At 68.8% G+C, this 56,282-nt stretch carries 50 protein-coding genes (2 of these 50 running past the window's edge); 25 read left to right on the forward strand and 25 right to left on the reverse strand.

The features are described 5' to 3' along the window. The 5 genes from ACFWZU_RS09525 to ACFWZU_RS09545 form a co-directional block, all read right to left on the reverse strand. Positions 1–1,162, reverse strand: the beginning of a protein-coding gene (locus ACFWZU_RS09525; RefSeq protein WP_439701270.1) for a glycoside hydrolase family 65 protein. 1,223 nt of this gene lie to the left of the window's left edge; 1,162 of the gene's 2,385 nt are visible here — the first part of the coding sequence; the start codon lies at positions 1,160–1,162; its stop codon lies beyond the left edge, outside the window. Further along, the gene (locus ACFWZU_RS09530) at positions 1,159–3,411 is read right to left on the reverse strand and encodes a glycosyl hydrolase family 95 catalytic domain-containing protein (protein WP_439701271.1); all 2,253 of its coding nucleotides are present in this window, start codon (positions 3,409–3,411) and stop codon (positions 1,159–1,161) included. The genes ACFWZU_RS09525 and ACFWZU_RS09530 overlap by 4 nt, the downstream gene beginning before the upstream one ends. Positions 3,412–3,519: 108 nt before the next feature. After that, positions 3,520–6,066 (reverse strand): TonB-dependent receptor, encoded by a 2,547-nt coding sequence (locus ACFWZU_RS09535; protein ID WP_439701272.1) that lies wholly within the window; start codon positions 6,064–6,066, stop codon positions 3,520–3,522. Positions 6,067–6,256: 190 nt separating this feature from the next. Next, positions 6,257–7,264, reverse strand: coding sequence for a LacI family DNA-binding transcriptional regulator (locus ACFWZU_RS09540; RefSeq protein WP_439701273.1), 1,008 nt, complete (start codon positions 7,262–7,264; stop codon positions 6,257–6,259). A gap of 111 nt (positions 7,265–7,375) precedes the next feature. After that, complete coding sequence (locus ACFWZU_RS09545; protein ID WP_439701274.1) at positions 7,376–8,251, reverse strand: pseudouridine synthase; 876 nt, start codon at positions 8,249–8,251, stop codon at positions 7,376–7,378. A 60-nt stretch (positions 8,252–8,311) separates the two neighbouring features. Here ACFWZU_RS09545 and ACFWZU_RS09550 point away from each other — a divergent pair, with 60 nt between their 5' ends. From ACFWZU_RS09550 to ACFWZU_RS09560, 3 genes are all read left to right on the forward strand, one after another. Then, positions 8,312–8,866 (forward strand): YaeQ family protein, encoded by a 555-nt coding sequence (locus ACFWZU_RS09550; protein ID WP_439701432.1) that lies wholly within the window; start codon positions 8,312–8,314, stop codon positions 8,864–8,866. A gap of 241 nt (positions 8,867–9,107) precedes the next feature. Beyond that, positions 9,108–10,937, forward strand: a complete 1,830-nt coding sequence (gene typA / locus ACFWZU_RS09555; protein WP_439701275.1) for a translational GTPase TypA — start codon at positions 9,108–9,110, stop codon at positions 10,935–10,937. A 137-nt stretch (positions 10,938–11,074) separates the two neighbouring features. Beyond that, positions 11,075–11,389, forward strand: coding sequence for a hypothetical protein (locus ACFWZU_RS09560; protein ID WP_439701276.1), 315 nt, complete (start codon positions 11,075–11,077; stop codon positions 11,387–11,389). Positions 11,390–11,405: 16 nt separating this feature from the next. Here ACFWZU_RS09560 and ACFWZU_RS09565 read toward each other — a convergent pair whose 3' ends face one another. Further along, complete coding sequence (locus ACFWZU_RS09565; protein ID WP_439701277.1) at positions 11,406–12,458, reverse strand: mechanosensitive ion channel family protein; 1,053 nt, start codon at positions 12,456–12,458, stop codon at positions 11,406–11,408. Between the two features lie 194 nt (positions 12,459–12,652). On the opposite strand from ACFWZU_RS09565, the gene ACFWZU_RS09570 reads away from it, so the two are divergent. The 4 genes from ACFWZU_RS09570 to ACFWZU_RS09585 all read left to right on the forward strand — a co-directional run bounded on the left by ACFWZU_RS09570 (position 12,653) and on the right by ACFWZU_RS09585 (position 18,523). Beyond that, complete coding sequence (locus ACFWZU_RS09570; RefSeq protein WP_439701278.1) at positions 12,653–13,981, forward strand: phospholipase D-like domain-containing protein; 1,329 nt, start codon at positions 12,653–12,655, stop codon at positions 13,979–13,981. 172 nt (positions 13,982–14,153) lie between these two features. Continuing rightward, positions 14,154–14,951 carry an exodeoxyribonuclease III gene (xth, locus tag ACFWZU_RS09575; protein WP_439701279.1) on the forward strand — a complete coding sequence of 266 codons (798 nt, stop codon included), beginning with the start codon at positions 14,154–14,156 and terminating at the stop codon, positions 14,949–14,951. A 196-nt stretch (positions 14,952–15,147) separates the two neighbouring features. Continuing rightward, positions 15,148–17,874 (forward strand): M14 family zinc carboxypeptidase, encoded by a 2,727-nt coding sequence (locus ACFWZU_RS09580; protein WP_439701280.1) that lies wholly within the window; start codon positions 15,148–15,150, stop codon positions 17,872–17,874. A 229-nt stretch (positions 17,875–18,103) separates the two neighbouring features. Further along, positions 18,104–18,523, forward strand: coding sequence for a PepSY domain-containing protein (locus tag ACFWZU_RS09585; RefSeq protein WP_439701281.1), 420 nt, complete (start codon positions 18,104–18,106; stop codon positions 18,521–18,523). Between the two features lie 3 nt (positions 18,524–18,526). On the opposite strand, the gene ACFWZU_RS09590 is transcribed toward ACFWZU_RS09585, so the two are convergent. Continuing rightward, a complete protein-coding gene (locus ACFWZU_RS09590) occupies positions 18,527–18,679 on the reverse strand; it encodes a hypothetical protein (RefSeq protein WP_439701282.1) in 153 nt (50 codons plus the stop codon). A gap of 66 nt (positions 18,680–18,745) precedes the next feature. Then, positions 18,746–19,324: an RNA 2',3'-cyclic phosphodiesterase gene (gene thpR / locus ACFWZU_RS09595; protein WP_439701283.1), complete on the reverse strand. Its 579-nt coding sequence runs from the start codon at positions 19,322–19,324 to the stop codon at positions 18,746–18,748. Between the two features lie 75 nt (positions 19,325–19,399). Here thpR and ACFWZU_RS09600 point away from each other — a divergent pair, with 75 nt between their 5' ends. Then, the gene (locus tag ACFWZU_RS09600; protein ID WP_439701284.1) at positions 19,400–19,849 is read left to right on the forward strand and encodes a cupin domain-containing protein; all 450 of its coding nucleotides are present in this window, start codon (positions 19,400–19,402) and stop codon (positions 19,847–19,849) included. A 1-nt stretch (position 19,850) separates the two neighbouring features. On the opposite strand, the gene ACFWZU_RS09605 is transcribed toward ACFWZU_RS09600, so the two are convergent. Together ACFWZU_RS09605 and ACFWZU_RS09610 are read right to left on the reverse strand one after the other, a co-directional pair. After that, complete coding sequence (locus ACFWZU_RS09605) at positions 19,851–20,042, reverse strand: hypothetical protein (RefSeq protein ID WP_439701285.1); 192 nt, start codon at positions 20,040–20,042, stop codon at positions 19,851–19,853. A 206-nt stretch (positions 20,043–20,248) separates the two neighbouring features. Next, a complete protein-coding gene (locus ACFWZU_RS09610) occupies positions 20,249–20,836 on the reverse strand; it encodes a YceI family protein (protein ID WP_439701286.1) in 588 nt (195 codons plus the stop codon). A gap of 200 nt (positions 20,837–21,036) precedes the next feature. On the opposite strand from ACFWZU_RS09610, the gene ACFWZU_RS09615 reads away from it, so the two are divergent. Both ACFWZU_RS09615 and ACFWZU_RS09620 read left to right on the forward strand, forming a co-directional pair. Beyond that, positions 21,037–23,916 (forward strand): PAS domain-containing protein, encoded by a 2,880-nt coding sequence (locus tag ACFWZU_RS09615; RefSeq protein WP_439701287.1) that lies wholly within the window; start codon positions 21,037–21,039, stop codon positions 23,914–23,916. A gap of 81 nt (positions 23,917–23,997) precedes the next feature. Continuing rightward, positions 23,998–26,211: a putative bifunctional diguanylate cyclase/phosphodiesterase gene (locus ACFWZU_RS09620; RefSeq protein WP_439701288.1), complete on the forward strand. Its 2,214-nt coding sequence runs from the start codon at positions 23,998–24,000 to the stop codon at positions 26,209–26,211. Between the two features lie 156 nt (positions 26,212–26,367). On the opposite strand, the gene ACFWZU_RS09625 is transcribed toward ACFWZU_RS09620, so the two are convergent. Together ACFWZU_RS09625 and ACFWZU_RS09630 are read right to left on the reverse strand one after the other, a co-directional pair. After that, positions 26,368–27,636, reverse strand: a complete 1,269-nt coding sequence (locus ACFWZU_RS09625) for a diguanylate cyclase domain-containing protein (protein WP_439701289.1) — start codon at positions 27,634–27,636, stop codon at positions 26,368–26,370. A gap of 124 nt (positions 27,637–27,760) precedes the next feature. Next, the gene (locus tag ACFWZU_RS09630; protein WP_439701290.1) at positions 27,761–30,352 is read right to left on the reverse strand and encodes a PAS domain S-box protein; all 2,592 of its coding nucleotides are present in this window, start codon (positions 30,350–30,352) and stop codon (positions 27,761–27,763) included. A 337-nt stretch (positions 30,353–30,689) separates the two neighbouring features. Here ACFWZU_RS09630 and ACFWZU_RS09635 point away from each other — a divergent pair, with 337 nt between their 5' ends. Next, positions 30,690–31,589, forward strand: coding sequence for an NAD(P)/FAD-dependent oxidoreductase (locus tag ACFWZU_RS09635; RefSeq protein WP_439701291.1), 900 nt, complete (start codon positions 30,690–30,692; stop codon positions 31,587–31,589). 15 nt (positions 31,590–31,604) lie between these two features. On the opposite strand, the gene ACFWZU_RS09640 is transcribed toward ACFWZU_RS09635, so the two are convergent. Next, positions 31,605–32,450, reverse strand: a complete 846-nt coding sequence (locus ACFWZU_RS09640) for a DUF3014 domain-containing protein (protein WP_439701292.1) — start codon at positions 32,448–32,450, stop codon at positions 31,605–31,607. Between the two features lie 82 nt (positions 32,451–32,532). Further along, on the reverse strand, positions 32,533–33,228 hold the full coding sequence (locus ACFWZU_RS09645) for a VIT1/CCC1 transporter family protein (RefSeq protein ID WP_439701293.1): 696 nt from the start codon (positions 33,226–33,228) through the stop codon (positions 32,533–32,535). Positions 33,229–33,383: 155 nt separating this feature from the next. Between ACFWZU_RS09645 and ACFWZU_RS09650 the strand changes: the two genes are divergently transcribed. After that, positions 33,384–33,737, forward strand: a complete 354-nt coding sequence (locus tag ACFWZU_RS09650; RefSeq protein WP_439701294.1) for a hypothetical protein — start codon at positions 33,384–33,386, stop codon at positions 33,735–33,737. Between the two features lie 205 nt (positions 33,738–33,942). On the opposite strand, the gene rplI is transcribed toward ACFWZU_RS09650, so the two are convergent. The 4 genes from rplI to ACFWZU_RS09670 form a co-directional block, all read right to left on the reverse strand. Further along, positions 33,943–34,392 carry a 50S ribosomal protein L9 gene (gene rplI / locus ACFWZU_RS09655; RefSeq protein ID WP_439701295.1) on the reverse strand — a complete coding sequence of 150 codons (450 nt, stop codon included), beginning with the start codon at positions 34,390–34,392 and terminating at the stop codon, positions 33,943–33,945. A 146-nt stretch (positions 34,393–34,538) separates the two neighbouring features. Further along, positions 34,539–34,769, reverse strand: a complete 231-nt coding sequence (rpsR, locus tag ACFWZU_RS09660) for a 30S ribosomal protein S18 (protein ID WP_111983860.1) — start codon at positions 34,767–34,769, stop codon at positions 34,539–34,541. Positions 34,770–34,786: 17 nt separating this feature from the next. After that, positions 34,787–35,221 carry a 30S ribosomal protein S6 gene (rpsF, locus tag ACFWZU_RS09665; protein ID WP_439701296.1) on the reverse strand — a complete coding sequence of 145 codons (435 nt, stop codon included), beginning with the start codon at positions 35,219–35,221 and terminating at the stop codon, positions 34,787–34,789. Between the two features lie 178 nt (positions 35,222–35,399). Continuing rightward, positions 35,400–35,726, reverse strand: a complete 327-nt coding sequence (locus ACFWZU_RS09670) for a HesB/IscA family protein (protein ID WP_439701297.1) — start codon at positions 35,724–35,726, stop codon at positions 35,400–35,402. 130 nt (positions 35,727–35,856) lie between these two features. Between ACFWZU_RS09670 and asnS the strand changes: the two genes are divergently transcribed. The 7 genes from asnS (at position 35,857) to ACFWZU_RS09705 (ending at position 42,003) form a co-directional block, all read left to right on the forward strand. Beyond that, positions 35,857–37,272 (forward strand): asparagine--tRNA ligase, encoded by a 1,416-nt coding sequence (asnS, locus tag ACFWZU_RS09675; RefSeq protein ID WP_439701298.1) that lies wholly within the window; start codon positions 35,857–35,859, stop codon positions 37,270–37,272. A 5-nt stretch (positions 37,273–37,277) separates the two neighbouring features. Beyond that, positions 37,278–38,069 (forward strand): hypothetical protein, encoded by a 792-nt coding sequence (locus tag ACFWZU_RS09680; RefSeq protein ID WP_439701299.1) that lies wholly within the window; start codon positions 37,278–37,280, stop codon positions 38,067–38,069. Further along, entirely contained in the window at positions 38,066–38,398 is a 333-nt protein-coding gene (locus tag ACFWZU_RS09685; RefSeq protein ID WP_439701300.1) for a hypothetical protein, read from the forward strand. The genes ACFWZU_RS09680 and ACFWZU_RS09685 overlap by 4 nt, the downstream gene beginning before the upstream one ends. A gap of 121 nt (positions 38,399–38,519) precedes the next feature. Beyond that, on the forward strand, positions 38,520–39,308 hold the full coding sequence (locus ACFWZU_RS09690) for an SDR family oxidoreductase (protein ID WP_439701301.1): 789 nt from the start codon (positions 38,520–38,522) through the stop codon (positions 39,306–39,308). A gap of 125 nt (positions 39,309–39,433) precedes the next feature. Continuing rightward, positions 39,434–40,900 (forward strand): aldehyde dehydrogenase, encoded by a 1,467-nt coding sequence (locus ACFWZU_RS09695; RefSeq protein ID WP_439701302.1) that lies wholly within the window; start codon positions 39,434–39,436, stop codon positions 40,898–40,900. A 12-nt stretch (positions 40,901–40,912) separates the two neighbouring features. Continuing rightward, entirely contained in the window at positions 40,913–41,581 is a 669-nt protein-coding gene (gene can, locus ACFWZU_RS09700; protein ID WP_439701303.1) for a carbonate dehydratase, read from the forward strand. Next, entirely contained in the window at positions 41,578–42,003 is a 426-nt protein-coding gene (locus ACFWZU_RS09705) for a RidA family protein (RefSeq protein WP_439701304.1), read from the forward strand. The genes can and ACFWZU_RS09705 overlap by 4 nt, the downstream gene beginning before the upstream one ends. 53 nt (positions 42,004–42,056) lie before the next feature. On the opposite strand, the gene ACFWZU_RS09710 is transcribed toward ACFWZU_RS09705, so the two are convergent. From ACFWZU_RS09710 to gorA, 3 genes are all read right to left on the reverse strand, one after another. Further along, a complete protein-coding gene (locus ACFWZU_RS09710; RefSeq protein WP_439701305.1) occupies positions 42,057–42,254 on the reverse strand; it encodes a hypothetical protein in 198 nt (65 codons plus the stop codon). Positions 42,255–42,442: 188 nt separating this feature from the next. Beyond that, on the reverse strand, positions 42,443–43,219 hold the full coding sequence (hutG, locus tag ACFWZU_RS09715; protein ID WP_439701306.1) for an N-formylglutamate deformylase: 777 nt from the start codon (positions 43,217–43,219) through the stop codon (positions 42,443–42,445). Positions 43,220–43,249: 30 nt separating this feature from the next. Beyond that, positions 43,250–44,593 (reverse strand): glutathione-disulfide reductase, encoded by a 1,344-nt coding sequence (gene gorA, locus ACFWZU_RS09720; RefSeq protein ID WP_439701307.1) that lies wholly within the window; start codon positions 44,591–44,593, stop codon positions 43,250–43,252. A gap of 136 nt (positions 44,594–44,729) precedes the next feature. Here gorA and ACFWZU_RS09725 point away from each other — a divergent pair, with 136 nt between their 5' ends. Beyond that, positions 44,730–46,169: a hypothetical protein gene (locus ACFWZU_RS09725; protein WP_439701308.1), complete on the forward strand. Its 1,440-nt coding sequence runs from the start codon at positions 44,730–44,732 to the stop codon at positions 46,167–46,169. A 77-nt stretch (positions 46,170–46,246) separates the two neighbouring features. Beyond that, entirely contained in the window at positions 46,247–46,798 is a 552-nt protein-coding gene (locus ACFWZU_RS09730) for a C40 family peptidase (RefSeq protein WP_439701309.1), read from the forward strand. Between the two features lie 231 nt (positions 46,799–47,029). Here ACFWZU_RS09730 and ACFWZU_RS09735 read toward each other — a convergent pair whose 3' ends face one another. Together ACFWZU_RS09735 and ACFWZU_RS09740 are read right to left on the reverse strand one after the other, a co-directional pair. Then, a complete protein-coding gene (locus tag ACFWZU_RS09735; protein WP_439701310.1) occupies positions 47,030–47,515 on the reverse strand; it encodes an FKBP-type peptidyl-prolyl cis-trans isomerase in 486 nt (161 codons plus the stop codon). 35 nt (positions 47,516–47,550) lie between these two features. Then, entirely contained in the window at positions 47,551–48,780 is a 1,230-nt protein-coding gene (locus ACFWZU_RS09740) for an MFS transporter (protein ID WP_439701311.1), read from the reverse strand. A 219-nt stretch (positions 48,781–48,999) separates the two neighbouring features. On the opposite strand from ACFWZU_RS09740, the gene ACFWZU_RS09745 reads away from it, so the two are divergent. The 3 genes from ACFWZU_RS09745 to ACFWZU_RS09755 all read left to right on the forward strand — a co-directional run bounded on the left by ACFWZU_RS09745 (position 49,000) and on the right by ACFWZU_RS09755 (position 53,071). Continuing rightward, a complete protein-coding gene (locus ACFWZU_RS09745; protein ID WP_439701312.1) occupies positions 49,000–50,547 on the forward strand; it encodes a M4 family metallopeptidase in 1,548 nt (515 codons plus the stop codon). Positions 50,548–50,891: 344 nt separating this feature from the next. Then, complete coding sequence (locus ACFWZU_RS09750) at positions 50,892–51,533, forward strand: class I SAM-dependent methyltransferase (protein WP_439701313.1); 642 nt, start codon at positions 50,892–50,894, stop codon at positions 51,531–51,533. A gap of 218 nt (positions 51,534–51,751) precedes the next feature. Further along, positions 51,752–53,071 carry a DEAD/DEAH box helicase gene (locus tag ACFWZU_RS09755; protein ID WP_439701314.1) on the forward strand — a complete coding sequence of 440 codons (1,320 nt, stop codon included), beginning with the start codon at positions 51,752–51,754 and terminating at the stop codon, positions 53,069–53,071. A 60-nt stretch (positions 53,072–53,131) separates the two neighbouring features. On the opposite strand, the gene fghA is transcribed toward ACFWZU_RS09755, so the two are convergent. Beyond that, positions 53,132–53,977, reverse strand: a complete 846-nt coding sequence (fghA, locus tag ACFWZU_RS09760) for an S-formylglutathione hydrolase (protein ID WP_439701315.1) — start codon at positions 53,975–53,977, stop codon at positions 53,132–53,134. Between the two features lie 151 nt (positions 53,978–54,128). On the opposite strand from fghA, the gene ACFWZU_RS09765 reads away from it, so the two are divergent. Further along, positions 54,129–55,958, forward strand: coding sequence for a DEAD/DEAH box helicase (locus ACFWZU_RS09765; RefSeq protein ID WP_439701316.1), 1,830 nt, complete (start codon positions 54,129–54,131; stop codon positions 55,956–55,958). A gap of 171 nt (positions 55,959–56,129) precedes the next feature. On the opposite strand, the gene cysC is transcribed toward ACFWZU_RS09765, so the two are convergent. Further along, on the reverse strand, positions 56,130–56,282 hold the 3' portion of the coding sequence (cysC, locus tag ACFWZU_RS09770; RefSeq protein WP_439701317.1) for an adenylyl-sulfate kinase. Its footprint extends 1,665 nt past the window's final position; the window shows 153 of its 1,818 coding nt (coding positions 1,666–1,818); its start codon lies off the right edge, out of view; it ends in the stop codon at positions 56,130–56,132.

The raw sequence follows: 56,282 nt of genomic DNA on the forward strand, positions 1-56,282 counted from the left end.
CCTCGGGGTCGCCCTCGATGCGGATGTCCGAACGCCACAGGTCGTGCCAGGCCGCCACGTGCGCCTCGCGCAGGTGCGCGAAGCCGTCCTCGCGCGCCTGGCGGACCAGCGCGAGGTCCGCCTTCGCATCCCCGCCCCAGCCTTCGCGCGACAGCGCCACGAACTTGCCGAAGACGTAGGTGTGGCCCTTGCGCACCTTCGCCTTGAGTTCGATGGATAGTCGCCACGGGCTGCGGTAGACGCGTGCCTCGCCCGGCACGAGGCCCTGGGGCAATGCCACGGCGACCGCTTCGGCCATCGCCAGGCCCTGCTCGGCGCGGCCGTCGAGCGACAGGGTCAGCGCGCTGGCGTCACCGTGCGCGGCGAGCAGGTGGGTGTCGCCGTGGTACCACAGCGGTGCGCGGTCGGGGGTGGCCGGTGGAACGGCCTGCAGCTTGAGGTTGCTGGCCGCCACCGCCTCCTGCATCTGCTCGCCGGTGAGGCGGGCCAGCGCAAAGCGCGGCTGGTGCGGTGCCCACAGCGCCAGCGGGAAGGACAGTTCCACCTCGCCATCGAACTCCGGCGTGATCGACAGCTGCGTGGCGGCCAGGTGCGGCGAGGCCTGGCTGACCAGCGAGACGACCTCGATGCGGGTGGCGCGACCGTGATCGTCGTAGCGGTAGCGCGTGGTCAGCGTGCCCTCGTGGAGGTCCAGCACCTGCCGGTAGTCCTGGAAGACCGCGGGATCCAGCGCGACCTGGTTCAACCAGAAATGCCCGGCCGGCGAGTGGCCGGTGCTGTAGTCGATGCCGCTGAAGCCCGGGACCGCCGCGGGGCGCGCGATGTCGCCCTTGGCGTAGTCCATGAAGGCAACCATGTAGGCCAGGTTGTCCTCGGTGCCGCGCGGCGCGCTGAGCGTGGCGACGTAGCCGTTGCCGAGCTGGGTGGGGAAGTAGCTCTGGAAGTCGCGCGCGGTGGCGGTGAGCAGGAAGCTCGGGTCGGTGGCGGCGGCCGGCGCGGACAGCGCGAGTGCGGCGCAGGCGAGCAGCCAGAGCAGCCACAGGGTCAGGCCTTCGAGCGAACTCCGGCTACCGAACAGGCGCCCTGTAGGAGCGCACCCTGTGCGCGACCGCCATCCCGGTCGCGCACAGGGTGCGCTCCTACAAGGGTTATTGGCATTCATGGCAGTGCCTTGCGCACCAGCTGCGCCTTGCCGTCGGCGCCGCGCTCGACGCGGATGTCGAAACGCTGCCCGCCGAAGTGCACACCCTTGAGGGTCAGCCCGTTCCAGCCCGGCGGAAGCACCGGCGCGTACTTCTCGCTCAGGCCCTCATCGTCGATGCGCAGGCCGGTGAGGCCGTAGAGCATGCTCTGCACGAAGCCCGCCGACGTCGCGAGGATGTAGCCGGCGTTGTTGGCCGCCGTCTCGGTACGCACGTTGAACGGCGGCTTGAGGAAGCCGACCAGGTTGCGGTCGATCCAGGCGCCTGCGGCCTTGGCATCGCCCAGTTCCGCGGCGCCGACGGCCAGCATCACCATCATCATCTCGTTCGGATCGTCGCCGTGGCTCTTGAGCGCATCGAGCTGGAACTGGAAGTCGTTGCGGCGCACCTGCGCCGACATCGGCAGGTCAAGGTTCGGATACATCAGCCAGGCCAGCGAGGAGCCCATCCAGGTGATCTTGTCGTGCGGCACCGACTTGTCGAAGTCGAGATGGCGCTGGCCGGTCGCATCGAAGGGGATGTACATCTTCGAGGCGATCTCGCTCCAGCGCGGATCGGCCTTCGCGCCGACCACGCCCGCGGCCTTCACGGCGATGTCCAGCGCCTTGCGCGCGGCGGCGTTGGTGAACGAGTCGTTCGGCACGTCGTTGTAGGCCTCGTCGGGCGAGGTGACGTGGTGGATCTCGTAGCGGTCGTGCGCCTTGTCGTAGGTGACGCGGCTGGTCCAGAAGGTGGCGATGCCTTCCAGTACCGGCCAGGCGTGGGTCTTCAGCCAGGCCTTGTCACCCGTCGCGAGGTAGTACTGCCACTGCGCGATGGCGATGTCGGCGTTGACGTGCACCTCGCGGTAGACCTCCCAGGCGAAGTGCGGCGTGACGTCCACCCCGGTCTGCGGATCGGCTTCCCACGGGTACATGGTGCCTTCGACGCCGTACTGGCGGGCGCGGGCGCGCGCCGGCTCCGTGGTGCGGTCGCGGAACATCACGATGGGCTTGGCACGCTCCGGATGCAGCAGCAACAGCGCGGGGAACACCCACGAGTCGCTGTCCCAGAACGCATGGCCCGCGTAGTTGGGGGTCAGCGCGCAGGCGCCCATCGGCCAGGCGGTGCCGACGGTGCTGTTGGACAGCAGGTAGTAGAGGTCCGAGTGCACCGCCTTCTGCACCGCCGGGTTGCCGTCGATCACGATGTCCGACTGCCACAGCGCATGCCAGGCGGCCTGGTGGTCGGCGAGCAGGCGCTCGAAACCGGTGGTGCGCGCGGCGGTCGCCAGCGCCAGCACGTCCTGGTCCTCGCCCCAGCCCTCGCGCGAGAGCGCCAGGTACTTGGTGAAGACATAGCGCCGCCCCTTGTGCAGCGTGGCGGTGATCTGAAGCGACAGCCGGGTCGGCGTCCGCTCGAGCTTGACCGCATCCGGCGAGAGCCCTTCAGGTAGCCCGATCGCGGCCGCCTCGGTCATGCCGAGCCCGTGTTGCGCCCTGCCCTTCAGCGCGAGCGTCAGCGCCTTCGCGTCGCCGTCGGCGGAAAGCACCTGTGTGTAGCCCGGATACCAGACCGGCGCGCGATCGGGCGTGGGTACCGGCTTGTTGTCCAGCGTCTGCCCGCTGGCGATCACCGCGGAGATCATCTCCTCGCCGCCCATGCTGGCGATCGGGAAGCGCGGCTGGTGCTCGGACCACAACCGCAGCGGGAAGCTGAGCTGCACCGGCCCGTCGAACCGGGGCGTGATCGCGATCTGCGTGGCCGCCAGGTGCGGCGAGGCCTGGCTGACGAAGGTGGTGACCTGGACATCGCTGGCCTTGTTGGCGTAGGCAAAGCGATAGCGCGTGGTCAACGTGGCGCCCTGCATGTCCAGGGTCTGCGCGTAGTCCTGGAAGATGCCCGCATCCAGCCGCGTGCGGTTGAGCCAGCCGCCGCCCGGGTTGTAGTCGATCTCGCTCCAGCCGGGGATCGCCGCGGGACGGGAAATGTCCCCCGGCTTGTAATCCATGAACGCGACCATGTACGCGGCGTTCGGCTCGGTGCCGCGCGGCGAGGTCATAGTGGAGAAATAGCCGTTGGCCAGGTAGCTCGGGAAGTAGCTGCCGAAATCCCGGGCCGTGGCGGTGAACAGGAAACTCGGATCGCTGGCGAAGGCCGGAGCGGCACCGGCGGCGGCCAGCAGCAGCGCACACCGGAATACGAGGACGAGCAGGCGACCGGGCTTCATCGCGCCTCCGCAGTGGATTCGGAAAAAAAGCGCCTGCACCCGTCCGGGCAGGACGGGTGCAGGCGATCCGGGGTCGGATCAGAACATATCGCTCTGGGAGCGTTCGCTTCAGAACAGGTATTTGACCTGCAGGTTGACCTCGCGGCCTTCCAGCGGACGGGCCAGGATCACGCCGGTGGTGCCGGCGGCCGAACCGAAGATGCGCGAGTTGCTCTCCGTCAGGCCCAGCTCGTTGGTCATGTTGGTGCCCTGCAGGCGCACCTGCCAGTTCTGCTCGATGTTCGCGACCACGCCGAAGTCCCAGGTGTGGTAGCTGCCAAGTTGCTGCAGTCCGGAGATGTCCTGCGTGTGCGGGCCGACGTGCGTGAAGGTGACGAAGGCCAGCACGTCACCCCAGCCGAACGGGATGTCGTAGCTGGGCGTGAACATGTAGCGAACCTTCGGCTGGCGCTGCAGCTGCACGCCGTTGATGAGCGCGCAACCGTCGCCCGCGACCGGGTTGGTGTACGGCAGGCACGAGTTGTTGTGCGAGTAATGGCCGTCCAGGTAATTGCCGACCAGTTGGAACTTCAGGTTCCTGGTCGGGCTCCAGGCCGTGTTGACGTTGATGCCCTTGGAATCCGAACCGTAGGTGCTCTGCGGGCCGTTCGGCACGCCGGCCGCGTCGGTGGGCTGGTACAGCAGGCCGATGAACTGGCGGTGGTAGGCGCTCAGGTCCAGGAACCACTGCTCGCTCTGGTATTTGAAGCCGCCCTCGAAGTTCTGGATCTTCTGCATCGGCGCGGTGTTGTCGGTGGTGTTGCCGCGGATGCCGTTGTCGAAGTCGTCGAAGTGGCCACCCTGGTTGGCGCGGATGTACACGCTCATGTTGTCGGCGAGCTCGTAGTTCACGCCGAAGGTCCACGACGGGTGGGTCTTGTCGTAGCGGGTGTGGGCGAAGGTGCCGTTACACACGGGCACGCTGTTGTTGTAGATCGTGTTCGGATCGTCATCCAGCGGCACGTTGGTCAGGTTGCAGACGTCGTTGTAGGCATCCTGGTTCTCGATGCGGCCGGACAGGTCGATCAGCCACTTGCCGATGCGCCAGATGTCGGACAGGTAGAACGCCTTGTTGTTGGCGACGCCGTGCTGGGCGATGTTGTAGCCACCGTAGTCCAGGAAACCCTGGTTGTCGGTCAGGTAGTTGGTGCCGCTGGCGTCGACGTAGGTGACCGTGATCGGACGCGCGTTGGGCGTGTTGGTCATCAGCATCTGGTTGCCCAGCGCCCACTCGTCGTCCATCGTGTAGTGCGCCAGGTACACGCCGGCAGTGAGCGTGTTGCCCTCGAACACCTCCTTGCTCAGGCGGAAGTCGTTGCTGATGTTCTTCAGGTGCTTGTGGATGAACCACCAGCCCTGGTGGATCACGCTCTGGTTGGGGTCCACCGCGCCGCCGCCGACATAGGTGGCCGTGGCCGAACCGGGCGCCAGGTTGAACGCGCCGATCTGGCTCTGGTCGGTGTAGAGCATGTCGTTGAGGCTGCCCGGGTTGGTGCCGGAGAACAGCGCGTTGGTATCCGCATCGCCGCCGTCGATCAGGAACTTGTCCGACAGGTTCCAGCCGTTGCCCAGGTCGTAGTCGAAGTTGCCGCCGAAGAAGCCGAACTTCGCACCGCGCCCGTTCGCCAGGTTGGCGTCGCGCCCGCCGCCCGGGTAGCCACGCAGGAACACGTGCTGGATCGCCGGACCGTTGTAGGTGTCGGTGAGCGGGTCGAAACCCGGATAGGCGCTGAAATTGTCCGTGCCGGTCTGGATCAGCGGGATCGGCGTGATGAACTGGTTGCGGTCGTTGAGGTAGCGCGCGTACAGCATCATCGTGCCGTTGTCGCTGTCGTGGGTGAACGTGCCGGTGAGCTGGCCGCCCTTGTCCGCCGAGAAACCCGGATCGCGCACGCCGTCGGAGTCGCGGTAGAAGCCGCCGATGCTGCCGTAGGTGTCCTTGCCGAGCGGGAAGCCGAAGAAGCCGTCGATGCGGCGCAGGTTCTCGTTGCCGTAGGTGACCCCGATGCTTCCCGAGGGCACCTCGGTGCCCTGCTTGAGGATGAAGTTCTCGCTGGCGCCGATCTGGCCGTCGGCGAACACCACCGACGGGCCGCCCTGGATGATTTCCGCGCGGTCGACGGTGTCGTCCAGGCGGAAGATGGAGGTCTGCTCGAAGAACGACAGCGTGGGCATGCCGTAGAGCGGCGAGCCCATCAGCTGGACCGTGTTGAACGGGGCGTCGCCGCCGCCGGGAAAGCCGGCGATCTCGATGTTGGCGCCGGTCTGGCCGCCGGTGGACTCGGGCCACAGGCCCGGCGCGATCTTGAGCAGGTCGGCCGTGCTCTTGGGGTTGGCCATGCGGATCTGCTCGGCGGTGGCCGTGGTGACCGTATAGCTGGTATCGATCTTCTTCAGGCCGCCGGTGGCGGTGTTGCCGGTGACCACGACCTGTTCGAGGTTCTTGGCGGTCGCCTTGCTGGGCGGCTGCTGCTGTGCCTGGGCGTTGCCCGGCTGGGTGGTGTCGGTCTGCGGCGCAGTGTCCTGCGCCTGGTCGTCGTTCTGCGCCAGCGCGACGCTGGGCATCAGGCAGGCGGCAATCGCCGCGGATAAGGCCAGTCGCACGTACGTGTTCATCAGCTTCGCTCCCCGCATAAGTGATGTTCAGACGGCATGGACCGCGCGCGCAGCCCTGCCGCTTCGCCCTTGTTGCGCCCCACTTGTGTGCCTTTCACCCGCGGGCATCTGCCGCAAGCCGGCACATGGTTGCCCTGCTTTGACAGCGCTGTCAATTCGCCCTGCAACAAATTTCTTACACCGATTTCTCCTACGCCGCCGACGCGGTGGACTCGCGCAGTTCCAGCGAGAACGTGGCCTGCACCATCGCGCCGGACCGCCCGCGCAGGGTGTCGAGCAACTGCAGGGCGGCGATGCGGCCCATCTCCCGGCTGGGCTGGTGGATGGTGGTGAGCGTGGGCCAGATCTGGCGCGCGATCGGGGTGTCGTCGAAGCCGCAGACGGAAACGTCCCGGGGCACCGACAGGCCGTGCTCCCCGGCCGCCCAGATCACCCCGGCGGCCATGTCGTCGTTGGCGGCAAACACCGCGGTGGGCCCGCGCCCGCGCGGCAGCGAGAACAGCCGCCGCGCCGCCGCCACGCCGCTGCCGAAGGAGAAATCGCCCGCCACTTCCAGTTCCGGGCTGCGCGGCAGCCCGGCCTCGGCGAGCGCATGGCGGTAGCCGTCCAGACGCCACTGGCTGGCGCCGTGGTCCGGATGACCGATGACGTGCGCGATGCGCCGGTGCCCCAGCGCCACCAGCGAGGCCACCATCCGGCGCGCTGCCTCCGGCTCGTCGATGAAGGCGCCGATGGTGCCGGCGTGCTCCACCGGCGAAATGCTGGCGTAGGGTACGCGCCGCTCGCGCAGGCGCTGCAGCAGCGCGGGGTGGTCGGTGATCGGCGGGGTCAGTACCAGGCCGTCCGGGCGGTGGTGGGAGATCAGGCCCTCGACGCGCTCGACGAAGCCCGCCTGCTCCATGTGCAGCGGGCGAACCATCATGCTGTAGTGGTGCAGGTCGCAGGCTTCCAGCACCCCGGCCTGGATCTCGGTGAGGTAGTTGGCCGAGGGGTTGTCGTACAGCATGGCGATCAGGAACGAGCGGTTGCTCGCCAGGCTGCGCGCCGACTGGTGCGGACGGTAGTCCATCGCCGCCATGGCCGCGAGCACTTTCTCGCGCGTGGGACCACGCACGTTCGCTTCGTCGTTGAGCACGCGGGAGACCGTCTTGGGCGACACCCCGGCGGCGCGTGCCACATCTTCCAGGCGTACCCGCATGGCGCGTCCTGCATCGACAGCTGGTGGCGGTCGACTATGCGTGTTGCGCCCGCCAGGCACAAGCGGTTTGGGGTACTCACGCCAATCGCCTGCGCCGGCCGAACCCGCGTGCTACAGCGGTTCGAGCGACCGCCGGCTCCGGAACTCCCGCGCCTGACCGGTCAGCGGATCGACGAATGCCAGCCCGCGCGCCAGCAATTGCAGCGGCCGGCTGAAGTCGTCGCCCGGGCGATTTTGCAGCGTCGGATAAAACCGGTCATTGACGATCGGCGCACCGAGCGCAGCCATGTGCACGCGCAACTGGTGTTTGCGCCCGGTGAGCGGCTCGAGCACGTAGCGCCACTGCCGCGGACCGCGCTCGATCACGTCGACGCGGGTCAGGCTGTTCGCTTCGCCCTGACCTTCGCGCACGCGGAAGAATGGCTCGCCCGCCTCCAGCCGCGAACGATGCACCAGCGGAAAAGTGCACTGCGGAAGCGGCGCAGCCAGCGCCTCGTAGCGCTTGACGATGCGCCGCTCCCGGAACAACGAGAGATAGGCGTCGCGCGTGGCCGGCTGTACTGAGAAGAGCACCAGCCCGGCGGTATCGCGGTCGAGCCGGTGCAGCGGCACCAGCGCCGGATTGCCGAGCCGGCGCGCGAGTCGCGCCAGCAGCGTCTGCTGCACATACCCGCCGGCCGGGATGACCGGCAGGAAGTGCGGCTTGTCGACCACCACCAGGTGCCCGTCGGCATGCAGCACGATCTCCTCGCCGGGAATGACCGGCTCGCTCTCGACCTCGCGGAAGTAGCGCAGCTTCATGCCGGCGCGGTAAGGGGTGTGCTCATCGATCGGGCGGTCGTGGGCATCGAGCACGCGGCCACGGCGCACCCGGTCCAGCCACTGCGCGCGGGCGATGCGTGGGAAGCAGGCGCACAGGCCGTCGACCGCGGTGGCCCAGTCGCCTTGGGGCAGATGCACGGTGCTGGGTGCGGCGGCATGAATCATCCGGTTCAGCTTACCTCCGGCGGCCGCGTACAATGGCCGATTACCCGCACCGGCAAGCCCATGGCCCTCAACGCCACCATCCACAAGGCTGAACTGTCGATCAGCGACATGGACCGGCATTACTACGCCACCCATGCACTGACGCTCGCCCGCCATCCATCTGAAACCGAGGAGCGGCTGATGGTGCGCCTGCTCGCCTTCGCGCTGCACGCCGACGACCGGCTGGAGTTCGGCAAGGGCCTGAGCGACGAGGACGAGCCGGCACTGTGGCGGCGTGCCTACACCGACGAGATCGAGCAGTGGATCGAACTCGGCCAGCCCGACGAGGCACGCATTCGCAAGGCCTGCGGGCGGGCGCGCCAGGTCGTGGTGGTCAACTATGGCGGGCGCGTCGCGGACATCTGGTGGGACAAGGTTGGCGCCTCGCTTTCGCGCAATGACAACCTCACCGTGCTCGACCTCGACGAGGAAGCCGTGCGCCAGCTCACCGGACTGTGCGACCGCGGCATGCGGCTGCAGTGCCTGATCCAGGATGGCGAACTGCAGTTGATCAGCGGCGACACCACCATCGCGATCCGGCCCCGCGCGCGCATGGGTGAATACGCCGCCGCCTGAAGCCGCCCGCCATGCGCGCCGGTGCCAGTCGGGCCCGGCGAGGCCTCTTTCCATCGCGAGCGTGGCTCCTGGAGCCGATCCGCAGCCTCCATTTGGCGCGGCCCGGTCACCCGGCCGGAGCGGGCGCGACGAGCCATTCATCCGCGCCACGGGCAAAAAGCCCCGCAAGTCCGTATAATTGCGGGGTTTACCCCTCCGAAACTTACGTGGCGGCTGACCAAGCGCCGCCCGGGCCTGTGCCATGTCCATCGAAAAACTGCGCAATATCGCCATCGTCGCCCACGTCGACCATGGCAAGACCACCCTCGTCGACCAGCTCCTGAAGCAGTCCGGCACCCTGTCCGAACGCACGGTGCTGGCCGAGCGCGTGATGGACTCCAATGACCAGGAAAAGGAACGCGGCATCACCATCCTGGCCAAGAACACCGCCATCAGCTGGCAGGGCAACCGCATCAACATCGTCGACACCCCCGGACACGCCGACTTCGGCGGCGAGGTCGAGCGCGTGCTGTCGATGGTCGACACCGTGCTGATCCTGGTCGACGCGATGGACGGCCCGATGCCGCAGACGCGCTTCGTCACGCAGAAGGCGTTCGCGATGGGCTTCAAGCCGATCGTGGTGATCAACAAGATCGACCGCCCCGGTTCGCGCCCCGAGTGGGTCGTGGAGCAGGTGTGGGACCTGTTCGACCGCCTGGGCGCGACGCCCGAGCAGATGGATTTCCCGATCGTCTACGCCTCGGCGCTCAACGGCTACGCCTCGCTCGACGAGAATGCCCGCGAAGGCGACATGACCCCGCTCTACGAAGCGATCATGCAGCACGCGCCCAAGCCGGAAGTCGACCCGGAAGGCCCGTTCCAGATGCGCATCAGCCAGCTGGACTACAACAACTTCGTGGGCCTGATCGGCATCGGCCGCATCCAGCGCGGCACGCTGAAGAAGAACATGCCGGTGGCGGTGATCGACCGTCACGGCAAGAAGCGCCAGGGCAAGGTGCTGCAGGTGCTGGGCTTCATGGGCCTGGAGCGCATCGAGCAGGACAGCGCCGAGGCGGGCGACATCGTGGCCATCTCGGGTATTGCCGAGCTGACGATTTCGGACACCGTGTGTTCGCTCGACAAGCCCGAGGCGCTGCCGGCGCTGACGGTCGACGAGCCGACCATCTCGATGACCTTCCAGGTCAACAACTCGCCGTTCGCCGGCAACAAGGATCTTTCCGGCGGCAAGTTCCTGACCAGCCGCCAGCTCAAGGACCGCCTCGAGCGCGAGCAGGTGCACAACGTGGCGCTGCGCGTCGAGCAGGGCTCGGACGCGGACAAGTTCCTGGTCTCCGGCCGCGGCGAGCTGCACCTGTCGGTGCTGATCGAGAACATGCGCCGCGAGGGCTACGAGCTCGCCGTGTCGCGTCCGGAAGTGATCATCAAGGAGATCGACGGCCAGAAGATGGAGCCGTTCGAGCAGTTGGTGGTCGACGTGGAAGAAATCCACCAGGGTCCGGTGATGGAGCGCCTGGGCGTGCGCAAGGGCCAGCTCAAGAACATGGAGCCGGACGGCAAGGGCCGCGTGCGCCTGGAGTACATGATCCCGGCGCGCGGCCTGATCGGCTTCCAGAACCAGTTCAAGACCCTGACCCAGGGTTCGGGCCTGCTGTTCCACGTGTTCGACCATTACGGTCCGAAGGAAGAAGGCCAGATCGCCAAGCGCCAGAACGGCGTGATGATCGCCAACGCCGGCGGCACCACCCCGGCCTACTCGCTCGGGCCGCTGCAGGAACGCGGCAAGCTGTTCGCCGCCGAAGGCGACAACGTGTATGAAGGCCAGCTGGTCGGCATCCACGCCAAGGACAACGACCTGACCGTCAACGCCATCAAGCCCAAGCCGCTCACCAACATGCGCGCCTCCGGCAAGGACGATGCGATCCAGCTCACCCCGGCGATCAAGTTCTCGCTGGAACAGGCACTGGACTTCATCGACGACGACGAGCTGGTCGAGGTCACGCCGAAGGAAATCCGCCTGCGCAAGAAGCACCTGACCGAGAACGACCGCAAGAAGGCCTCGCGCGCGGCGTGACCGCCGTCGCAACGGGACCGCGAGAAAGCCGCCGCAAGGCGGCTTTTTCATGCGCGTGCACGCGGCGACCACGGCGGCGCGCGCAACGTCGTGGGCGTCCGGCGCGGGGGCGCCGGCGTGCGATCCGAGGGAATGTCATGGAGATTTCGAGCAGCCGGCCGGTGTCCTTCACCCAGGTCGGCAACGAGCTGGATGGCTTGAAGAACGAGGTGGAAGCGATGTCGCTGGTGCTTCGCGCGCTGGTCGAATCGCATCCGGCGCCGACCGAGCTGGTCAAGCAGTGGCGCGCGCTGAGCCGCGAGGTGATCGAGCAAACCCGCCCCAAGGGCTGCCACCAGGGCGTGCTGACGCGGCAGGAGCGGCTCTACCAGACGCTGCAGCGCTGGTCGCACACCGTGCACAGCGCCGAGATATCCGGTGCGGTGTCGCCACCCGGCAGGGGCGTGGGATGAGCCCGGCGGCGCCTCGCTAGCGGTTGTCGCCTTTGGGGAACTTCACCCGGTCGGGCTCCGCGTTGAGCCGCGCCAGCATCGTCCCGATCAGCCGCGTCTTGACGCTGCCGGCCTGACGCGGATCCACCACGTAGCGCACGATGGCATCGATCCATGTGTTGGCGTTGACGCGGAACAGCACCGACGGCCGCTCGTTGACCTGCAGTTCGTCCACCGGCGTCTTGGCCAGCACCTCGCGAAAGATGCGAACGTGTTCGAGCATGGCCTCGCCCAGCTCTTCCTCCGCGGCTTCGCGCATCACCTTGGCCACGAAGGCAAAGTCACTGTTGTAGGCGATCTGGAAATTGATTTCGTTCCAGACGTACGGGAACACCGGCCAGGAATAGTTGTAGACCGGGCTGGTCAGCACGTTGGCGTTGGGGAACTTGATGATCCGCCCGCTCGGATGGTCGGAGGAAAGATACGGGCCGCCGACTTCCCACAGCGTGGTGTCCAGGTAGGTCACGTCGATCACGTCGCCGGTGGCGTCGCCGATCTGGATGCGGTCACCCACGCGGTAGGGCTCGCGCACCAGGATGTAGACCCAGCCGATGAAGCTGGTGATCGGCGTCTGCAGCGCGAAACCCAGCACCAGCGAGATCAGCCCCAGTGACGCCACCGCGGCGTACCAGTTGGCGAACAGCACCGACACCACGATCAGCGCCAGGATGATGTACACCACCAGCCGCAGGATGCGCTTGAGGTTGTAGCGCGTGACCGCCGTCTGCGCGCGCTCGATGGCGAAGGCGCGCACCAGCCGCGAGGCGGCCAGCGTCAGCACGATCGCCATCGCGCCCACGGTCGCGCGCCTGGTCATCGGCAGGTAGCGGCCGAGGATGCCGAAGAACTCCAGCCGCAGCAGGTAGAACAGGACGGCCAGCGCCAGCAGCACCAGGGCGTAGATGCCGAGCCACAGCTTGTGTCCCGAGCGCACCGGACGCTTGTGTTTTCGGTGCGTGGCGGTGCTGGTCGCCAGCGCGCGCCGCACGTCGGCGCGGCGTTCCACCTTGCGTACGGCCTTGTCGGTCATGCGATCTCCAGGGACGGTCCGCGCACAGCAGACAACCGCGGCGGTGCCGGTCAGGTGAAGGCGTTGACCCGGGCTGCACGCGTGCGCGGGATGATGAGCCCGGTGACCATGCGGGACGCGCTCGACGCGCAACCGGCGCGGTGTAGTGCGCCCAGGGGCGCGCCTGAAGGGCTGCCACCAGCTGAGGAGAACCGATGCCCGCTGTATCCAACCGCGACACCAAGCCAGACGCACCCGCGCGGCCGAACTGGAAGCGACGCGCGCTGTGGGCCGGCCTGGGCGCGTTCGCGGCGCTGGTGATTGGCGTGGTGGTGCTCAACCTGATCCCGCAGACCCAGCAACTGGTCCATCCGCTGGGTCCGCTCAGTCCGGTCGAGAGCCCGCAGTTCCGGCGCGAGATCGGCAACCTGCTCGGCCCGACGATCGTCGACGGCAACGCCGTGGCGGATTTCCAGAACGGCGCGGAGATCTTCCCGGCGATGCTCGAGGCGATCCGCTCGGCGAAGGTCAGCGTGGACATGGAGACCTACATCTACTGGTCCGGCCACGTCGCCGACCAGTTCGTGCAGGCGCTCACCGAGCGCGCCCGCGCGGGCGTGCGCGTGCACGTGATCGCCGACTGGGTCGGCTCGTCCAAGATGAAGGAGGACGTCGTCGCGGCGTTGCGCGCCGGCGGCGTGCACTTCGAGTACTTCCACCCGCTGCGCTGGTACGACATCGACCGCTTCAACAACCGCACCCACCGCAAGCTGCTGATCGTCGACGGACGCGTGGCGTTCACCGGCGGCGTGGGCATCGCCGATGAATGGAACGGGCATGGCGACAGGCCCGGCATCTGGCGCGACATGCAGATCCGCGTGACCGGCCCGGGCGCGCTGCAGATGCAGGCGGTGTTCGAGGACAACTGGATCACCACCACCGGCCAGGCGCTGCTCGGTTCGGCGTATTACCCCGAGGTGCCCGCGGCCGGCGACATCGCGGTGCAGACCGTCGCCAGCTCTCCGGAAGGCGGCAGCGAGAACCTGCAGCTGATGTACCTGATGGCGATCGACGGCGCGCGCAAGGCGATCGACCTGGAAGCGGCCTACTTCGTGCCGGACGAGCTGACGATGTCCGCGCTCAAGCGCGCCCTGGCGCGCGGCGTGCGCATCCGGCTGGTGGTACCCGGACCCTACACCGACAGCCAGATCATCAAGAATGCCTCGCAGACCCGCTGGGGCGAGATGCTGCAGGCGGGCGCGCACATCTACCGTTTCCAGCCGGCGCTGTTCCACAACAAGCTCATGATCGTGGACCGCTATCTCACCATCGCCGGCAGCGCCAATTTCGACAACCGCTCCTTCAGCCTCAACGACGAATCGAACGTACTGGTGTACGACCACGGCTTCGCGGCGCACATGACCGAGGTGGTCGACCGCGACATCGGCCGGTCGGAAGAACTCACCCTGGAACAATGGCGACACCGCCCGTGGACGCGCCGCGTGCTGGACTGGCTCTCCGCGCTGGGCGCAGCGCAGTACTAGGAGCGTGGGCGGCAGAAACGTTCCGGGCTGCAAAAGCGGCCGCGCGGTCCATATTTCCGCCTTTTTTGGCCCATAGAAGAACTATGGGCCGGCAAAAATTCGAAATCTGTCCTCACGCGCCCACTTTTTCGCCTCGGAAGTTTCTGCCACCCACGCTCCTGGAGGACCGCCGATGCCCGCCCGCAAGCCGCTCAAGGTCGCCACCTTCAACATCAACGGTGTGCGCACGCGCCTGGCCGCGCTGCTGGCCTGGCTGGAGCGCGAGGCGCCGGACGTCGTCTGCCTGCAGGAACTGAAGGCGCCGGACGAGGCGTTTCCGGTCGAGCCCATCCGCGACGCCGGCTACGGCGCCCTCTGGCATGGCCAGCGCTCGTGGAACGGCGTGGCGATCCTGGCTCGCGGTGCCGACCCACTGGAAAGCCGCCGCGGGCTGCCGGGCGACCCGAAGGACGTGCAGAGCCGCTATCTGGAAGCGGCCGCACACGGTCTGATCGTCGGCTGCCTGTACCTGCCCAACGGCAACCCGCAGCCCGGACCCAAGTTCGACTACAAGCTGGCCTGGTTTGACCGCTTCATCGACTACGCGCAGGGCCTGGTCGAAAGCGAGCATCCGGTGGTGCTGGCCGGCGACTACAACGTGGTGCCCACCGACGAGGACATCTACAACCCCCGCTCGTGGCGCAAGGACGCCCTGCTTCAGCCGGAAAGCCGCGAGCGCTACGCCGCCCTGCTGGCCCAGGGCTGGACGGACTCGCTGCGCCAGCAGTTCGGCGAGGAGCGCGTCTATACGTTCTGGGATTACTTCCGGCAGCACTGGGAACGCAATTCCGGATTGCGCATCGACCACCTGCTGCTCAACCGCGCGCTGGCACCGCGGTTGAAGGACGCGGGGGTAGACCGGTGGGTGCGGGCCTTGCCGCATCCGAGCGACCACGCGCCGACGTGGGTCTCGCTGGCGCGCAAGGGCTGAGGCAAGGCTTCCCCCATCCGCCCTTCGGGCACCTTCCCCCGTGAACGGGGGAAGGAACACCAGCGGCAGCCCCCCCCCCTACCGAGCCTTCTCCCGTTCACGGGGGAAGGTGCCGACAGGCGGACGGGGGCAGCCCCGCCACGCCACCGCATTTCTGGCACATTGGTTCCCGTCTTTCCGCACACTCGGGGAACCCATGCGCCTCCTGCCCTGCCTTGCCGGCTTCGTGCTGGCCGCCACCGGCCTGGCGGCCCACGCCGCCGACACCATCACCGCCAGCGCCTTCGCGCGGGACCCGGCCCAGCCGATCGACCAGGCCTACACCGCGCAGATCGCCCGTTTCACCACCGATCCGAAGTTCAACACGCCGCTGACCGACTACCTGCCCGCCTCGGCGAGCGTGCCCACGCCGCTACAGGTGCTCGGGCATATTTCGGGCGCCGCCGACTGGCTGCCCTATTCGGCGGACGTCCATCGCTACTTCCGCGCGCTGGACGCCGCCAGCCCGAGGGTCAAGGTCTTCAGCATCGGCAGGACCGAGGAAGGCCGCGAGATGATCGCCGTGGCGATCGCCGACGAGGCGCTGCTGGCCAATCTGAAAGCCAATGACGCGCGCCTGGCGCAACTGGCCGACCCGCGCACGATCGGCATGGACGACGCGAAGGCCGATGCGCTCATCCGCGAAACCACGCCGGTCTACTACGTCACCGGTTCGATCCACTCCACCGAAACCGGTGCGCCCACCGCGCTGATGGAGCTGGCCTATCGCCTTGCCGTCGACGATGCGCCTTACATCCGCAACATCCGCTCGCACGTGATCACCCTGATCACGCCGATCGTCGAGGTGGACGGGCGCGACCGCATGGTCGACCTCTACAACTGGCACAAGGCCAACCCGGGCAAGGACTACCCGAGCCTGCTCTACTGGGGGCACTACGTCGCGCACGACAACAACCGCGACGCCATGGGCATGACCCTGGCCCTGACCCGCAACGTCGCCAATACCTATATCGGCTGGCACGCGCAGGTGCTGCACGACCTGCACGAGTCGGTGCCGTTCCTGTACGACAACACCGTCGGCGACGGCCCCTACAACGCCTGGATCGACCCGATCCTCACCAGCGAGTGGCAGCAGCTGGGCTGGGACAACGTGCAGAAGATGACCCAGCTGGGCCTGCCCGGCGTGTTCACCCACGGCGACTTCGACACCTGGAGCCCGGGCTACCTGATGTTCATCGCCGCCATGCACAACGGCATCAGCCGCCTGTACGAAACCTTCGGCAACGGCGGCGCCGACACGCGCAAGCGCATCCTCGATCCGTCCGAGTACGAGCGCACCTGGTACCGGCCCAACCCGCCGCTGCCGGAAGTGACCTGGTCGCAGCGCAACAACAACAACTACGAGCAGACCGGTGTGCTCACCGCGCTGGACTACTTCGCCCGGAACGGCCAAACGTTCCTGAAGAACTTCTACCTGAAGGGCAAGCGCTCGATCGAAAAGCCGACCGAGGCCGGCCCCGCGGCCTACGTGCTGCCCGGCGACGAGAAGCGCGCCGGCACCCAGGCCCAGCTGCTGCGCGTGCTCGAGCGCCAGCACGTGGAGATCAGCCGCGCCAGCGCGCCTTTCAGCGTGACCCTGCCGGCGACCGGCGACGACAAGAAGACCCGCACGCGCCGCTTCCCCGCCGGCAGCTACGTCGTGCGCATGGACCAACCGTACTCGCGCATCGCCGACACCCTGCTCGACCGCCAGTACTGGTCGCCCAAAGACCCGCAGCAGCATCCCTACGACGACACCGGCTGGTCGATGGGCGACCTGTTCGATGTCGAGGTGGTGCGTGTCACCGATCCGGGCGTGCTCGAGGCGTCGATGGCGCGACTGGACAAGCCCGTCGAGGTGCCCGCCGGCCTGGCCGGCGTCGACGCCACCGACGCCAGGCTGCCCCGCGTGGCACTGATGCATACCTGGCTCGACACGCAGACCGAGGGCTGGTGGCGCATGGCGCTGGATCAGCTGGGTGTGCACTACGACTACATCAGCACGCAGGACGTGGCGCGCATGCCGGACCTGCATGCCAAGTACGACGCGATCCTGTTCGCGCCCGTCGGCGGCGCGAGCCTGCGCCGCATCGTCGACGGCCTGCCGATGTGGGGCGCGCCGATGCCCTGGCAGACCAGCCCGCTCACGCCCAACCTGGGCCACATCGACAGCACACCGGACATCCGCCCGGGGCTGGGCGAGGCGGGACTGGCCAACCTGCGGCGCTTCGTGCGCGAGGGCGGCCTGCTGGTGACCGCCGAGGACACCGCGCGATTTGCGATCGACGCGGGCCTCGCGCCGGGCGTGTCCGTCACGCCCACGGCCAAGCTCAAGGTGGTCGGCAGCGTGCTGCAGGCGGACTTCGTGGGCCATGGCAGTCCGGTGGCCGCGGGCTATGGCGATCACCTGGCGCTTTACAGCTCGGAGGGGCAGTCCTTCACCGTCTCCAACCTGCTCACCGGCGACCGCGGCCTGCCCTCCGCGCGCGATGCCGAACGGCCCACCGGCCGTGGCGGCCCGCAGGATGAGGACATGCCCGAAGGCCGCCCCTTCGCCCAGCCGCCCGCCCTGCCCGACGCCAAGCCGTGGCAGGCGCTGCCGCTCAACGAAGACCAGGCCTACAACAACCCCTGGCTGATCCCTGAAGACCAGCGGCCGCGGGTGATCCTGCGCTTCGCCGACGCCAAGCGTCTGCTGGTCTCGGGCCTGCTCGATGGCGGCGGCGAAATGGCCGAACGCGCGGCGGTGGTCGAGGCGCATTACGGCAAGGGGCACGTGCTGCTGTTTGCCGGCAACCCTATCTGGCGCGGAGAGACCCTGGGAAGCTACCCGCTGGTGCTCAATGCGCTGACCCATTTCGATCGGCTGGACCAGGACCGCTGAGGCCGGGCGGCCGTTCGACTTCTTCTTCGACACCAAGGCGAACGGTGCCTTTACCGCACCGTTCGCACCCACCACGGCTTTCCAGGCATCCCAGGCGGGCGACGGCTCGAAGCCCGTTCCCTTGGGTACCTGCCTGCCTGAACACGGCCCGCCCGTCTCACGGGTTTTTCATCGCCCATTGCCGTTTGCGCCCGAAGACTCGGGCGCACCACTCCCATGGAGAACGGCCATGAAAAAGCTCGCTTCGATGACCCTTGCGCTGGCCCTCGGCGCCTCCGGTGCAGTGATGGCGCAGCAGGCGATGACCGAGGCACAGGTCCGCGAGACGCTGATCCACCAGGGCTACAGCGACATCGACGACCTGAAGTTCGACGGCGGCATGTGGCGCGCCGAGGCCGAGAGCGCGGACGGCAACGACGTCTCGCTGCGCATCGACCCCAAGAGCGGCAAGGTCTACCCGGACGAGAAGGTCTCCCGCCTGAGCGCGGATGACGTGCGCGCGTCGCTGGCCACGCAGGGTTACACCGACGTGCACGACGTGGACTTCGACGACGGCATGTGGCACGCCAAGGCCGACGACAGGAACGACCACCGTGTCGAACTCACCATCGATCCGTCCAGTGGCAAGGTGGTCGACAGCGACGACTGAGCGTCAGCGCGTCGGCCCGCTCGCGGCCGGGCTCAGCGCCTGGTCCGCGGGCGCGGCGCGGAACTGCTGGCGCCAGCGCAGCGCACCCAGCACCAGCAGCACGAGCAATCCGACCAGCAGCAGCATCAATCCGAGCCGGCGTCTGGGCTTCTTCATCATGTATTCCGTGAGGTTCGCGGCCCACGCTAACGACGCCCGCGTCGCGACCGCGTGCGCACCACGCTAGACGGCGCCCAGCGGCCAGCGCCCGAGCACGCGGTACTCGGTGCGCCCGAGCAGGCTGTGGATGAGCAGGAACTCGCGCACCGTCCAGCCCAGCGGTTCGACCGGTCGCGGCGCCACCATGCTGGCGTCGTAGAGCAGCGTGAGATGCGGCACGAAGGCACGCTCGTGTCGCGCCAGGCCAGCCGCGGCGAGTCGTGCCCCGAGGCTTTCGTACAGACCGGACAGCCCAGTCGAGGCTTCCTCGCCGAGCAATACAAACGGGTGCTTGCCGGCGCGCCCGCGGAAGCTGCCGACGCGATCGAAGCGCGCTTCGAACGAACGCAGCGCCACACCGTCCGCCGCCGCGCAGGCCCCGTCCACCCGCTGCTGCGGCAGGCCGGCGAAGTCGCCCAGGTGATGCAGCGTCACGTGCAGGTGCCCGGTGGGGCGTGGCTGCCCGCGCAAGCCAAGCTGCCCGCGCAGCCCGCCGGCGAGCATGGCGACCTGCGCCGCGACCTCCGGCGGTGGCATCACGGCGAAAAACAGGCGGTCGGTGGGGTGCGGAGCGGCAAAACCGCCCAGGGAGCTCTGGTGCATGGCGACGTCGGGAAGGCAAAACGCCATTGTAGGCGGCGGTGCAGAATGGGGCGCCCACCCACGACGAGCATCCCCATGCCGAAGATCGACGTCCCTAACGTTCCCGAGCGCCGCGGCTCGGGCTACCCGGCCCCCTACGCGGAGGCCGCCAAAGACCGCATCAAGCAGGCGCTGGGCGATGCCGGCGGCCTGTCGGATTTCGGCGTCAACCTGACCCGGCTGCCGCCGGGCGGCTGGTCAAGCCAGCGCCACTGGCACACGCGCGAGGACGAGTTCGTCTACGTGCTGTCGGGCGAGCTGGTGCTGGTCACCGACGCGGGCGAGCAGCCCTTGCATGCTGGCGACTGCGCGGCGTTTCCAAGGAACGTGGCCGACGGCCACCACCTGGTCAACCGCGGAAGCGACACCGCCGTCTATCTCGAAATCGGCACGCGCTCGGCCGACGACGCCTGCCATTACCCGGACATCGACCTGTACGTCGAAGGCGACCAGGGCTACGTCCACAAGGACGGCACGCCCTACTAGCTCATTGCCCGCCCTGGCGCAGGTCGCCTTCGGGGTTGCCCTTGCAGACGGCGTGGCCGCAACCGCACGGACCGGCTTCGGCCCGGCCCGAGGTGGCCGCTTCGCGGCAATGGTCGCTGCAGTACTGCTCGCCGCCAGGCTTGGTGGTGCATTGGCAGGCGGCGTGGCCGCAGCGGTAACCGTCGTCGGACATGGCGCTTGACTCCAGGTAGCGGGCATCGCGATGCCACGGAAACGAACGCGGCGCATCGCGCTTCCTTGCCCTGGCTCAGCCATGGGCCACCGCAGGGGGGGTGCGGGGAGCCGGGTACCACCCGGCAAGGGAAGCGCGATGCGCCAACGCAGCCGAGGTTGCCCAGCCGCGCGTGAAGGCGCCGGCGAGGAATCGCGCAGCGTCCGTCACTTGTCGCGCAGGGCCTCGACCTGGATGCGCAGCGCGACCTGCATGTCGAAGCCATAGTCCTTGCCCGCCTCCAGCCCGAACGCGCTGCGGTCGAAACGGCCCCGTGCATCGGCACCGCAGTATTCGCGCTTGAAGATCGGGTGCGGGATGCACCTGAAGTGGTCGATGCGCAGCTCCAGCGGCCGGGTCACTCCATGCAGCGTCAGGCTGCCCACGACGCGGGTAGGCACGCCGTCCACGAAGTCCGCCAGCCGTCCCTTGTAGAGTGCGCTCGGGTGGTGCGCGGTGTCGAAGAAGTCCTTGCCGCGTGCCCAGGCGTTGAGCGCGTCCTGGCCGAAATCGATGCTGTCCAGCGCGATGCTCACCTGGAGGCGGCCCTGGCCGGCCGCCTTGTCCATCTCCACCCATCCCTGGCTGTGGTTGAACTTGCCGCGCCAGGTCGAGATGCCCATGTGGTCGGCCTCGAAGCTGGGATAGGTATGGTCCGGATCGAATGTGTAACGTACCGGCGCGGCGGTGGCGGCGCCGGCGAGCAGCAACGCAGCGGGTACCAGACGGCGAGCGAGGCGGAATCGGGTGCGCATGGGTTCTCCCTTGGGGTGATTGGCGGCGCCCTCGCGCCGACGTGGAACGACGTGCGGCGGAACGGAAAATCGACACCGCGCCCGCCTTTCCCGGTGTTTGCACCGCTGAAAAAGCCGATCGCAAGTACCTACCGCGTCAGCTTTTTGCGGGGAAAGCTTGCTGCCATGATGCCTGCGCGGTCGCCACCTTGGAGTCATCCATGGTCCAGAGCACGCGGCACTCCTCCTCCTGGCCGGTGGGCCAAGGCGAGATGGCCGACTGCATCCGCCGGCACGACTGGGCCGCCACCGCGCTGGGACCGATCGCCGGCTGGCCGCCGCACCTGCGCGCCGCGGTCGACATCTGCCTGGCCTCGCCGCTTCCGATCGCGATCCTCTGGGGCGAGCAGCGCCTTCAGCTCTACAACGACGCCTACCGCGCCATCGCGCAGCAGCGGCATCCGGCGATCCTCGGGCGGCCGGCGCTGGAGAACTGGGCCGAAGCGCGGGACCTCATCGGCCCCATGCTGGACCGGGTGTTCACCCACGGCGAACCAACCGAGGCGGAGAACTGGCCGGTCCTGCTGAAAGAGGCCTCCGGCGCCCCGGTCGAGCGCTTCTTCACCTTCACCTTCTCGGCCATCCGTGACCGCTACGGACGGGTCACCGGGGCTTTCCATACCGCCATGGAACGCACCTCGCGGTTGCGCGCCGAGCATCGCCTGCGCGGCGCGATGGGCGAGGCGGGCCTTGGCGCAGGCTTCCACGCACTGTTCCGGGCGGCGCCGGCGCCGTTGCTGTTGCTGGCGCCGCCCGATTTCCGCGTGGTCGCCGCCAACGATGCGCTGCTGCGCGCCAGCGGCGAGTCGAGCGACAGCCTGCTGGGGCGGCCGGGCTTCGACCTGCTGGCGTCCTGGACGAACCATGCCGAGGTCGAGCAGCAGTTGCGCGCCTCGCTGGAGCGGGTGCTCCGGCAGCGCGCTCCGGACACCTTGCCGCTGGTGGTGCAGCGCCGGCGGTCGCGCCAGCGCGGCCCGCGCTACTGGTCCATCATCAACACGCCGGTGCTGGACCCGAATGGCGAGGTCGCTCTGGTGCTCCACCGCTGCGAGGACGTGACCGAGCTGGTGCGCCTGCGCAGCGCCAGCGAGGCGCAGGCCCAGCTGGACCGCGACCAGCAGGCGCTGATGGCGCGCCTGCGCGACGTCGACGCGACCGGGCGCGAGGCCCCGCCGCAACCGCCCTTGCGGCTGTTCGGCGCGATGCTCGATTCGATTCCCGACTACATCTACGCGTTCGATCGCGAGCACCGCTTTGCCTACGTCAACCGCGCCATGCAGCAGTTGTTCGGGCCAGCCGGCGACCCGATCGGCAAGACCTTCCACGAGCTCGGCTACCCGCCCGCGCTGGCCGAACGGCTGGACGGTCATCTGCGGCATATCTTCGAGACCGGCGAAACGGTCGAGGACGAGCTGTTCTTCACCGCCCCGACCGGGCCGCGGGCCTACTACCAGTTCATCTGGGGACCGGTGCGTGGCGACAGCGGCAGCATCGAGCAGGTGGTGGGCGTCTCGCGCGACACCAGCGAGCGCCGCCGCATGGAGGAGCGCCTGCGCCAGGGCGAGACGAGGCAGTCGTTCCTGTTGCAGATGGGCGACCGCATCCGCGGGCTGAACGATGCGGCGCAGATCACCCGTGCCATCAGCGAGATGGTCGGCCGCTACCTGCGCGTGGGCCGCTGCGGCTACGGCGAGGTCACCGAGTGCGGGCAGTTCTTCATGGTCGAGCGCGACTGGACCGACGGTGACATGCCCAGCCTCGCCGGGCGCGTGCCGTTGGCCGACTTCGGCACTGCCGTCGTGGCGCAGTACCGTACGGGCCAGACCGTCGTGCTGGACGACACTCTCGAAGACGTCCGCACGCGCGGCAGCGAACAGGTCTATGCCGACGCCGGCCGCGTACGCGCCGGCGTGGGCGTGCCGCTGTTCAAGGGCGGGCGCTTCGTGGCCGCGTTCTACGTCCACCAGAGTCGCCCGCGGCACTGGCGCGACGAGGAGGTCGCGCTGCTGGGCGAGGTCGCCGAACGCATCTGGGCCGCGGTGGCCCGCTCTCGCGCCGAGCGTGCGCTGCGCGAGAGCGAGCGGCGCTACCGCACCCTGTTCGATGCGCTCGACGAAGGTTTCTGCCTGCTCGAAAAGGTCGATGCCGCAGCGGGCCAGCCGTCCGACTACCGCTACCTGGTCACCAACCCGGCGTTCGCCACGCATACCGGGATCGGCGGCGTGGTCGGCCGGACCATGCGTGACGTGTTCCCCGACGCCGCGGCGTTCTGGTACGACACCTTCGACAGCGTGATCGGCAGCGGCGAGGCCTTCCGCTTCGAACACGGCATGGTCAACCGCGGGCGGGTGTTCGACGTCTACGCCTGCCGCCTGGATGAGGGCTCGCACCAGCGCGTGGCGGTGCTCTTCCACGACATCACCGAGCGCAAGCGCCACGAGCAGCACCAGCGGCTGTTGCTCAATGAGCTCAACCACCGGGTAAAGAACACGCTGGTGACCGTGCAGTCGATGGCGATGCAGAGCTTCCGCCCGGGCATCGATCCGGAACTGGCGCGCATCCAGTTCGAAGGCAGGCTGATGGCGCTGTCGCGTGCGCATGACATCCTCACCCGCGAGAGCTGGGGCCGCGCGCCGCTGGCCGAGATCGTGCGCGAGGCGATTGCGCCTTACCGCGACCAGCACCACGACCGGCTGCACGCGGAAGGCCCCCCGGTCTGGCTGCCGCCGCGCCACGCGCTGGCCTTCGCCATGGTGCTGCACGAGCTCGGCACCAACGCGGTCAAGTACGGCGCGCTGTCCAACCAGGACGGCCGGATCGACATCCAGTGGCAGGCCAATGGCACCTTGCGCCTGACCTGGACCGAATCGGGCGGGCCGCCGGTGGAACCACCGGGCGGGCGCGGCTTCGGCTCGCGGCTGATCGAGCGCGGGCTGCGCCACGAGATCGGCGGGCGCGTCACGCTGGACTTTGCGCCCGCGGGCGTGGTCTGCACGATCGAAGTGCCGCTGGACGGGCTCGGGCCGCTGGATCACTTCTGATGCGCCGCGGATGGCCGTGCCCGCTGTGCGCGTGCGCGCAGTTCGGTTATCTTGCGCGAGCAGCCCTTATGCAGGGGGAGCATGGTGGTTGACGCAGGCCCGATCACGTTCGGTTACTACACCGCGGCGCTGGTGGCGACTGCCGGCATCGCGCTCGCGTCAGGCACGCAGTTCGCCGTGATCGGACTGTGGCGCCGGCGCGAGGCGATGTGCCTGTCCTACGCGTCGCTGTGCCTGTGCATCGCTACCCTCGCCTTCGCCAACGCCCTGCTGCACACGGCAAGCAGCCTGGAGGTGGCGACCGCCGCGCTGCGTACGATGATCGGCGCCGCGGCGATTTCCTTCCTGCCGTTCGTGATCTTCATACGTGCCTACACCGGCGGCCCGCCGCAGCCACGACTGCAGCTGGCGGTGGGCGTGACCGCGTGCTTCTTCGTCTGGCTCAACTTCCGGCTGCCGGGCACCGTGTTCTTCGCCCGGCTGGCGCCGGGCACGGGCATCGCCCTGCCCTGGGGCGAGCGGCTGTACGACGTCGGCGGCACCGCCTCGCCCTGGGGCCTGCTGTTCCACGCGCTGACGTATGTCGCCTTCCTGTGGGCGCTGGCGCGGGCAGTGAAGCAGATGCGCGGGGGCGAAGGCCTGCGTGGCGCGTTGCTGGCGGTCTGCCTGTTGGCGCAGTTCGCCGCGCTGCTGTGGGGTGACATCGTGGTGGACGCGCTCGACCACCACTATCCCTATCTGGACGCGTTCTCGTTCCTGCCGTTCGTGCTGCTGATGGGCCTGTCCCTGGCCGCCCAGCTGCACCAGCGCACGGTGCAACTGGAACTGACCACGCGCCGGCTGGAGGCGGAGGCGCATACCCGCCGCGAAGCCGAGTTCAGCCTGCGCCACGCCGCCTACCACGACAGCCTCACCGGCCTGCCCAACCGCCTGCGGGCGCTGGACCACCTGGCCGAGCTGCACGCCGACACGGTCACCAGGGGGCAGCACGGCGCCGTGCTGCTGATCGACCTGGACAACTTCAAGACGATCAACGACGCGCTCGGGCACCCGATCGGCGACCGCATGCTCGAGGCCATTGCTGACCGCCTGCTCGCCGCCGCACCGACCGACGCGATGCTCGCGCGGCTGGGTGGGGACGAATTCGTGCTCGTGCTCGGCCCGCTGGCGGGCACGGCCGAGGCGGTGCAGGCGCAGGCCCAGCAGGCGGCCGAACGGATGGTCGCGCGACTGGCCGAGCCGGTGACCGTCGACAGCCGCGTCCTGGCCGCCGGCGCCAGCGTGGGCGTGGCGCTGTTTCCCGCCGGCGAGGAGGGCGTCGCCGACCTGCTGCGCCGCGCCGACATCGCGCTCTACCGCGCCAAGGCCGCCGGCCGCAACACCGTGCGCCTGTTCCTGGAACCGATGCAGCAGGAGGCGGATACGCGGCTGGCGCTGGAACGCGGCCTGCGTACCGCACTGGAACAGGAGCGCATGCCCACCCAGTTCGCCCTGCATTTCCAGCCGCAGGTCAACCGCCGGGGCGAGCTGCTGGGCGCCGAGGCGTTGTTGCGCTGGCAACATCCGCAGCTGGGCGAACTGTCGCCGTCGGTGTTCATCCCGCTGGCCGAGGAAACCGGCCTGATCCATGCGCTCGGCGCCTGGGTCATCGGCCAGGCCTGCGCGCACATCCGCGCCTGGGACCGGGACGGGGTGGCCTTCGGTGGACGCCTCGCGGTGAACGTGAGCGCCTGGCAGCTCAACCACCCGCGCTTTGCCGAACAGCTGGAGGCACAGGTGCACGCCGCCGGCATCGAACCTTCGCGGCTCGCCCTGGAGCTTACCGAGAGCGCGCTGCTGCAGGATTTCGACAGCGCCCTGCAGACCCTCAACCAGCTCTCCGAGGCCGGCTTCCGGCTGGCGCTGGACGACTTCGGTACCGGCTATTCCTCGCTGAGCTACCTGCAGCGCCTGCCGCTGGACGTGCTCAAGGTCGACCGTGCCTTCGTCAGCGAGTTGAGCCCCAACGCGGCCAACCCGCTGGCAAGCTTCATCGTCGACGTCGCCCATCGCCTGGGCATGGCTACCGTCGCCGAGGGCGTGGAGACCGTGCCGCAGCGGCTTGCGCTGGAGCGGATCGGCTGCGATGGCCTGCAGGGCTTCCTGATCTGCCGCCCGGTAGACGAGCCCGGCTTCCGCCGCTGGCTGGCCGAACACCAGCAGGCGCGCGCGCTGCCGCAGGCGCAGCGCAACGTGCCCGGTGCCACGGAAGCACACGACCTGCCCTCGCGCGACCGGAACTCGTCCGGGGATTAGGCAGGTTGCCGGTGGCGCGGGGCCCGACCCGGGCCGTCCCGTTGAAAGGGAGGGCTTGGGCGTCGCGCCCGCTGCTTCTCCCTTGACGGCTCCAGCATCCGCCCCGGACGCCTCCCCGCTCAGGGGAGGTCCGCTGTCGGGACGGGTGCCCTGCGCCTACGCCATCTCCGGATCGACGTCATCCTGCCCCGCCCGCTCGGCCAGCTTGCTGGCGTACATCGCGCGATCGGCGGCCGCATACAGGCGTGTTTCGTCCTGCCCATCATCCGGGTACAGGGCCAGACCGATGCTGGCGCCGATGGACAGCCACTGGCCCTGGAATTCGGTACTCGCGTCGAAGGCCCGCGCGAGGCGTTCGGCCCGTGCCAGCGCCGCGGCGCGGTCGGCCACCTCGGGCAGGATCGCGGCGAATTCGTCGCCGCCCAGCCGCGCCAGCGTGTCGCCCGCGCGGATGCCCTGCTGCAGGCGCTGCGCCACGAAATGCAGCAACGCGTCGCCGGCGGCGTGGCCCAGCGTGTCGTTGATGCGCTTGAAGTCGTTGAGGTCGATGACCAGCATCGCGATGCGTCCGCCGCTCTCGCGGGCCCGCCGCAGCGCCTGCTCCAGCCGGTTGGCGAACACGCGCCGGTTCGGCAGGCCGGTCAAGGCATCGTGCTGGGACGCATGTTCGGCGTGGCCGATCTGCTCCTCCAGCAGGGTGAAGATCATGCCGGTGGCGACCAGGAACTTGGGCAGGTTCCACGCCTCGTTCTCGATGCCCCAGCCGGCCAGCCACGGGTCGAGCGCCGACGCCACCGGGAACACCGCCGCCCAGGCGACGAAGCTGACCGTGGTGAACACTACGCCCACCGACGGCCCGGTCGCGCCGCGGTAGAAGCAGAACGCCACCGCCAGGTAGTGCCAGAACAGCATCCAGTCGAGCGCCTGGCCGATCGCGCCGTGCCAGGCGAGCATGCCCTGCAGGGCGTAGAAGCCGACCACCACCGGCACGCCCCAGAACGGTTTGCGCCGGTCGCGGCGGAACACCCACGCGGTCGAGGCCAGGCCCAGGACGGTGCACAGCAGATAAGGGATGCGCTCTTCGGAGCCGTAGGCGGCGAGCACGAAGAACGCCACGTCGGGGATCGCCGCCGCCAGCGTGATGGCGAGATCCCGCCACCAGGCCAGCCGCGCATCGGAGCCGGCCCAGATGAAGGCCACGCTGCTCAGCAGCAGCATCGAGAGGGAAACGGCCAGCGCGGCGTCCGCCCCGGGCCCGGCGGCGAGGTTGCGCTCGACGAACTGCGCAACGATGTGCACCAGGATCATTGCCCAGCCGACCAGCCAGTAGCGCGGGCGGGTCTGTCGGGTCCGCCTGAGCAGGCCGGCGAACACCAGCACCAGGCCGCCAATGGCGAGGAAATCGGGAACGACGGACAGGTTCAAGCGTGTGTCTCCGCGCCGTAGGCCGGCGCGTTCGGCAAAAAAACTTCCGATCGCTTATCGGCCGTGCGCGCGCAAGCTTGAATGGGGCCACCGCCGCGCGCAACCACTGAAGCCGCGGCCACGCTCATGCGTGGCGCGCCGGGTTGGCGCGGCCGTTCGCACCGAGCACGTTCCGCACTTTGGCCAGCAACTCCTCGTCGCGGAACGGCTTGCTCACGATGCGGTCGTCCCCGATGTCCTTGAACGCGCCAAAATCGGCGTAGCCGGTGAGGAACAGGATGGGCAGCGAAGGGCGCTTGGCGTGCGCCTCGCGCGCCACCTCCGAGCCGTTCATGCCGGGCATGGCGTAGTCCATCAGCATCAGGTCGACCTCGCCCCCTTCGTGGTCGAGCACGTCCAGCGCGGAACCGCCACTGCCGGCTTCGATCACCTCGTAGCCGCGCTCGGCGAGGATCGCGGCGGTCACCTCGCGCACGTCGGCATCGTCGTCGACCAGCAGGATGCGCTGCCGTGCGGTCCCACCGGCCGGGTGTACCGGCGCTTGCGGCGTGTCTTCGACGTGGTCGGTGGCGCCGGCTGCGCGCGGCAGGTACACCTTGACCGAGGTGCCCTCGCCCAGCCGCGTGAGGATCCGCACGCCGCCGCCGGACTGCTTGGCAAAGCCATACACCTGCGCCAGGCCGAGCCCGGAACCCTTGCCGACCTCCTTGGTGGTGAAGAACGGTTCGAACGCCCGCGCGAGCACTTCAGGCGCCATGCCGCTGCCGTGGTCGGTCACCGCGACCATCACGTAGTCGCCCGGCGCGGGCTCCTCCGGCCGCGCAGCCAGGTCGCGCAGCGCCACGTTCGCGGTTTCCACGATCAGCTCGCTGCCCACCGGCGAGGCGTCGCGCGCGTTAATCGCCAGGTTGAGGATCACCAGTTCGATCTGGGTGGGATCGACCAGTGCGGCCCACAGGGCCGGCTGCAGCTTCATGGTGAGTTGCACCGAGCCGCCCATGGAACTCTGCAGCAGGTCGCGCATGCCGGCGACGATGCCATTGAGGTCCACCGCCTTGGCCTCCAGCCGCTGTCGCCGGGAGAAGGCCAGCAGCTGCGCGGTCAGCTTGGCGCCGCGCGAGGCGGCGTCCTTCATGCAGCCCAGCCGCTGGCGCAGGCGTGGGTCGACGCCCGAGGCATGGAGGGCGCGCTCGAGGATGCCGATGTTGCCGCTGATCACCGTCAGCAGATTGTTGAAGTCGTGCGCCACGCCGGAGGTGAGCTGGCCGACCGCCTCGAGCCGCTGCATCTGGCGCAGCGTCGCTTCCACCCGCTCGCGCTCCTCGATCTGCGCCAGCAGTTGGCGATTGGTCGCGGCCAGCTCCGCGGTGCGCTCGGCCACGCCGCGCTCGAGCGACTCCCGCGCCTGGTGCTCGAGGGTGCGGTCGCGAAGCACCTTGAGGTAGCCCAGCAGCCGGCCGCCGCCGTTGCGCAGCGGCATCATCTGGCCGCTGGAAAAGAAGCGCGACCCGTCCTTGCGCACGCGCTGGCGGTCGTACTGCGCGCGCCCGGTCTCGGCAGCGCATCGCATTTCCTCTTCCAGCACGCCCTGGTTGCGGTCCTCGGGTGTGAAGATGATGTCCGCCCGCTTGCCCAGCACCTCCTCTTCCCGCCAGCCCAGCAGCCGCTGCGCGCCGGAGTTCCACAGCGTGATGCGACCCTCCAGGTCGAGCGCCATGATGCCGTAGCCGGTGGTGCATTCCAGGATCAGCTTGAGCCGGTTGCTGGTCGCACGCAGCGCGGTCTCGGCGCGCGCGCGCTCGACGTTGGCCCAGGTGCGCTCGGCCACCTCGCGCACGACCGCTTCGTCCTCGTCGGTCCAGTGCCGCGGCTCGCGTTGCTGCACGGCCAGAAAGGCGGCCAGCCGGCCGCCCTTGACCAGCGGCACCGTCAGGCTCGCACGCAGACCGCCAAGCGCGTGGTGGACCTTCGCCGCCTCCGGTTCCACCCGCGGGTCGTCGAAAGGGTCGTCCACGCGGATGGCCACCCCGGTCAGTGCTTCGGTGATGAGCGTGGGACCGAACTCGGACAGGCGGTGGCGGCCCACCCCAGTGGGCATGCCACTGCGGATCCACTCGCGTTCGACGGTGAAATACTCGCCGGTTTCGTCCACCTCGCAGTAACCCACGCGATCGGCACGCAGATGTCGGCCCAGCCGGCGTGCGGCCACCGCCATCACGTCGCGCGGGTCGGTCAGGTCGCGCAGGGCATCGCCCAGCCGCGTGCGGAAGCGCAGGCGCCGTTCGACCTGCACGCGCTGGGTGGTATCGATGGCCTCGTTGATGATGCCCATCACCCGGCCGCTTTCGTGCCGTACCGGCCCGATCCAGTAGTCGTAGTAGGCCGCCTCGCGGCGGTTCTGGCGTTCGATCAGGAAGCGGGCGTCGCGGAAGCAGCTGGGCGAGCCCTCCAGCGCGCGTTTGATCACCGGTTCGGTGATGTCGGGCGCTTCGGGCCACACCTCGCGGAAGGGCCGCCCCAACGCCTCCGGCCGGCTGCCCAGCAACGGCCGGTACGCATCGTTGTAGAGACAGGTCAGCTCCGGGCCCCAGCCGAGCGCGATCGGCAGTTCGCTCTCCAGCATCATCGAGACGAGCGTGCGCAGCGATCCGGGCCATTGCTCGAACGGCCCAAGCGGGGAGGACGCCCAGTCATGGGCGCGGATGCACCTTGCCATCTCGCCGCTGCCGGCGATGAAGTCGCCCCCTGCTGACGCTGGCGTGGAGGATCCTGGCAAGCCCACTCCTCGCGAGCTTCCCTGCGCGACATGCTGATTGCACGGATGGTCCGGTTCGACGTCGAGGCGATCCATGCCGGTGCCCGCACCGCGCGCGCTCCGCCTGGCCAGGCCGGAGGCCGGTCGCACGTCACCACCTGTGACGCCGGTCACACTATCGGTCGCCCGTTGTCGCCGGGCCGGCAAGGGGCCGTGAGGGCTCTGTCTCGTCGCGCCCGCTGGCCCGGGGGCGCTTCACGTCGCGGCCACTCGCGCTGGCGCCCCATGACGCACCCGCATGTCCGAAGAATCGCTCGATTGCCTGATCGTGGGGGCCGGCCCGGCCGGTCTTACCGCGGCAACCTACCTGGCCCGCTTCCGCCGGCACATCCTGCTGGCCGACGCGGGGGCCAGCCGCGCGCGCTGGATTCCCGCCAGCCACAACTGTCCCGGTTTTCCGTTCGGCGTGGCCGGCAACGAACTGCTGGCGCGCTTCCGGTTGCAGGCGCAGGCCTATGGCGTGCCCGAAGTGCGCACGCGCATCACCCAGCTCGATCGCCACGCGGAGGGTTTCATCGCCAGCGATGGCCAGCGCCACTGGCACGCGCGGACGGTGGTGCTGGCCACCGGGGTGGTCGACCGCCTGCCCGCGCTGGAAGGCGTGGAGGACGCGATCGCCGCCGGCACCGTGCGCCTGTGCGCAGTCTGCGACGCCTATGAGGCGCGCGACGACGTGATCGGCGTGCTGGGGCCAGCGGAGGTGGCGGTCGGGCACGCGGCCTTCCTGCGCACGTTCTCCCGGCACGTTTGCGTGCTGCCCGCCGATGACGCGTCGCTGGACGAGAACCTGCAGCGACGCGCGACCGACGGCGGCGTGCAACTGTGGCCCGCCCCTCGGCGGCTGGAGCTGCTCGACGGCGTCTGCCAGGCGCATTTCGCCGACGGCCGGCGGCTACGGCTGGAGACGCTCTATCCGGTCCTCGGCGCCGATGCCCAGTCGGGACTCGCCGCGGCACTGGGCGCGCGGATGGACGACGAAGGCGCGCTGGTGGTGGACGATCATCTCCAGACCAGCGTGCCCGGCATCTACGCCATCGGCGACGTGGTCAGCGCGCTGAACCAGATCAGTGTCGCGGTAGGCCACGCAGCGATCGCGGCCACCACCGTGCACCGGCGATTGCCGCCCAACCACTGCTAGGTCCGTCCTGCGAATTCACCGCGCCGAGGCGGTGCCGGCCGGCAATGTGGCGCCGGTCAGCAACGCACGGATCTGCCGCAGCTTTGCCTTCATCCGCGCCTCGTCCTCCGCACCCAGGCGCATCAGCAGTTTCTGCCCCGCCGAACGCGCCTCCAGGCCGGGATCGGCATAGCGGTAGAACACCTTCGGCTGCACCAGCGTCACCGGGGCATCGGGCACCGGCGCGGCCAGCATGTCGTCGATGGCGACCACCAGGCGGTCGTTGAAGTAGCCCTTCGGATATCCCAGGTCACGATAGGCCTGCTGGAACAGCGGATAGTGCGCGACGTACCAGGCCACCAGCGCCTTGGGATCGACGCCTTCGAGCACCTGCATGTACGGCGCGTAGCGCTCGGCATTGCGCGGACTCAGCGTGATCGCGCCCTCGGCCTGCTCGACCAGGAACGCGCCCTGGGGCGTCTTCAGCGGCAGGATGTTGGTGCCCACGCTCTGGCGCGGCAGCGCATCGACCGTGGCCACCACGCGGCGGACGATCTGGTCGCGCTGCAGCAAGCCGTCGAGCGAGTGGCCGCCCAGCCCCAGCAGCGCGCTGGCGACGTCGCTATCGCTGGCATCCAGCGCCGGCAGCGGCGCGGTCGAGGCGGGTGCCGGCGTGGCCTGGGCGATGGGATGCTGGATCGCCGTGGACGCGGCCGCCGGACCGGTCCCTGCGCTGGCCGCCGACGACGATGCCGTCACCGACGTCGGCTCGCCACCCGCCTGCGTGGCTTTGCGCCAGATGAACACGCCAATCGCGATGGCCACGATCACCACCACGCCCGAAACCATCCATTGCCCGATGGAAGACTGCTTCCTCTTCAATGCGCTTACCGCCTGTGTGAATTGCCTGCCCCCTGCATAACGCCCGTGGCGGCGATGTGCAACCCGTGCGGCCGTGCCGTCCTCACGGTACCGCCCCGAACAACATGCCGGTGCCCGTGGTCACCCCCATCGCCAGGGCGCCCCAGAACGCGATGCGCAACGCCCCGACGCCGGCGGCGGCACCGCCCATCCGTGCCGCGAGTGCGCCGAGCAGCGCCAGGCAGGCGAGCGAGACGGCGAAGACCAGCCACAGTTGCATCGCCCCCGGCGCAACCGCCGCCACCAGCAGCGGCACCACGGCGCCGACCGCGAAGCTTGCCGCGGAGGCCGCCGCCGCCTGCAGCGGGCGCGCGCGGAACACCTCGGTGATGCCCAGCTCGTCGCGCGCGTGGGCATCGAGCGCGTCATGTGCCATCAACTGCTCGGCGACCTGCCGCGCCAGTGCCGGCTCCAGTCCGCGCCCGACGTAGATATTGGCCAGTTCGCGGTGCTCGGCATCGGTGTCGGTGGCCAGTTCCTCGCGCTCGCGGGCGAGCTCGGCCTGTTCGCTGTCGGCCTGGGAATGGACCGACACGTACTCCCCCGCCGCCATCGACATCGCCCCGGCCACCAGTGCCGCGACGCCGGCGAGCAGCACCGCATGGCGGTCGGCATGCGCGGCCGCCACGCCCATCAGCAGGCTGGCGGTGGAAACGACACCGTCGTTGGCGCCGAGCACGGCGGCGCGCAGCCAGCCCATGTGACCGGTTCGGTGGCGTTCGTGGTGATGACGGCGCATGGGCGTTCCTCGGATGCAGATGGGGCGAGCATACCGTCGCCGGCCCTTGGCCACTTGCCACGGGCGCGTGTACGGGCTGGCGCGTGCCTGGCAGGTTTTACGGCGTGGTCACCGCGTGACCGCCACCATGGAACCCGTTTCGAGGAGGAATCGCCATGTCCCGATCGACCACCCCGACCGGCCCCGGCCCGGGCACAACCACCAGCAATCCGGCCATCAGCGGTATCGGCACCGGCATGGGCGCGGGCAATGCCGCCGGCCCCCGCGTCGTCGGTGGCGTGCAGGCCGGTACCGTCAACGATGCCGCCCAGGGCGCCAGCACCGGCGACGCGGCCGACCCGAGCCTGGGCAACGGCATGGCCGTGCCCGAACAGGGCAACCGCATGGGCGACGCGGCCACCGCGGGTGCGCCCGGGATGGGCGAGAAACCGCTGGGGATCGGCGGCGCGCCGATCGAACCGAATGAGCTGCCCTACAAGGTGATCGCGCCGCCGAACGCGGGGCCTTGACGCCCTCAAGGCCCGTGCGTGCGAGGTCAGCACACGTCGGGAGCGGCTTGGGGCGACCGCAGAGGCCTGTGCGGCATGGCGGTCGCGCCCGGGGCGCTCCTGCAAAAGGCGCCGACTACCGGGGCCAGCCTCAGGGCCCTCTCACGCTGGCAAAAAACACGGGCGCCCGAGGGCGCCCGTCCGTTTGCAGCGATGACGGATCGGCTTACTTCTCGCCGACCACGGTCACCTTGACCTGGGTCTGCACGTCGGCGTGCAGGCTGATCACGACTTCATACTCGCCGGTGTTGCGGATCGGGCCTTCGCCCTGGATCACTTCACCCTTGCCGACCTTGTGACCGGCCGCTTCCAGTGCCTCGGCGATCTCGCGCGGGCCGACCGAGCCGTACAGCTTGCCTTCCGGGCTGGCGTGCGCGGCGATGGTCACCTCGGCGCCTTCCAGCTTGGCCTTGCGCGACTGCGCTTCGGACAGCAGGTTGTTGGCCTTGGCCTCGTACTCGGCGCGGCGCTTCTCGAAGGCTTCGAGGTTGGCGGCGTTGACCGGCACGGCCTTGCCCTGCGGCAGCAGGTAGTTGCGGCCGTAACCCGGCTTGACCTTGACCTTGTCGCCCAGGTTGCCGAGGTTGCGGACTTTCTCGAGAAGAATCAGTTCCATGGGTCTTTCCTTTCGTTAGCGCCGGGAAAGCCGGCGCAGCCGTGGATGGTTGTCCGAAGAGCTGGGAAGGGACATGGCAGATCGGAAATGGGAAATCGCGGAGCGCTGCTACTGGATTGCCTGTTCCGATTGCCTAGTTGCCGACCTCAGACGTCGTGGTTGTCGGTGTAGGGCAGCAGCGCCAGGAAGCGCGCACGCTTGATCGCGGTGGCCAGCTGGCGCTGGTAGCGCGCCTTGGTGCCGGTGATGCGGCTGGGCACGATCTTGCCGTTTTCGGTGACGTACTGGCGCAGCGTGTTGAGATCCTTGTAATCGATCTCCTTCACGTTTTCGGCCGTGAAGCGGCAGAACTTGCGGCGGCGGAAGAACTTGGACATGGGTCAATGCTCCTGGATCAGTCGCTGTCGCGATCGTTGTCGCGGTCTTCGCGCTCGCGGCGCGCCGGACGGTCGTCACCGTCGCCATCGTCGTCGCGGCGACGCGAGGACTTGGCGTCATCCTTTTCCTTGGACTTCAGGATGAAGGACGGTTCGGTGTCGGCCTCGTCGCGCTTGACGACCAGGTGGCGCAGCACCGCGTCGTTGAAGCGGAAACCGGACTCGAGCTCGTTCAGCGCGTTCTGGCCCACTTCGATGTTGAGCATGACGTAGTGCGCCTTGGCCAGGTTCTCGATCGGGTAGGCCAGCTGGCGGCGACCCCAGTCCTCGAGACGGTGGACCTTGCCGCCGTCGGCCTCGATCAGCGCCTTGTAGCGGTCGATCATGGCCGGGACCTGCTCGCTCTGGTCAGGGTGGACCAGGAACACGATTTCGTAATGACGCATGGTCATTGTGGTATTGGCTCCTTGTGGATGCGGCCCCGAAGGACCCCGCAGCCTCCCGCCGGATGCAGTGAGGCAAGTGCCTGCCCACGCCAATGCGGCGCGGACAGAAGCGGAAGTGTAACCGGCGCGTCAAGGTGCGCGCAAGGCGCTGATCCGCGGGGACGACGGGGCTGCCGTCGCCGGGTCATCCGACCGTGAAGCTTTCCCCGCACCCGCACTCGCCCGTGGCGTTCGGGTTATGGAACACGAACGCGGCATTGAGACCCTGGCGGCGGAAATCGATCACCGTGCCTTCCACCATGGGCAGGCTCTTGGCATCGATGATCAGGCGGATGCCGTCCACGTCCAGCGCCTGGTCGTCCGGGCGCGCGTCTTCGGCCAGGTCCACCACATAGGCGAAACCGGAACAGCCAGTGCGCTTGACGCCAAAGCGAACGCCCACGGCGTCGGGTGTCTGGGCGAGGAACTGGCGGATGCGCTCGCGGGCAGGGGGAGTGATCGAGATGCTCATGGCGCCTGAAGGTGAAGAAGGCCGCGGCCCTACATTATCATGCGGGTTTGCCCCGACGCGCCGTGCTCCGGCGCGGCGAATCGAACACGACAGCGTCCAGATGCGGCGCGCGCGCAGGAGTTTCAATCCCATGGCGGTAGCGAGCCCGACCTTGTCCAGCGTCAAGCAGGCCCTTTCCGGCGCCATCGAAGCCGGCAGCACCGTGACCGTGCGCGGCTGGGTGCGCACACGGCGTGATTCCAAGGCGGGCCTGTCGTTCGTCAACGTCAGCGACGGCTCCTGCTTCGACCCCATCCAGGCGGTGGCGCCGGCTACGCTCGCCAACTACGAAAGCGAGATCCGCCACCTGACCGCCGGCGCCGGCGTGATCGTCACCGGCACGCTGGTGCCCTCGCAGGGCAAGGGCCAGGCGTTCGAGATCCAGGCGACCGACGTGGAGGTCACCGGCCTGGTCGACGATCCGGAAACCTACCCGATCCAGCCCAAGCAGCACTCGATGGAGTTCCTGCGCGAAGTTGCCCACCTGCGACCGCGCACCAACCTGTTCGGCGCGGTCACGCGCGTGCGCCACACGATGATGATGGCGATCCATCGCCACCTTACGTCCGAAGGCTTCTTCTGGATCAACACGCCGATCATCACCACCTCCGACGCCGAGGGCGCCGGCGACATGTTCCGCCTGTCCACGCTGGACCTGGCCAACCTGCCGCGCACGCCCGAGGGCAAGATCGATTTCCGCAAGGACTTCTTCGGCCGCGAGGCGTTCCTGACCGTGTCCGGCCAGCTCAACGTCGAGGCCTACTGCCTGGCGATGAGCAAGGTCTACACCTTCGGCCCGACCTTCCGCGCGGAAAACTCCAACACGCCGCGCCACCTGGCCGAGTTCTGGATGATCGAGCCGGAGATCGCCTTCGCCGACCTCGCCGCCGACGCCGACTGCGCCGAGCGCTTCCTCAAGGCGATCTTCAAGGCCGTGCTGGACGAGCGCGCCGACGACATGGCGTTCTTCGCCGAGCGCGTGGCACCGGACGCCATCACGCGCCTGGAGAACTTCATTGCCCAGCCGTTCGAGCGCATCGATTACACCGACGCGATCGAGATCCTGAAGAACTCAGGCCAGAAGTTCGAATACCCGGTCGCCTGGGGCGTGGACCTGCAGACCGAGCACGAGCGCTACCTCGCCGAGAAGCACGTCGGCCGCCCGGTGGTGGTGATGAACTACCCGGAGGCGATCAAGGCGTTCTACATGCGCCTGAACGACGACGAGAAGACCGTCGCGGCGATGGACGTGCTGGCGCCGGGCATCGGCGAGATCATCGGCGGCAGCCAGCGCGAGGAGCGCCTGGACTACCTCGACCGGCGCATGACCAAGTACGGCCTGGACCTCACCACCTACGGCTGGTACCGGGACCTGCGCCGCTACGGTACCGTTCCGCACGCCGGCTTCGGGCTGGGCTTCGAGCGCCTGCTGTGTTATGTGTGCGGGCTTTCCAACATCCGCGACGCGATCCCCTACCCGCGCGCCGCCGGGTCCGCTGATTTCTGATCGCCATGCTCCGTCGCCTTCCGCTGACACTCCTGCTGGTCGCCCTCACCCTGCTCCTTGGCGCATGCCACGGCGTCAAGGTCCTGGTGCCGCCGAACCTGCGCGCGCCGACCGACACCGGCAATGCGCTGGAGCAGGCCAAGCTGCAGTTGCAGAAGGCCACGCCCTGCTGCGGCAGCTTCGCCGATTTTTCGTATCTGACGCCGCTGCCGTGGCGGCCGAAGAAATTCGAGCTGGGTCCCGGCAGCATGGTCGCCAGCCTCAATGGCGTACGCAGCTACTTCCTCGCCTTCCGCCTGCCCACCGATGCCAAGCTGCCCTACCGGGTCGCGCTGAAATCCGAATTGAACGGCCGCTGGCTGCATTCGAGCTACCTGTTCGCGCCGACCACGGTGCTGCTCGATGCCGCGTTCCAGCCGATCGACTCGCAGGACATCCCGCTGTGCGAATACATGGGCTGGAGCAGCGCCACCACCGGCGCCTTCGGCCAGCTCAAGGTGACCAGCGACAAGGCGCGCTACCTGGTCGTATACAGCTCGGCCGACCAGCAGGCCGGCGATACCTACTGGGAGCAGTCGCCGGCCACGTTCTCGGCGGAGGCGCCCGTGCGGATGACTTCCAACGGCAGCTTCCGCATTCCGCACGGCCCTGACGGCACGATCTGGATCGGCATGATGAACGAGAGCTACGCCAAGGCCGTGGAGAACGGCATCTGCGACAAGGCGCCGGAAGGCAAGGGCCTGCTCAACACCCTGCGCACCGCACTGCCCACGCACTGGAGCAAGAGCGGCACGTGAACGCCCTCGTCGCGCTCTACCTGTTGCTCCTGACCGGCGGCATCGCCTGCTTCGTGCTGTACTACCTGGCGCAGTACCGCATCGCGCGACTGCTACGCGAGCGTCACCCGCAGCAGTGGAAGATCATCGCCGAGCCCGAGCAGGGACGGCCCAGCGGCATGCGCACATGGATGCGCATGCAGCACGTGCTGCGCTCCTCGCAACCGCGCCTGCCGGAGCTGCTGCAGGACGACGCCATCACCCGCTGGTTCGGCCTGTGGCGGGTGGCGCCCTGGCTGGCCTGGGGCTGCTGGTTCGCCGCGATGTTCCTGCAGTGGAAGGCGCGCTGAAGACAGCGTCGCACTTGTCGCAGGAGCCCGCTTGCGGGCGATGCCCTTGCCGGCCAGCCGTCAAAAGGCATCGCCCGCAAGCGGATGGCTGCAAGGGGGCATCTCACCACGGAGGCATTCGATGCAACTGGATCTCACAGGCCGCCATGCACTGGTCTGCGGCGCCTCGCAGGGCATCGGCCGTGCCAGCGCCATCGAACTGGCGCAACTGGGCGCCACGGTGACCCTGCTCTCGCGCTCGCCCGGGCCGCTCGAGGAGCTGGCCGGCCTGTTGCCGCGCCCGCGCGAACAGGAGCATCGCTGGCAGGCAGTCGACATGCTCGACACCACCCGCCTGCAGGGCGTGGTGACCGACGTCGCCGCGGCCGGTCCGGTGCACATCCTGGTCAACAACAGCGGCGGCCCGCCCGGCGGCCCCGCGCACACCGCCGATCCGACCTCGTTCGAAGCGGCGTTCCGCCAGCACCTGATCGCCGGCCAGGCCATGGTGCAGGCCCTGCTGCCCGGGATGCGCGAGGCGGGTTACGGCCGCATCGTCAATGTCATCTCCACTTCGGTCAAAGAGCCGATCCCGAACCTGGGCGTGTCCAATACGGTGCGTGCAGCAGTCGCCGCCTGGGCCAAGACGCTATCCGGGGAACTGGCGGCCGACGGCATCACGGTCAACAACGTGCTGCCGGGCTACACCCGCACCGGCCGGCTGGACAGCCTGCTCGGCACGCAGGCGAAAACCAGCGGTCGCAGCGAGAACGACATCGCGCGCGACCTGATGGCCACGATCCCCGCACGCCGCTTCGGCGAACCGTCCGAGGTCGCGGCAGTGATCGCCTTCCTGTGCACGCCGGCCGCCGCTTACGTCAACGGCGTCAGCATCGCCGTGGACGGCGGCCGCACCCGCGCGTTGAGCTGACCGCTTTGCGCCGTCCCCCCCCCCCCGGGAAAGGGCGCCGGGATGAGGGCCGGATCTGCGCCCGCGCAAGTCCACATACGCCGCCGTCCGGTGCAATCCCCACCCCCAGGTCGTAAGCTGCCCGGATGCCAACCCTGCGCCTCGCCAACCTGATCGACGGCCGCCTGGTGGCCCCGCGCGCCGACCGCTGGCTCGACGTATACGAACCGGCCACCGGCAACGTCTTTGCAACCTGCCCCGATTCCGACGCCGTCGACGTGGCTGATGCCGTCGCCGCCGCCCGACGCGCCGCCCCGGCCTGGGCCCACACGCCCGTCGAACAGCGCGCACGGCTCCTCAATCGTCTGGCCGACCTGATCGAGCAGGACCTGGACGCCTTCGCCGCGCTCGAGTCCCGCGACAGCGGCAAGCCGCTCGCGCTGGCGCGCAACCTGGACATCCCGCGGGCGGTCAGCAACCTGCGCTACTTCGCCGCCGCGGTGCAGGGATGGGAGAGCCAGTCGCACGCCATGGGGCTGGGCCAGCCGGACATCGGCGCGGTCAACTACACGCTGCGCCAGCCGCTGGGCGTGGTCGGCTGCATCAGCCCGTGGAACCTGCCGCTGTACCTGTTCACCTGGAAGATTGCCCCGGCGCTCGCCGCGGGCAATGCGGTCGTGGCCAAGCCTTCCGAAATCACCCCCTGCACCGCGGCGCGGCTGGCCGAGCTCAGCATCCAGGCAGGCCTGCCGCCCGGCGTGCTCAACATCGTCCAGGGCCGCGGCCCGAGCGTGGGCCAGCCGCTGGTCGAACATCCCGAGGTCAAGGCGATCTCGTTCACCGGCAGCACCGCGACCGGCTCGGCGATCGCCGCCGCCGCGGCGCCGCGCTTCAAGAAAGTGTCGCTGGAGATGGGTGGCAAGAATCCGGCGATCGTGTTCGCCGACGCGGACCTCTCGGACGCCAACCTCGACACCATCGTGCGCTCGGGCTTCGCCAACCAGGGCGAGATATGCCTGTGCGGGTCGCGTCTGCTGGTGCAGCGCTCGATCTACGAGCGCTTCCGGGAACGCTATCTGGAGCGCGTGCAGCAACTGGTCGTGGGCGACCCGGAAGAGCCCTCGACCCATCTCGGCGCGCTGGTCTCCCGGCCGCATTTCGACAAGGTGATGGGATGCATAGCCCAGGCCCGGGCCGACGGCGCCACTGTGCTTTGCGGCGGCGACGCGGTGCACCTGTCCGGGCGCTGCGCCAACGGCTGGTTCGTCGCACCCACCGTGATCGAGGGACTATCCAACGCCTCGGCCACCAACCAGACCGAGATCTTCGGCCCGGTGGTCAGCCTGATCCCGTTCGAGGACGAGACCGAGGCCGTCGCATTCGCCAATGACAGCCGCTACGGCCTGGCCGCCTCGGTGTGGACGCAGGATCTCTCCCGCGCCCACCGTGTCGCCGCGGCACTCGATTTCGGCATCGTCTGGACCAACTGCTGGCTGCTGCGCGACTTGCGCACGCCGTTCGGCGGCGTGAAGCAGTCGGGCCTGGGCCGCGAAGGCGGGACCGAGGCGCTGGCCTTCTTTACCGAGCCGAAGAACATCTGCATCCGTTACTGATCTGGAAAACCCATGCCGCACACCCTGAAGGACCTGCTCGAAAAAAATCGCCGCTGGGCGGCCAGCGTCAGCGCCTCCGACCCGGACTTCTTCGAGCAGCTCTCGCAGCAGCAGGCGCCCAAGTACCTGTGGATCGGCTGTTCCGATTCGCGCGTGCCTGCCACGCAGATCGTCGACCTGCCGCCGGGCGAAATCTTCGTCCACCGCAACGTGGCCAACGTGGTGGTGCACACCGACCTCAACGCGCTGAGCACCATCCAGTTCGCGGTCGACGTGCTCAAGGTCGAACACATCCTGGTGGTCGGCCACTATGGTTGCGGCGGCGTGGGCGCGGTGCTGCGCAAGGACCGGCTCGGCCTGGTCGACAACTGGCTGCGCCACGTCAAGGACGTGGCCTTCAAGCACGAGGCCTCGCTGCAGCCGCAGGTGCCTTTCACCGAGCGCCACGAGCGCCTGTGCGAACTCAACGCCATCGAACAGGCGCTCAACGTGTGCGGCACGAGCATCGTGCAGGACGCCTGGGAGCGCGGCCAGAAGCTCACCGTGCATGCCTGGATCTATGGCCTCAACGACGGTCACATGCACGACCTGGGGCTGATCGTCACCGATCGCGAAAGCATGGCCGAAGCCTATCGAAAGGCGCTGGACGGCCTGGCCGAGCGCTGGCAGCAGAAGGCATGAGTGGGGGCATCCGCACCGATGCGGCCCCGGCGCCGGTGGGCGCGTACCCGCATGCGCGACGGGTGGGCAACCTGCTGTTCCTGTCCGGCGTCGGCCCGCGCGAGCCGGGCACCAACCGCGTGCCGGGCAACGTCCATGAGCACGACGGCAGCCTCGCCGCCTACGACATCGAGGCGCAGTGCCGGCAGGTGTTTGCCAACGTGCGCGCAGTGCTGGAGGCCAGCGGCGCGCGCTGGGAGGATCTGGTCGACGTGACCGTGTTCCTCACCGACATGGCACGCGATTTCCCGGTCTACAACAAGCTCTACGCCGAGTATTTCGCCGGCGTCGACGCCTGCCGCACCACCGTGGGCATCGATGCGCTGCCGACGCCGATCGCGATCGAGCTCAAGTGCATCGCGGCGCTGCCCGCGGACCGCTGACACAAAAGACCCCGCCGGCGTCGCAGGCGGGGTCAATGACGGTAGCCGACGGATTACTTGCCGGCAGCCGGCTTTTCCGCCGTCTTCTTCATCGCCTTGTGGGCGTGATGGTGGTGGGTCATGGCCTTCTTCGGGGCCGCGGCCGCCTGCTCGGTCTTGGTCGCCGCCTTGGGAGCTGCGTCCTGGGCCAGCACAACACCGGAAAGGGCCACGCCCGCCACGAGCAGGGAAGCGATCACGAGCTTACGCATAGGGAAACCTCGGAACTGTTCAAGGAGCCGCGGACCCGGCCGGAACCCGGCATCGCGGGCGGCGCGGCGAAGGCACGATGCGGCGCGCGCCGGATACGGCGACTGAACACCTGGCGCATCGACAGGCACGCCGATCGCGCCCGGCCCTTGACTTGCGACGGCCGGTTTTCCGCACGAAGGAACTTGCGTCAGGCCAGGCAGGTGCGCAGCAGCGGCTCGATCGCGGTGCGCAGCTCCGCGGCCTTGCCTTCGTCCCACGCGAAGCTCTCTTCATCCATGTAATTGTGCTGGGTCATTTCCAGCTGCACCGCGTCGACGCCTTCGTTTGGACGTCCATACTGCCGCGTGATGTACCCGCCCTTGAAGCGGCCGTTCACCGCGAAATCGAAGCGGTCCTGCGCACGCAACACCTCCTCCAGGCGATGCTGTAGCGACGGCGAGCAGCTCGCGCCATCGGCGGTGCCGAGGTTGAGGTCGGGCAGCCGGCCGTCGAACAGCATGGGCACCCGGCTGCGGATCGAATGTCCTTCCCAAAGCACGACGCGGCCATGCATCTGACGCAGTCTCGCAAGTTCCTGCTGGAGCGCGGCGTGGTAGGGACGCCAGTATTCGTTCACGCGGCGTTGAACTTCGGACTCGTCCGGCTCGCCTTCCCGGTACAGCGGCTCGCCGTCGAAGCCGATGGTCGACACCAGCCCGGTCTCGCGCCGGCCCGGGTAAAGCGCGTGGCCATCGGCGGGGCGGTTGAGGTCGACCACGTAGCGGGAAGCCAGCGGGCGCAGCAGGCTGGCGCCCAGCGCCTGCGCCAGCGGCGCGTACAGGCGGGTGACGTGCCAGTCGGTATCCGGTGAGCGCCGTGCCGCCGGATGCATGCGTGCGGCGATGTCGTCGGGAATGTGGCTGCCGTCGTGCGGCAGGCTGATCAGCAGGGGCGCGGTGCCCGGGTCGAGGCGGAAAATGTCCATCGGGCCAGTGTAACCCCGGGCCTCCGCACCTCAGTGCATCAGGAGCAGCTCTTCCGACGAGGTCGGGTGGATCGCCACCGCACTGCGCAGCTGGCCGCGGGTGAGCCCCTGGCGCACCGCCACGGCAAAGCCCTGCAGCATTTCGTCCACGCCGGGCCCGAGCGCGTGCAGGCCGAGCACGCGCTCGTCGTCGCCCGTGCAGACCAGTTTCATGACGGTCGGCTCGCGTTGTCCCGCCACCGCGAACTGCAACGGCACGAACCGCTTGCTGTAGACCGCCACGGCGTCACCATGGCTTGCCCGCGCCTGTTCCTCGGTGAGGCCGATCTTGCCCAGCGGCGGATCGGCGAAGACTACGGTGGGAATGGCCTGGTAGTCGAAGCTCGCCTCCGGCTGGCCACCGAACAACCGCTCGACCAGCGCATACCCGGCCGAGACCGCCACCGGCGTGAGCGCAGGGCAATCCGTGACGTCGCCAATGGCGCTGATCCCGGGAACGGTGGTGTTCTGGTGCGCATCGACCCGCACGAAGCCCTTGCCGTCGCGCGCCACGCCCACCTCGTCCAGCCCGAGCGCATCGCTGTTGGGCACGCGACCGACCGCCCACAACACTGCCTCGTAGGGCCCGTGCGCGGCGCCGCGTGCATCGTCCAGCAACCATGCGCCTGCTTCGCCGCGGGCGCCGTTGACGTTGCTCTGCGGTGTAATGCGGATGCCCTGCGCGCGCATCTGCGCTGCCAGCGCCTGCACCAGCTCGGCGTCGAAGCCATCGAGCAGTTGCTTGCGGATCAACAGCTCCACCTCGCAACCGAGCGCGCGCAGGAGGCAGGCAAATTCGGTCGCGACGTAGCCGCCACCGACGATGCCGATGGAGCGCGGCAGCGTGCGCATCGAGAAAACGTCGTCCGAGACCATGCCCAGCTCGAAGCCCGGCAAGGGCAGTCGCCGGGGCCGTGCGCCGGTGGCGATGACGATTTGCGGCGCGCGGTAGTGCGTGTCGCCGGCCTGCACGGTGTCGCGCGCCAGCAGGCGGCCCGCCGCGCCGATCCAGGTCACGCCCGCCTCCTGCAGGCGCTCCGCATAACGCTGGCGAATGCCCTCGATGTAGCGGTCGCGCAGCAGGCGGAAATGGTTCCAGTCGAGCCGGCCGGGCGTGAGGTCGAAGCCGTACTCGACGGCCAGCGCCTGGGCATGCGCCAGTTGCGAAGCGAACCAGAGCGCCTTCTTCGGCACGCAGCCCAGGTTCGCGCAGGTGCCGCCCGGCGGTCCGGGTTCGACCAGCGCCACCCTGGCGCCGTAGCGCGCCGCGCGCTGCGCCACGGTCAGCCCGCCGGAGCCGGCGCCGAGCACGATCAGGTCGAAGTTGCGTGTCATGCAGCCTCCACGGTGTGCGCTTCGAAGCATGCCTGCGCCATGGTGACGGCCATGAGCAGGCACGTCCGCAAGACCCTTGCCTGAAGGCCGGGTGAAATCTAGTCTGGCGTCGAGTCATTCGAGGGGTAGCCGCCGCATGACGTTCTGCCGATCTGCCTTCCTCGCCCTTCTGCTGGCTGCCGCGGTGCAGCCGATGCCGGCGCAGGCCGGAGGGGTGTCCACGCGGCAATTCCTGGCGGCGATGCGCGAGGGCAACGAGCTGGGCCGCTACGGTTATCTGCTGCGGACCCTGCCGGAACTGGATGCGACGACCCGCGGCATGGCCCAGCAGTATTACGCCTTCAGCGAAAACGAGCTCGGTCTCTATGGGGAGGCGGTGCGGGACTTTCCACTGAAGGCCCGGCTGCCCGAGAACATTCCCCTGCCCTCGCCCGCCCAATGGCAGGCCGTGGACGCCGTCGACGCCATCGCCGGCCTGGCCGCGCAGCGGCGTATCGTCATGGTCAACGAGGCGCATCACGACGCGCATACCCGGCTGCTCACCCTCGCGCTGCTGCCGCGGCTGCGCGCGCTGGGCTTCACCCACCTGGCGATCGAGGCGCTGGTCGAGGATGGCAATGCGTTGCGCCAGCGCGGCTACCCGACCGACCACAGCGGCACCGAGTACATGCGCGAACCGGTCTATGGCGAGATCGTGCGCGAGGCGTTGCGGCTGGGTTATGTGCTGGTGCCGTACGAATCGACCACGCCCGGTGGGCAGGAGCGCGAAGCGCAGCAGGCGCGCGCGCTCTACCAGAAGGTACTGGCGGGCAATCCCAGGGCCAAGCTGCTGGTCCACGCGGGCTACGCACACATCGACAAGGCGAGGGGAAGGCTGGGCGACGTGCTGCCGATGGCCGCGCGCATCGAGGCGCTCAGCGGGCTGGACGTGCTCAGCATCGACCAGACCGAACTCCGCGAGGAGGAGCCGTTCAACGAACTGGAAGCCTACCGGGTGGTCAACAACGCGGTACGCACCGGCGATTCGCTGCGCGGCGTGCCCCAGAACGGCCTGACGCCCCACCTGGACACCCGCAACGCCCTGCGCGAGCCTTACCACCAGCTCGTCGAGGCCTTCCACCCGCAGCGGGCGATCGTACTGCGCCACCTGGGGGACGGCCGGTGGTGGAGCGCGCGCCCGCAGGTCTACGACATGAACGTGATCCTGCCCCCGGCCAACCAGCGCGTCAGCTCCTACGTGCGCAACCGGGTCATCCCCCTGACGATCGACGGCAAGGCCGCCATCGCCCTGCCCCCGGCCGCCGACGGCCACCGCCCGGACTGGCTTTCGCTGCACGGCAAGCGCGTGGCCGCAGCGGTCAGTTCGCGGCTGTGCCAGGGCGCGTTCCCCTGTCTGGTGGAAGCCCACTACGCGGATGAACCGGACGACGCGGTAGCTGCCGACCGTTACGTGTTCCTCGAAGGCGGCAGCGACAACACCCTCTGGCTGCGGCCCGGACGCTATCGCCTGCGCAGCATGAATACCGCGGGCAAGGTGCTGACCGAGCGTGCCCTGCAGGTCGACGCGACGCACTGACAGTTGCCGCCGGTTCTCACGAGCTTGACGCAAGCCATTGACTGGATAAGCTCGGGCAAAACACTGCCGAGGTTGCCATGACTGCGTACGGACGTCCTTCCTCCGCCACGCGCCTGCGCCTCGTCCTGCTCGGGACGGCGTTGCTGGCCGGCTGCGCCGGCAGCCCGCACCGGCGCGAGCCCACCTTCAAGGCTTCGCATTCGTCTCTGTCGGACCTGCCCGCGAAGGCGCCCTCGGCGGCCAGCGCCGGCACCGCCAACGACGTGCTGTTCCGGGCCATCGCGCTGGTCGGCACGCCCTACCACTGGGGCGGCAACACGCCCGACAGCGGTTTCGACTGCAGCGGGCTGGTCGACTACATCTATCGCCAGGCAGCGGACATCCTGCTGCCGCACAGCTCGCGCGCCATGTCCGAAATGGACGGCCGCAAGGTCCGTCGCATGACGGAACTCGCCAGCGGCGACCTGGTGTTCTTCGACATCGGCGGCGACATCAGCCACGTCGGCGTGTACGTCGGCAAGGGCCGCTTCGTGCACGCACCCAACAGTGGCGGGACGGTGCGGCTGGATGACATCGACGGGCCGTACTGGCGCGACCACTTCGCTTTCGGGAAGCGGTTGCTGGATTGAGGGTCTGGGGCAAGGCCTCCCCCATCCGCCCTACGGGCACCTTCCCCCCGCAGGCGGGGGAGGATCGACCCGCACGCCTCTGGCTACCAGGCCTTCCACCGTAGGCGATCAACTCGCGAAATGCGGTGACCGAACCTTCACCCGCGGGGGAAGGTGCCGAAGGCGGGGGAAGCCTTGCCTCAGCCCTACCCGCGAAAAAAACGGCGCCGAAGCGCCGTTTTCCTTGCCACCTCAGTGCGCTTCCTGCCCCGGCGGATGCGCGTGGCCGTGCTTGACCTCGTCCTCGGTGGCATCGCGCACTTCCTCGATCGCCACGTCGAAGTGGAGGGTCTTGCCAGCCATGGGATGGTTCAGATCCACGTCGATGGTGCTCATGCCCACCTTGTGCACGGTCACCGCGCGGTGGCCGCCTTCCTTCAGCGCCAGCACCGTGGCCATGCCTGGCTTGAGCTTGTTCGCCTGCTGGAAATACTTCTTCGGCACGCGCTGGATGCGGCCGTCCTCGCGCTCGCCGTAGCCCTCGGCCGGCGCGATGTCCACCGCGAGCGTCTCGCCCGCCTCGTGGCCTTCGAGCGCCTTTTCCAGGCCGGGAATGAGCTGGCCGTGGCCGAGCAGGATCCACAACGGCTCGCCGTTGTCGCGCGAGCTTTCCACCTTGTTGCCGTCCACCGTGAGCGTGTAGTGGAACGCGATGACCTTGTCCTTGCCTGCCTTCATTGCCGTTCTCGTGGGATGCAAAGCGCGGGATTCTATCAGTCCCGCGTGTGCCCGAAGCCCACCCCGCGCGCCTCCGGCCCCAGCCAGGCGAGCAGCGCCAGCACCAGTGCCACCAACGCGATCCAGACCGACATGGCGAAGGCATAGTCGCCGCCGTGCGCCTTGGCGATCCACGCCTGCGCCGTGGCGGTGACCGCCGCCAGCAGGTTGCCGGTCTGGTAGGCGAAGCCCGGCAGCGTGCCGCGCACGTGGCCGGGCGAGAGCTCGTTCAGGTGCGTGGGTACCACGCCCCAGGCGCCCTGCACCATCACCTGGATCAGGAAGGCGCCCACGCCATAGAGCACCAGCGTGCCGCCGTACATCCACAGCGGAATGACCGGGATGGCCAGCAGCGCGGCGATGACGATCGCGCGGCGCCGTCCGATCCGCTCCGACAGCGCGCCGAAGAACAGCCCGCCCACCAGCGCGCCGAGGTTCAACAGCGCCACTAGCACGAACGCGGCGGTCGAGCCGGTCGGCAGATGCAGATTCACCTCCTCGAACGTGTGGTAGAGGTCCTGCGAGCCGTGGCTGAACATGTTGAAGGCGGTCATCAGCAGCATGAGGTACAGCGCCAGCTTCCAGTGGCCGCGCATCGCTTCGCGCAGGCTGCGCCGCGGGGCCTGGCGCTGCTGCTGCCACACCGGCGACTCGGGCACCTTGCGGCGGATGTAGAGCACGAGCAGCGCCGGTGCGGCGCCGACCACGAACAATCCACGCCAGCCGATGTGGTCGATCAACAGCCAGTTGGCCAGTGCGCCGAGGAAGAACCCGCAGGGGTAGCCGCTCTGCAGCAGTCCCGAGACGATGCCGCGCGCCTTGGGCGGAATCGCCTCCATTGCCAGCGAGGCGCCGATGCCCCATTCCCCGCCCATCGCGATGCCGAACAGGAAGCGCAGCACCAGCAGCATGGTCAGCGAGGTGGAGAAGGCGGTGGCCAGCTCGAACAGCGAGAAGAGCACCACGTCCAGCATCAGGATCGGCCGCCGGCCGTAACGGTCGGCCAGTCGCCCGAAGATCAGCGCCCCGAAGGGCCGCGCGGCCAACGTCAGCAGCAGGGCCAGCGTCACGTCGGTCTTGTCCACGCCGAAGTCGTTGGCAATGCCGACGATGACGAACGTCAACAGGAAGTAATCGAAGGCGTCCAGCGTCCAGCCGAGGAAGCTGGCCAGCACCGTGTGGCGCTGGTCATGGTCCAGCTCACGCAACGTGGACACGATAGTCATCCAGCGGCTCCCAGCATCAGACCGTCATCAGGCTAGCACGCGGTCCTGCGAGGGCCGCCGCCCGGATGCTGCGCGGCAGGATGACATGCTCCCCGGGCTGGCGTAGGTTGCCCTGTCGGCACATCGCTCCCTGGGGAGGATCGGCGAGTGCCGACGTGACGGCGGGACGTGGCAGGAGGCTACCGAACGCCCATCCATTTCCTCGGGAGGGAAACACCAATGATGCAAAAACCGCTTGCCGGCGCCCTGCTGGGCGCCCTCGGCCTGGTCGTGGCCGCCGCTGCCCCGGCTGCCACGCCGAACCACATCCATGCACCCGCACTGGGCCACCTGAGCGCCACTGCGCTGAACCAGCGCCTGGGCATGGACCCGCAAGCCTCGCTGGCCCCGGGCCTGCAGCTGCGCACCGCCCACGGCACGATCAAGACCCGTGAGCACCAGATGTTCCGCGGCGTGCCGGTCTATGGCCGCAGCGTGGTGGTCGAGCGCGATGGCGCCGGCAACGTGCGCAGCGTCGACGGCCATCTGTCCAACGGCCTGGGCTTCGACCTGGCGTCGGTCACGCCGCGCATCAGCGGCACCCAGGCGCTGGCCGCGCTGCGCCAGCACGCCGGCTTCCTGCCGTACGGCATCGGCACCCACGCGGTCTCCGACGCCAGCCTGCAGAACGTCAAGCACGAGCTGTACGTCTATGCCGAGGGCAAGAAGGCGCGACTGGTCTACCTGACTTCGTTCTTCGATGACCACAATGGCCGTCCGACCCGCCCGACCGCGATCATCGACGCCAACACCGGTGTGGTGGTCAAGAGCTGGGAAGGGCTGACGACCAAACGGCCGGGCGGCGGCGGTGGCGGCAGCGGCACGCCGGCGTCGGCCAATGGCCCGGGCGGCAACCAGAAGACCGGCCAGTACTTCTACGGCACCGACTATCCGGCCCTGGCGGTCACCCAGTCGGGCAGCACCTGTTCGATGGTCAACACGAACGTGAAGACCAACAACATGAACCAGAGTCGCACCCGCGCGACCCTGTGGACGTTCACCTGTCCGACCAGCAGCGGCGACGGCATCAATGGCGCCTATTCGCCGATCAACGACGCGCACCACTTCGGCGCCGTCGTGCACGACATGTACACCGCATGGTTCGGCGCGCCGCCGCTGAACATGCAGCTGGTGATGAACGTGCATTACAGCCGCAACTACGAGAACGCGTTCTGGAACGGCTCGTCGATGAACTTCGGCGACGGCGCGAGCTACTTCTATCCGCTCACCGCCCTGGACGTGACCAGCCACGAAATCAGCCACGGCTTCACCGAGCAGCACTCCAACCTGCAGTACTCGGGACAGTCCGGCGGCATGAACGAGGCCTTCTCGGACATGGCCGGCGAAGCGGCCGAGTACTACGACCGTGGCGCCAATGACTGGCTGGTCGGTGCCGACATCACCAAGACCGATCCGGCGCTGCGCTGGATGTGCACTCCGAGCAAGGACGGTGGCTCGATCGACAACGCGTCGCAGTACTACAGTGGCCTGGATGTGCACTACTCCAGCGGCGTCTACAACAAGGCGTTCTGCACCCTGGCCAAGACATCGACCTGGAACACGCGCAAGGCGTTCGAGGTGTTCGAGCGCGCCAACGCGATGTACTGGACCGCAACCTCGACCTTCAATTCCGGCGCCTGCGGCGTCGAGAACGCGGCAGACGACTACGGCTACTCGCGCAGCGACGTGGTAGCCGCATTCAACGCGGTGGGCGTGACCTGCCAGTAAGCGATCCACGACGCGGTACCCCGACGAGCCCGGCCCCGTGCCGGGCTCGTTCTTTTTGGGGCCCATGCGTTCCCGCAGGGCTGCTCCGCGACATGTCTCCAATGCGGTCGCGCCCCCGTGCGCGACCGTGCCGCCCCGACCAGCGCGCGCCATGAGGCCGCCGCTGGAACGTCGGCCCCGCATGCATCCCCTGCACACCCGGCGACCTGGCCCTTGCCTATACTGCCCCCCCGTCCGCGGAGCACGACCATGCAACGATCGTCCCGACACGAGGCCCGCCGCCCGTCCATGCTGCCGGAGCACGCGCGTTGACAGTGCGCCCGCGGTATCACCTCGATCGCTCGATGCGCGCCACGCTGTCGGCCCGCTTCACCGGCTTCAACCAGCGCCAATACGTGCGCGGAAAACTGGCCGGGGACCCGGTTTATGGCGCCGTCGCGCGGCTCTTGCAGGAGGCTCCGGCGTTCCCGCTGCTCGACGTCGGTTGCGGCATCGGCCTGCTCGGCCACTACCTGCACGGCTGCGGCGTACTGCGCGGCTACGTCGGCATCGACCATGACGAGCGCAAGATCGCCACTGGCCGGGCGGCCGCAGCGGCGATCGGCGATGCGCTGGACCTTCGCCGCGCGGACGTGGCCGATCTGCCGGACTTCCGTGGACATGTCTGCCTGCTCGATGTCCTGCACTACCTGCCGGCGGCACGCCAGGCTCCGCTGCTCGAACTGCTGGCCGCCCACGTGGCGCCGGGCGCGCAGCTGATGATCCGCAACGTGCTTCGCGCGAAGCACTGGCGCTTCCACGCGACCGTGCTGGAGGAGCATGTGCTGCACGCCACCGGCTGGATGCGCGTGGGCGCCGATCACTACCCGACCGCGCAGGAGGTGACCGGACCGCTCGAGCGCGCCGGCCTGGTCACCACGCTCACGCCGTTATGGGGGCGTACGCCGTTCAACAGCTACCTGGTCGTGGCACGGCGGCCGGCATGATCGCTCGCCTGCGGTGAGCCCCGGGGAACGTCCCGACGCAGCCCTCCCGGTCAAGGGAGGAGCCGGGTAGGGATGGATTCAGGCCGCATGCGCCCGCCGTAGCGCCGATCGGCTATACTGCGCGGACGGCTTCCTGCCGTTGCAGCTTTCAGCTGCCCCCTTCCCCATATCGCAACGCGGTTCTGACTGAACGCTCCGGGTTGCACAGGAGTGTGTTCATGTCTTTTGAATCGCTGGGCCTCGCGCCCGCGTTGCTGCGTGCGCTTGCCGAACAGGGCTATACGCAACCGACCCCGATCCAGGCCGGCGCCATCCCGCTGGTGCTGGAAGGCCACGACCTGCTGGCCGCCGCGCAGACCGGCACCGGCAAGACGGCCGCCTTCGCGCTGCCGCTGCTGCAGCACCTGTCCACCGCCGGCGCCACCCAGACCCGTCGCCCACGCGCGCTGGTGCTGACCCCGACGCGTGAGCTGGCTGCCCAGGTGCACGACAACCTGCGCGACTACGGCAAGCACCTGCGCGTCTCCAGCACCACCATCTTCGGTGGCGTCGGCATGGGCCCGCAGATGCAGGCGCTGCGCCGCGGCGTGGACGTGGTGATCGCCACGCCCGGCCGCCTGATCGATCACATGCAGCAGCGCTCGGTCGATCTCTCCGGCGTCGAGGTGCTGGTGCTGGACGAAGCCGACCGCATGCTGGACATGGGCTTCCTGCCGGCGATCAAGCGCATCCTGCAGGCGCTGCCGAAGCAGCGGCAGACGCTACTGTTCTCGGCCACCTTCGCCGAACCGATCAAGGCGCTGGCGATGCAGTTCATGCGCTCGCCGCGCGAGGTGTCGGTGACCCCGCCCAACACCGTGGCCAATACCGTCAGCCACCACGTGCACCCGGTCGATGCCGCGCGCAAGCGCGACCTGCTGCTGCACCTGCTCTCGCAGGACAGCCGCCGCCAGAGCCTGGTGTTCAGCCGCACCAAGCACGGTGCCGACAAGCTGGTGAAGTTCCTGGACGCCTCCGGCGTGCGCTCCGCGGCGATCCACGGCAACAAGAGCCAGAACGCGCGCACCAAGGCGCTGGGCGATTTCAAGAACGGCCGCATCACCGTGCTGGTTGCCACCGACATCGCCGCGCGCGGCATCGACATCGACCAGTTGCCGATGGTGATCAACCACGACCTGCCGATGGTTGCCGAGGATTACGTGCACCGTATTGGCCGCACTGGCCGCGCCGGTTCCGAAGGCATGGCCGTGTCGCTGGTCAGCCACGACGAGTCGGGCCTGCTGCGTGACATCCGCAAGCTGCTCAAGCAGGACATCGCCATCACCGACGTGCCCGGCTTCGAGCCCTCCGCGCCGCTTCGCCTGGATGCCGGCGCGCCGCGTCCGGTGCAGGGCCAGCGCCAGCCGCGGCCGGCGCGCAACGGGCATGCGGGGCATGGCGGCAATCACGCGCAAAACCGCAATACGGGCAACGCCAGTCGCAACAACCGCCGGCGGCGGCCGGGCGGCGGTACGGCCCGACCGGAAACGCGCGGCTGACCTGGCTGGCGCCTCCGCTCTGGCCGGGAGCAGCCGGTCGTTCAATGAACCCCGGCTCGCCTACAGGCCCAGCGCCTTCGCGTGGTGGCGCAGGTGGTCGTCGATGAAGGTGCTGATGAACCAGTAGCTGTGGTCGTAGCCCGGTTGCCGGCGCAGCAGCAGCGATTGCCCTGCCTCGGCGCAGGCACGCTCGAACAGCTCCGGGCGCAGTTGCTCGGCGAGGAAGCGATCCGCCTCGCCCTGGTCGATCAGGATGGTGCCGGGGAAGGTGTGTCGCTGCACCAGCGCACAGGCGTCGTAGTCGCTCCACGCGGCGCTGTCCTCGCCCAGGTAGCGCGTGAACGCCTTCTGCCCCCACGGCACCCGCGCGGGCGCCACGATCGGGGCAAACGCGGACACGGAGCGGTAGCGTTGCGGATAGGTGAGCGCCAGGGTGAGCGCGCCGTGACCGCCCATGGAATGCCCGCACACGCCCGCGCGTTCGGTATCCAGCGGAAACTGCGCCGCCAGGAGCGCGGGCAGTTCCTCCGCGACGTAGCTGCGCATGCGAAAGCGCGAGGACCATGGCGGCTGCGTGGCATCGAGGTAGAAGCCCGCCCCTTCGCCGAACTCCCAGTCGCCGGTGGCTCCCTCGAAACCGGTATCGCGTGGACTGGTGTCGGGCATCACCAGCGCCAGTCCGAGCTCGGCGGCCAGCCGCTGCGCACCGGCCTTGATCGTCGCGGTCTCTTCCGTGCAGGTCAGGCCGGCCAGGAAGTAGAGCAGCGGGCACGGCTGCCGCGCTGCCTGCGGCGGCAGGAAGAGCGCAAAGCGCATCGGCCCGCCACAGGCAACCGAGGCGTGCCGGTAGAAGCCCTGCATGCCGCCATGGCAGCGCTGCTCGGAGATCGTTTCGATGGTCGCCATGCGCCGCTCCACTATGACAAACGCACGATCATAACCACGGTCCACCCACGCACCGTGTACTTCGCACCGACGGCCCACCGGCCAGCCTGATAGAATGTCGCGCCCGCGCGGCGCACGCCTTTGCTCGCCGCTGCCCAAATCTGAGGTTCCCATGTCATCCCCCGTTCCAGGTCCCACGCCGGCCGATCACGACCCGGTGCCGGCCGGTTTCGCCGCGCTCGCGCTGCGCCCCGAAGTGCAGCAGGCGCTCGCCGATGTCGGCTACGAGTCGCCCTCCCCCATCCAGGCCGCCACCATCCCGACGCTGCTCGAGGGCCGCGACGTGCTCGGCCAGGCGCAGACCGGCACCGGCAAGACCGCTGCGTTCGCGCTGCCGATCCTTTCGCGCATCGAGGCGAAGCCCGGCAAGCCGCAGGCGCTGGTGCTGGCGCCCACGCGCGAATTGGCCATCCAGGTGGCCGAGGCGTTCCAGCGCTATGCGGCCCACATTCCCGGCTTCCAGGTCCTGCCGATCTACGGCGGCCAGAGCTACGGCCCGCAATTGCACGCGCTGCGTCGCGGCGTGCACGTCGTGGTCGGCACCCCCGGCCGCGTGATCGACCACCTGGACAAGGGCACGCTGGATCTGTCCGGCCTCAAGTACCTGGTGCTCGACGAGGCCGACGAGATGCTGCGCATGGGCTTCATCGACGACGTCGAGAAGGTGCTCCAGGCCACGCCGCCGCAACGCCAGGTAGCGCTGTTCTCGGCGACCATGCCGGCGCCGATCCGCAAGATCGCCCAGGCGCACCTGAAGGATCCGGTCGAGGTCACCATCAAGGCCAAGACCACCACCGCGGCGAACATCCGCCAGCGCTACTGGTTCGTCAGCGGCATGCACAAACTCGATGCGCTGACCCGCATCCTGGAGGCCGAACCGTTCGACGCGATGATCATCTTCGCGCGCACCAAGCAGGCGACCGAGGAGCTGGCCGAGAAGCTCACCGCGCGCGGCCTGGCCGCCGCGGCGATCAACGGCGACATTGCCCAGGCGCAGCGCGAGCGGGTGATCCAGCAGCTCAAGGAGGGCAAGCTGGACATCCTGGTCGCCACCGACGTGGCCGCGCGCGGTCTGGACGTCGAGCGCATCAGCCACGTCTTCAACTACGACATTCCCTACGACACCGAAAGCTACGTCCATCGCATCGGCCGCACCGGCCGCGCGGGGCGCAGCGGCGAGGCGATCCTGTTCGTCACGCCGCGCGAGAAGGGCATGCTGCGCGCGATCGAACGGGCCACCCGCCAGCCGATCGAAGAGATGAAGCTGCCCACGGTCGAGGCGGTCAACGACGTGCGCATCGCGCGTTTCAAGCAGCGCATCACCGATACGCTCGCACAGGACGACCTGGGCCAGTTCCAGCAGTTGATCGAGCAGTACGAGCAGGAACACAACATTCCCGCGCTGGAGATCGCTGCGGCGTTGGCACGCATCGCCCAGGGCGATCGCCCGCTCCTGCTCACCCCGCCGCCGAAACGCGAGTACGAGCGCCGCGAGACCACGCCGCGCGAGCGTGACGGCGAGCGCCCGGAACGTCACGAACGCAAGCCGCGCGAGGCGCGCGAGCCGCGTGGCTTCGACGCCCGCCCGCCCCGTCCGCACAATGCGCCGGAGCCGGGCAAGCGCACCTACCGCATCGAGGTCGGCCACGAGCATGGCGTCAAGCCCGGCAACATCGTCGGCGCGATCGCCAACGAGGCCGGGCTGGAAAGCCAGTTCATCGGCCGCGTGAGCATCCGCGGCGACTACAGCCTGATCGACCTGCCCGAGGGCATGCCCACGGAGGTGTTCGACCACCTCAAGAAGGTTTGGGTAAGCCAGCAGCAGTTGCGCATCAGCGAGTGGGACGGGACCGAGGAGCCCGCCGGCGCCACGCCGCCGCGCCGGCCACGGCCGGGTGGGTTCAAGCCGCGCCAGGGTGGCAAGCCGCCACGGCGGAAGTAGATCGCCACGCGGGTCGCGCCTGCCCGCGTCGTTGCCCACGTCGCCCTGCGGCGGCCTGCGCTCGGGGCTAGCGGCAGCTGAGCGTGGGCTTGATTGCCAAGCCCTCGAACCCGTTCATGCCGCGCGGGGATGCGCAGCAAGCGAAGTCGAACCCATGGCCGGGCGCCCGTCCTAGCCCAGGCGCTCCTGCAGACAGGCCAGCACCTGGTCGGCCAGTTGCTCTGCACGTTGCCCTTCGGTGCGCAGGTGCAGCTCCGGCGCAACCGGCCGCTCATACGGCGAATCGATGCCCGTGAAGTTGCTGATCCGACCGGCACGCGCCTT

The sequence above is a fragment of the Frateuria sp. GZRR33 genome (assembly GCF_051900425.1).
Classification (GTDB): domain Bacteria; phylum Pseudomonadota; class Gammaproteobacteria; order Xanthomonadales; family Rhodanobacteraceae; genus Frateuria_A.

Excerpts from the sequence above, each read along its gene's own strand:
- ACFWZU_RS09530 (WP_439701271.1), bottom strand. The coding sequence starts at position 3,411 with ATGAAGCCCGGTCGCCTGCTCGTCCTCGTATTCCGGTGTGCGCTGCTG.
- ACFWZU_RS09535 (WP_439701272.1), bottom strand. The coding sequence starts at position 6,066 with ATGAACACGTACGTGCGACTGGCCTTATCCGCGGCGATTGCCGCCTGC.
- ACFWZU_RS09540 (WP_439701273.1), bottom strand. The coding sequence starts at position 7,264 with ATGCGGGTACGCCTGGAAGATGTGGCACGCGCCGCCGGGGTGTCGCCC.
- ACFWZU_RS09545 (WP_439701274.1), bottom strand. The coding sequence starts at position 8,251 with ATGATTCATGCCGCCGCACCCAGCACCGTGCATCTGCCCCAAGGCGAC.
- ACFWZU_RS09550 (WP_439701432.1), top strand. The coding sequence starts at position 8,312 with ATGGCCCTCAACGCCACCATCCACAAGGCTGAACTGTCGATCAGCGAC.
- typA (WP_439701275.1), top strand. The coding sequence starts at position 9,108 with ATGTCCATCGAAAAACTGCGCAATATCGCCATCGTCGCCCACGTCGAC.
- ACFWZU_RS09560 (WP_439701276.1), top strand. The coding sequence starts at position 11,075 with ATGGAGATTTCGAGCAGCCGGCCGGTGTCCTTCACCCAGGTCGGCAAC.
- ACFWZU_RS09565 (WP_439701277.1), bottom strand. The coding sequence starts at position 12,458 with ATGACCGACAAGGCCGTACGCAAGGTGGAACGCCGCGCCGACGTGCGG.
- ACFWZU_RS09570 (WP_439701278.1), top strand. The coding sequence starts at position 12,653 with ATGCCCGCTGTATCCAACCGCGACACCAAGCCAGACGCACCCGCGCGG.
- xth (WP_439701279.1), top strand. The coding sequence starts at position 14,154 with ATGCCCGCCCGCAAGCCGCTCAAGGTCGCCACCTTCAACATCAACGGT.
- ACFWZU_RS09580 (WP_439701280.1), top strand. The coding sequence starts at position 15,148 with ATGCGCCTCCTGCCCTGCCTTGCCGGCTTCGTGCTGGCCGCCACCGGC.
- ACFWZU_RS09585 (WP_439701281.1), top strand. The coding sequence starts at position 18,104 with ATGAAAAAGCTCGCTTCGATGACCCTTGCGCTGGCCCTCGGCGCCTCC.
- ACFWZU_RS09590 (WP_439701282.1), bottom strand. The coding sequence starts at position 18,679 with ATGAAGAAGCCCAGACGCCGGCTCGGATTGATGCTGCTGCTGGTCGGA.
- thpR (WP_439701283.1), bottom strand. The coding sequence starts at position 19,324 with ATGCACCAGAGCTCCCTGGGCGGTTTTGCCGCTCCGCACCCCACCGAC.
- ACFWZU_RS09600 (WP_439701284.1), top strand. The coding sequence starts at position 19,400 with ATGCCGAAGATCGACGTCCCTAACGTTCCCGAGCGCCGCGGCTCGGGC.
- ACFWZU_RS09605 (WP_439701285.1), bottom strand. The coding sequence starts at position 20,042 with ATGTCCGACGACGGTTACCGCTGCGGCCACGCCGCCTGCCAATGCACC.
- ACFWZU_RS09610 (WP_439701286.1), bottom strand. The coding sequence starts at position 20,836 with ATGCGCACCCGATTCCGCCTCGCTCGCCGTCTGGTACCCGCTGCGTTG.
- ACFWZU_RS09615 (WP_439701287.1), top strand. The coding sequence starts at position 21,037 with ATGGTCCAGAGCACGCGGCACTCCTCCTCCTGGCCGGTGGGCCAAGGC.
- ACFWZU_RS09620 (WP_439701288.1), top strand. The coding sequence starts at position 23,998 with ATGGTGGTTGACGCAGGCCCGATCACGTTCGGTTACTACACCGCGGCG.
- ACFWZU_RS09630 (WP_439701290.1), bottom strand. The coding sequence starts at position 30,352 with ATGGCAAGGTGCATCCGCGCCCATGACTGGGCGTCCTCCCCGCTTGGG.
- ACFWZU_RS09635 (WP_439701291.1), top strand. The coding sequence starts at position 30,690 with ATGTCCGAAGAATCGCTCGATTGCCTGATCGTGGGGGCCGGCCCGGCC.
- ACFWZU_RS09645 (WP_439701293.1), bottom strand. The coding sequence starts at position 33,228 with ATGCGCCGTCATCACCACGAACGCCACCGAACCGGTCACATGGGCTGG.
- ACFWZU_RS09650 (WP_439701294.1), top strand. The coding sequence starts at position 33,384 with ATGTCCCGATCGACCACCCCGACCGGCCCCGGCCCGGGCACAACCACC.
- rplI (WP_439701295.1), bottom strand. The coding sequence starts at position 34,392 with ATGGAACTGATTCTTCTCGAGAAAGTCCGCAACCTCGGCAACCTGGGC.
- rpsR (WP_111983860.1), bottom strand. The coding sequence starts at position 34,769 with ATGTCCAAGTTCTTCCGCCGCCGCAAGTTCTGCCGCTTCACGGCCGAA.
- rpsF (WP_439701296.1), bottom strand. The coding sequence starts at position 35,221 with ATGACCATGCGTCATTACGAAATCGTGTTCCTGGTCCACCCTGACCAG.
- ACFWZU_RS09670 (WP_439701297.1), bottom strand. The coding sequence starts at position 35,726 with ATGAGCATCTCGATCACTCCCCCTGCCCGCGAGCGCATCCGCCAGTTC.
- asnS (WP_439701298.1), top strand. The coding sequence starts at position 35,857 with ATGGCGGTAGCGAGCCCGACCTTGTCCAGCGTCAAGCAGGCCCTTTCC.
- ACFWZU_RS09680 (WP_439701299.1), top strand. The coding sequence starts at position 37,278 with ATGCTCCGTCGCCTTCCGCTGACACTCCTGCTGGTCGCCCTCACCCTG.
- ACFWZU_RS09690 (WP_439701301.1), top strand. The coding sequence starts at position 38,520 with ATGCAACTGGATCTCACAGGCCGCCATGCACTGGTCTGCGGCGCCTCG.
- ACFWZU_RS09695 (WP_439701302.1), top strand. The coding sequence starts at position 39,434 with ATGCCAACCCTGCGCCTCGCCAACCTGATCGACGGCCGCCTGGTGGCC.
- can (WP_439701303.1), top strand. The coding sequence starts at position 40,913 with ATGCCGCACACCCTGAAGGACCTGCTCGAAAAAAATCGCCGCTGGGCG.
- ACFWZU_RS09705 (WP_439701304.1), top strand. The coding sequence starts at position 41,578 with ATGAGTGGGGGCATCCGCACCGATGCGGCCCCGGCGCCGGTGGGCGCG.
- ACFWZU_RS09710 (WP_439701305.1), bottom strand. The coding sequence starts at position 42,254 with ATGCGTAAGCTCGTGATCGCTTCCCTGCTCGTGGCGGGCGTGGCCCTT.
- hutG (WP_439701306.1), bottom strand. The coding sequence starts at position 43,219 with ATGGACATTTTCCGCCTCGACCCGGGCACCGCGCCCCTGCTGATCAGC.
- gorA (WP_439701307.1), bottom strand. The coding sequence starts at position 44,593 with ATGACACGCAACTTCGACCTGATCGTGCTCGGCGCCGGCTCCGGCGGG.
- ACFWZU_RS09725 (WP_439701308.1), top strand. The coding sequence starts at position 44,730 with ATGACGTTCTGCCGATCTGCCTTCCTCGCCCTTCTGCTGGCTGCCGCG.
- ACFWZU_RS09730 (WP_439701309.1), top strand. The coding sequence starts at position 46,247 with ATGACTGCGTACGGACGTCCTTCCTCCGCCACGCGCCTGCGCCTCGTC.
- ACFWZU_RS09735 (WP_439701310.1), bottom strand. The coding sequence starts at position 47,515 with ATGAAGGCAGGCAAGGACAAGGTCATCGCGTTCCACTACACGCTCACG.
- ACFWZU_RS09740 (WP_439701311.1), bottom strand. The coding sequence starts at position 48,780 with ATGACTATCGTGTCCACGTTGCGTGAGCTGGACCATGACCAGCGCCAC.
- ACFWZU_RS09745 (WP_439701312.1), top strand. The coding sequence starts at position 49,000 with ATGATGCAAAAACCGCTTGCCGGCGCCCTGCTGGGCGCCCTCGGCCTG.
- ACFWZU_RS09750 (WP_439701313.1), top strand. The coding sequence starts at position 50,892 with ATGCGCGCCACGCTGTCGGCCCGCTTCACCGGCTTCAACCAGCGCCAA.
- ACFWZU_RS09755 (WP_439701314.1), top strand. The coding sequence starts at position 51,752 with ATGTCTTTTGAATCGCTGGGCCTCGCGCCCGCGTTGCTGCGTGCGCTT.
- fghA (WP_439701315.1), bottom strand. The coding sequence starts at position 53,977 with ATGGCGACCATCGAAACGATCTCCGAGCAGCGCTGCCATGGCGGCATG.
- ACFWZU_RS09765 (WP_439701316.1), top strand. The coding sequence starts at position 54,129 with ATGTCATCCCCCGTTCCAGGTCCCACGCCGGCCGATCACGACCCGGTG.